This window comes from Aromatoleum evansii, from assembly GCF_045689615.1.
Lineage (GTDB): Bacteria > Pseudomonadota > Gammaproteobacteria > Burkholderiales > Rhodocyclaceae > Aromatoleum > Aromatoleum evansii.
This window is the reverse complement of the sequence record NZ_CP141259.1, coordinates 4488932-4544997: the sequence shown is the minus strand read 5'-3', so window position 1 is coordinate 4544997 and position 56066 is coordinate 4488932. Positions and strand designations below refer to the sequence as shown.

Below are 56066 nucleotides of genomic sequence, written 5' to 3'. Positions count from 1 at the left end.
TACGTGGGATCGAAGTGCTCGCGAGACAATTGCTGCATTTGAGCATTTCCTGCACAAGAACGGAAAGAGCGCAGCCCATCCCGACTTTCACGCGCGTCAAAGCGATCTCGTCGATCGGATCGCAGAGTTTTGTGATGGCGGGATCCGGCAGCCGGAATTGGTCGAGTTCTCGAAGGCGATTTCGCGCATTTCGATGGGCGACGAGAAGCGACAACTATTTGTCGACATATCCGAACTCGCTCAGAGGGACGCGCGTACTGGAATTCAGCGGGTTACGCGGAGTATTCTGAAGGAATTGCTCGACAATCCGCCGCACGGGTTTTCAGTACAAGCCGTGTATGCGACGGTGGACGGCCAGGGTTACCGATACGCCAGAGCGTTTTGCAATCGCTTCCGAAATGATGCACAAACGTGCGAAGGTGATGATCCGATCGACTATCAGGCGGGTGATATTTTTCTTGGTCTTGATCTACAGCATCACGTCGTATGTGCACAGCAGACCTTCCTTGATGCGATTAGGAGAGACGGGGTACAGGTCGTGTTTGTCGTTTACGATCTGCTGCCAATTCTCATGCCCCACGTGTTTCCGCCGGGCGCGGATTCTGGGCACAAGGCTTGGCTTGGGGTGCTTGCAGGATTTGATGGTGCGCTTTGTATATCCCGCGCGGTTGCTATGGAACTTGACGTGTGGCTGAGGGAAAACGGTCCGCATCGGATGCGCCCGTTCGAGATCGGCTGGTTCCACTTAGGGGCTGACGTTGAGAGTTCCATCCCAACGTTAGGGCTGCCTGACGATGCCCCGCGGATCTTGGCAGAGTTGTCGGCTCGCCCGACCTTTCTCACCGTCGGTACGGTCGAACCGCGCAAAGGGCAAAGTCAGGCGCTTGCCGCGTTCGATCTGCTGTGGGCGGAAGGAATCGACGCCAACTTCGTCATAGTCGGGAAACAGGGCTGGATGGTCGAACGGTTGATCGAGAGAATCAGAGTTCATCCTGAGCTCGGAAAACGGCTTTATTGGCTAGAGGGGATCAGCGATGAATACCTGGAGCGAATTTATCAGTCGAGCACCTGTCTGATCGCCGCATCGGAAGGGGAGGGGTATGGCCTTCCGCTGATTGAAGCCGCTCAGCACAAACGCCCCATTATCGTTCGCGATATTCCGGTTTTCCGCGAAGTTGCAGGGACGCATGCGTACTACTTCAATGGCTCCACCGCTGAAGACTTGGCTGCGGCCGTTCGGGAGTGGTTGCGGCTTTACCATGCTGGGCGCCACCCCGTTTCCAATAATATGTTGCGGCTAACGTGGAAGGAAAGCGCGGAGCAGCTCAAGCGTGCGCTCCTAAGTCTGCGCTTGGGCGCAGAGCCAGTGGTTCAGGGAGTTGCACGTGTCTGAGGCTTCCCTTGTGAGTACGGATCTTCTCGCGAGCCCGGTCCCATTGGTAATCGACCTGGATGGCACCTTGCTGCGTTCGGACCTGCTGCTCGAAACTGGAGTGGCCTTTTTTCGTGCCAATCCTTTGAGACTATTTCAGCCGCTCGGCTGGCTTGCGCGCGGCAAGGCCGTGTTAAAAGCCGGACTCGCACAGGCCGTTCACGTCGATGTAAGCGCTTTGCCATATGATCAGACCGTTATTGAGCTGATCGAGTCCGAACGCAACGTAGGGCGTCCTGTGGTCCTGGCAACCGCCAGTCATCGCACGCTTGCTGATCGCGTTGCTGAGCACCTGAAGCTGTTCGATGACGTTTTTGCCACGAACGAGCGATGCAATCTTTCAGCGCACCGAAAACGTGACTTGTTGGTGGAGCGCTACGGCGAGGCAGGTTTCGACTATGTCGGGAATTCCCTCGACGATTTGTGCGTCTGGGCAGCCGCGCGTAAGGCTTACGTTGTCAATCCCGAGTCGGGGGTGTTGAGTCGGGCAAGATCGCTTGGAAATGTTGAGAAGGTAATCCATTCTAACAGTGCAGGGCTCAGGGACTGGCTGAAGGCATTGCGCATCCATCAATGGATGAAAAACCTGCTCATCTTTGTTCCGCTATTGGCGGCCCATCAGGTGGCAAACCCGACGATGTGGCTGCAGGGGCTGCTCGCTTTCCTGTTCTTTGGCCTTTGTGCATCCAGTGTTTATCTCCTCAATGACCTGCTTGATCTGGCAGATGACCGTCATCATAAGACCAAGCGACACCGTCCCTTCGCCGCCGGACGCCTCGCAATCAAGTCGGGCCTGCTCGCGTTCCCGGTCTTGCTGCTCGTTGCGTTCACCGGCGCCTTGTCGTTGCTTCCCTGGCAATTCTCGGCAGTCTTGCTCGCGTACTACTTGGCGACGCTGACCTATTCGCTGCTGCTCAAGCGTTACATGGCCATTGACGTGATCGCACTGGCCTTGCTTTACACGACGCGAATCATCGCCGGGGCCGCAGCATTCGGGCTCGGATTGACCTTTTGGCTACTGGCGTTTTCGATGTTCATGTTTCTTAGTCTCGCCTTGGTAAAGCGTTATGCCGAACTGCGTGATGCGCGTCGAAAAGGTCATAGCGAGAAGACCCGGGGGCGTGGATATTATCCAGATGATATAGAGATGGTCTCCTCCCTCGGGGCGGCCTCCGGGTATCTGGCGGTGATGGTTCTGGCTCTGTACATCCACGACCCGGCTACCATGGTACTGTATGCTCAGCCGCAGTTGATCTGGCTGGCTTGCCCCTTGCTGCTATTCTGGATTACCCGGGTCTGGATGCTCACCCATCGCGGGCAGATGCATGACGATCCGGTAGTGTTCGCTACTCGCGATCGTGTCAGTTTGGTGGTGGGGGCTTTGTTTTGCATCGTCTTCTGGGTGGCGGCGTGAGCGGTGGTCTTCGCTCGTGGGGGCGTTTTCCGAATGTCCCGCAGCGCCCGCACAGTTGCAGTTGGCGGGACGAAGTCGCTGCGGAACTGCACAAGGTAGTCTCCGCGCAAGGGGATACATTGGCGTTCGGTAACGGGCGCAGTTATGGCGACAGTTGCCTGGCGGCGAGCGATCACGTGTTGCACATGCGCACCCTCAACCGCTTCATCGAGGTCGACTGGGAGCAGGGCGTTGTAAGGGCCGAAGCGGGCGTAACCTTAGCCGAGGTTCTGTCGTTGGCCGTCCCGGAGGGCTGGTTTCTCTCGGTCACCCCCGGTACCCAGTTCGCCACCCTTGGCGGGGCAATCGCCAACGATGTTCATGGCAAGAATCATCACTTGCGCGGCACGTTTGGCAATCACGTGCTCCGCTTTGGCTTGCTGCGCCATGGCGAGGAATTGCTGACCTGCTCTCCCTCTGAAAACTCGGAACTTTACGCTGCGACAATCGGGGGGTTAGGGCTGACCGGCGTAATTGTGTGGGCAGAGATCCGGCTTATACCGATTCGCTCTAGCCAAATCGACTGTGCTGAGTTGAGGTTCGGCAATCTGGCTGAATTTTTCGCCCTGTCCGCAGAATTGGACCGCCACCACGAATACAGCGTCGCGTGGATCGACTGCGTCGCGAAAGGCGGGCAGAGCGGGCGAGGCGTGTTCTTTGTCGGCGATCATGCACGCTATGGTTCGCTGCAGGTACATGAGCGCCCGAAACTGCGGGTGCCAGTGATACCGCCGGTGTCCATGGTCAACAAACTCTCTCTGCGCGTGTTCAATGATGTGTATTGGCGGGCACATTCGCCTCGCCGCGCACACAAGCGAGTGAGCTATGAGCCATTCTTTTATCCGTTGGACCGAATCCTTCATTGGAATCGCATTTACGGACGCAAGGGGTTCCAGCAATACCAATGCGTGATCCCGGACGCCATGGCTGAAACGGCGACGGCCGAGTTGCTCAGGGCTATTTCTGATTCGGGCAAGGGATCCTTCCTCGCTGTGCTGAAGCGCTGTGGGGACATCGCATCACCAGGGTTGTTGTCGTTTCCCCTCCCGGGGACATCGTTAGCCCTCGATTTTCCGCAGACGAGTGATCTCAAGCAACTCTTTGCGCACTTGGATGTCATCGTCCGTCAAGCAGGCGGCCGTCTCTATCCGGCCAAGGACGCACATATGAGCGGCAGCGACTTCCGCAATGCCTACCCCGAGTGGGAGCGAGTGGAAGCGCTGCGCGACCCCACCCTGATGTCCCGCCTTTGGAAACGAGTCACAGAATGAAACGCGTCATGATCATTGGGGCAACTTCTGCAATCGCTACTGCCTGCGCTCGCCTTTGGGCCAATCAGGGGAGCGAGTTCTTTTTGGTCGCCCGCAACGGGGAGAAGCTGGAGCAAACTGCCGCCGATTTACGGGCGCGGGGTGCGAACGCCGTCACCACCTACCGCATGGATGCGACGGACTTTGCTGCGCAACCGCGGATGCTTGAGCAGTGCCTAAGCACGCTACAGCAGATCGACATTGCCCTGATTGCCCACGGCACCCTGCCTGACCAGCAGGCATGCGAACAGGATGTCGCTTTGGCGCTTCAGGAGTTCACTAACAACGGAACTTCAGTAATCGCCTTGCTTACGCTGCTTGCGCAGCAGTTCCAGGCCCAACGCTGCGGAACCTTGGCGGTTATCTCCTCGGTGGCGGGAGACCGCGGCCGTCCTTCCAACTACCTGTACGGTACCGCCAAGGCGGCGGTCTCGACGTTCTGTGAGGGCTTGCGTGCCCGGCTGTTCAAAGTCGGTGTGCATGTGATGACCATCAAACCTGGTTTTGTCGATACGCCGATGACTCAGGGCCTGCCGCTTCCGGCAGCTTTGGTCGCGACGTCGGAGCATGTCGCCCTGCGGATTGTCAAGGGTGTCGAGGGGAAAGTGGGAACCCTGTACACCCCGTGGTTCTGGGAATTGATAATGGTAATTATCCGCTGCATCCCGCAGCCAATCTTCAAAAGGCTGAATCTGTGAGCAGCGCGTTGCACTTGTCCGGCTGGCGTTATCGGGCTGTTGTCCTCTCCGTGGTGTGTTCGGCTATTGGCTATCTGGGTTTTTCGCTGTGGGGCGGGTGGGAGGATGTCACCAATGCGGTCGCCAAGGTCGGCACACTAGGTGTAGCCATCGCATTGGCCATGTCCTTGTTCAACTACATCCTTCGTTTCCTCCGTTGGCAGCGCTACCTCGGGGCATTTGGGCACGCGGTGCCTTGGAAAGATAGCATGCAGATTTACTTGGCAGGTTTTGCCCTGACCACCACACCCGGAAAGGCTGGCGAAGCCCTGCGCGGAGTATTGCTCAAGCGGTGGGCGGTCCCCTACCCACAGAGTTTTGCTGCGTTCTTCAGCGAGCGACTCTCCGACTTGTTCGCCGTTGTGCTGCTGACCCTGTTCGGACTGACCCTGTACCCCGACGCACGTCCCATGATCGTGGTTGGTGGCTTGCTGGTGATTTTCGGGTTCGTCTTGCTCTCGCAGGGCGCAATGCTCAAGCGTCTCGGGGAACTGATACCCGCGCAAGGCGGGCGGGTGCTCGGATTGCTTAAACGGGCATTCGATGTGATGTTCGAGGCTCGGCGCTGCCACAGGGTCGGAATGATAATCAGTGCGACATTTTTGAGCGTGGTGGCCTGGGGCGCTGAAGCCTTGGCTTTTCACTTGATATTGCATTGGATGGGGATGGAATTGTCATTGACATTCTCCGTGTTCGTCTACGCCCTGGCTATGTTGGCGGGGGCGCTGAGTTTCATGCCGGGCGGGCTCGGCGGGGCTGAAGCCGTGATGGTGGTATTGTTGGTATGGAAGGGCATGGCGAACGCTGATGCGGTTGCCGCTACGGTATTGATTAGGTTGGCGACATTGTGGTTCGCCGTTGCTATTGGTGCGTTCATGCTGCTAAGAAGTGAAAGGGGAATGGCGTGACTCAGAATAACTCCCGGCCGGAGGGCGTAGAGAGCCGAGCGGTGGCGCTTACGTTTGCCATTTTTGCGCTTGGATTTTTGCACACTTACTCCTATAAGCATTTTCAGCCTGATGATGCTTTCATATATCTTGTTTATGTGAAAAGCTTTTTGAATGGAGCGGGGCTCACATTCAATGGAGCGTTGGTCGAGGGCTATTCCTCGGTATTGTGGACGGTTGTTGTCGCTTTTTTTTCATGGCTGGGTCTCGATCCTTTGGAAGCCTCTAAATGGCTTGGTTGGGCTGCCTATTTCGGTCTCGGCGCGTTGATAGTGACGGCGCATAGGGTTGTAAGGGGTAATGGCTATGGATTTGTCTTTTCTCTCGCACTATATTTCGCTGCTCCGACGCTTGCGATGTGGGCTGCCGGTGCGATGGAAACGGTGCTCTTTTCTGCACTAATTGCGTTGGCGGCTGGGTCTTACTTTTATGCCAGGATCTTCAATGATCGAGGTGTGAATTTTCTCGTTTCTGGATTCTTGTTTGGTTTGGTCTCTCTTACAAGACCAGAAGGCTTCGCTTTCATAGGCGCGATCTTCGCCTTCGAGCTAATGCTCGTTGCGCATGGAAGGCGGTGGAACTCGCGGGGGGTTCTGTTTGCCTTCGCAGTCTACGCTCTATTGACAGGGCTGATGTTTATAGGGCGTTGGTTAATTTATGGAAAGTGGTTTCCCGCTACCGTAGGTGCAAAAACGGGAAATCTCGTGGAACAAATGCAGCTAGGAAGTGGCTATATTTTAGGGTTTTTGCTTAACCATGTTTTATTGGTGGCAACGTATTTGATTTCAAGTGTTTACGTGGCTGTCTCGGTTAGAAGAAGAAATGTTGAGCAGTACTTCTTGTGTTGGATGTTGGCGATTCTTATTTCTGGTTGTCTTGCATTTAATTGGCTTGTTGGCGGGGACTGGATGCTCGGCTGGAGATTTATTACGCCAATAGTTCCGTTTTTAGTGCTTACAATTGGGATCGCGTTAAGCGGTGCTAGGGGGCGTATTGGGTTTTTCGTCGTTCTTGTGATTGTGGCGAGTCTGGGCGGTTATTCATTGGATTTGCATAAGCAATCTGTGGGGCAGGCTGAATCGGATAAGGGGGATATACTAATGGGGAAGTATATTGACTCTTTGAATATTTCGCGTGACGAGAAGATTGCGGTAATTGATGCAGGAGCAATTCCCTATTTTTCCGGGCTTCCGACGATCGACATGGTCGGCCTCAACGATAGTTACTTGTCGACTCTCGCTGGAGGATTTCTGCAAAAATTCGATAACGATTATGTGCTCGAAAACAAGCCTAAAATTGTTCAGTTCCATACCAGATACATAAACGACAGGGGTGATGTGGTCCCGACGGAGGCCTTTCGTGGTGCCCTAGTGCTTTTTTATACGCCAGAGTTTCAGAGGTGGTATGAGCGTGATAGGCGCTCCCCGGTTCCGCATTTGTTTGTGCGACGAGATCGTCCGTTGGATAGAACCTTCCTTGATACTTATTTTGACGCAAAGGTGGCGGGTGATTACCAATCGGGAGTCTTGAGAATTCGGCTGGAAAAAACGGGTGATGGGGTTTGGGTTGCGCAGAGAGAGGGTCGCGCTGAAGCCGGTGCGGTCTATCTGCGAGTCCGCATGTCCGCTTTGAATGGTCGCTTAATTCATGAGGCTATGGTTCCGATCTCCAGAAATATGGTGAAAGGCGATGCTTTAAATATGACGATCAAGCTTCCCGATCAGAACGTTACGTCATATCGAGTGTCTGCTTGCCCCGTGCTGTTGGGGGTAAGGGATTTTTCGCCGTGTTTGAATGGGCAGGGGTATGAGTATTTAGTGCTCGACCAGGGTTCGAGTGTAGGGCTTGGAAAATTTCGTTTTGATGACGAACGTCTCGGGCTCATTGGGTGGTCGACATACGAGGCGGGCCATGTTTGGTCTTTGGGACTCGATTCTGTTATTAGATTCAATGTGAACGACGTGAGCGCCATTGATCGGCTGTCGCTTGATCTGGTGCCTTTTGGTGAACAAAGAATATCCGTTGAGCTAAATGGCGTCGTGATTTATGAAGGGCAGCACAATTCGGCCGGGAGGTTAGTGCTTCCTGTGGCAGGTCAGCTAGAAAGAGAGAATGTATTGCGGCTACACCATCCCGACGCGAAGAGTCCTGGCGAACATGATCAGCGCGTGTTGGCTCTAGCTTTGCGGGAACTCGTTCTAGAATGATCGATTGGTCACGAGTCAATGTTTAAAAGTGAGTGAGAGTTATATGAGAGCAATCGTTACTGGCATTACTGGACAAGATGGTGCATATCTTGCACAACTGCTTCTGGAGAAGGGGTATTCCGTTTACGGGACTTATCGGCGCACAAGTTCCGTGAATTTCTGGCGCATCGAGGAGTTGGGTATCGACCAGCACCCGAACCTGCACTTGCTTGAGTACGACCTCACGGATCTCTCCTCGAGCGTCCGTTTGTTGCAAACAACGGAAGCGACTGAGGCCTATAACCTCGCGGCGCAGAGCTTCGTCGGCGTTTCCTTCGAGCAGCCGATCACGACGGCGGACATCACCGGGATTGGCCCCGTTAACCTGCTGGAAGCCATCCGGATCGTGAACCCGAAGATCCGTTTCTATCAGGCCAGCACCTCCGAGATGTTCGGCAAGGTGCAGGAGATTCCCCAAGTCGAGTCGACGCCGTTCTATCCGCGCAGTCCTTATGGGGTTGCCAAACTTTACGCGCACTGGATGACGGTGAACTACCGTGAGAGCTACGGCATTTTCGGTACGAGCGGGATCTTGTTCAATCACGAGTCGCCGCTGCGCGGGCGGGAGTTCCTGACCCGCAAGGTGTCGGACTGCATCGCCAAGATCAAGCTCGGCAAGTTGGATGTGCTGGAACTCGGTAACCTCGACGCGAAGCGTGACTGGGGGTTCGCCAAGGAATACGTGGAAGGCATGTGGCGCATGCTGCAGGCGGACGAGCCCGATACGTACGTGCTGGCGACGAACCGGACGGTGACCGTGCGCGACTTCGTGACGATGGCCGGCAAGGCTGCGGGGTACGACCTCCTCTGGGAGGGCAAGGAGGACAAGGAAATCGGCGTCGATCGCATTTCGGGTCGTACGCTGGTGCGTGTGAATCCGAAGTTCTATCGTCCTGCGGAAGTGGATCTGCTGATCGGCAATCCGGAGAAGGCGAAGCGCGAGCTGGGGTGGGAGCCTACGACGACGCTGGAGCAATTGTGCCAGATGATGGTCGAGGCGGATATTCGCCGCAATGAGCGCGGTTTCTCGTTCTGACCGGACATGCGATGAAGCGAGCGCTGATTACGGGCTTCAAGGGTTTTACCGGCTGGTACGTGGCAGCGGAATTGGAGGCGCACGGCTGGGAGGTGTGGGGCACGGGCGCGCACGACGAAGCGGGAGACGCCCGGTATCGGCATGTCGACCTGGCGGACGCCGCCGGGCTTCGGGAGGTGATCGCCGAGGTGCGGCCAGATGCGGTGGTGCACCTCGCGGCGATCGCCTTTGTCGGGCATGGCGATGCCGACGCCTTCTATCGCGTCAATCTGATCGGCACGCGCAACCTCCTGGCCGCACTAGGTGCCGCAGCACAGCGGCCCGAATGTGTGCTGCTCGCGAGTAGCGCGAACGTGTACGGCAACGCGACCGAAGGCGTTCTGAACGAGGCGACGCCGCCAGATCCGGCCAACGACTACGCGGTCAGCAAGCTTGCGATGGAGTATATGGCGCGCTTGTGGATGGATCGGCTGCCAATAGTGATCGCGCGACCGTTCAATTACACGGGCGTTGGGCAGGCCGAGTCGTTTCTATTGCCGAAGATCGTCGCGCACTTCCGGCGTAGGGCAGAGGTGATCGAGTTGGGCAACCTGGACGTCTGCCGCGATTTCTCGGATGTGCGTGCGGTGGCTCGCGCCTACCGTCGGCTGCTGGAAGTCGGTCCCGTGGGTGAACCGGTCAACGTGTGCTCGGGGCGCACGCATTCGCTGCGCGAAGCACTGGCGATGGCGGAGGCGATTACCGGGCACTCGATGCGGGTGGAAGTGAACCCCGCGTTCGTCCGTGCGAATGAGGTGCGGAGCCTGTGCGGGGATCCAGCAAAGTTGCGCAGGCTGATCGGCGAGTGGGATACGCCGCCGCTCGAGGACACGCTCCGGTGGATGCTGGGCGGGGACGTAGCCTGACGCCGCAACCACAGGCATACTTGGACCGCGACTGTACGTGGGCGCTTTACTGATAGGAAAGAAATGTGAAGAAACTTTCAATTGCCGGTGTTCTTGCAATCATGGGGGCGGTTGCTCTCTCGGGGTGTGGTGACAAGCCTGAGACGAAGGTGGGAGCCGGTGCCGCTGCTTCCGCTCCGGCCGTGGCGCAGCCGGCCGACTCGCTCGCGCCGCGGTATGAAGCGTCGCTCGCGGACGGAATCGACTTTACGAGGTCCGGATATCCGACGTTCCTGGCGGAAGTCTCGGGAATGTCCGGGCACGAAGCATGGGGGCGCTGGACGGATGCGGCAGAAGCCGCGACGGCCAAGTTCCGCTTCGCGCAGTCGTTGCCGCAGAAATTCGCGCTCGAGTTGAAGGCCAATGCGTTCGGCCCCAATGTGGGGCGGCCGGTGAAAGTGCGGGTCGGAGCCGTTGAGAAGGAGTTCATCGTCAAGGACGCCCCGGCGCCTGAGCTTCATGTTCTGACGTTTGACGGGGTGAATGGCGCGGATACGATCGAGATCGTTCCTCCGCAGCCGACGAGCCCCAAGCAGCTCGATCCGCAAAATGGGGATCCGCGCATGCTGGGCGTCTCGTTGGTATCGCTTCAAATCAAGAGCTGATGATGCGAAAGGCATCCCGAGGACGGGGGCCGGACTGGGGTGTGCATTGAAGGTGATTCTTTCTATCGACGCGATCCGGTATCCGTTGACCGGAATCGGTCGCTATACCTACGAACTGGCGAGTCACCTGCAACAGCTGCCGGAGGTCACGGATCTCCGGTTTTTTTTCGGTAGGCGGTTCGCGGATGCGTTGCCGTCACCGTCACCGGTTGGCGTCGCGTCTCAATCGGGAGAGGGTCTTCGCAGGAGTGCTTTGAAGAGCCGAGTGATCGTCGAGCTCTATCGGTTTCTCGCCCCCAGGCTCAAGGCACTTGCCCTGCGGGGACTGGAGGGCCATGTGTTTCATGGCCCGAATTTCTACCTGCCGCCGTTTCGCGGCCGAGGGGTCGTGACGATGCACGACCTCTCGCCTTTCACATGGGCCCATTGTCACCCCCCCGAGAGGGTGCGATACATGCAGGCGGAAATCGGACAGTCCCTGAAGCGCGCTGCCGTACTGATTACCGATTCGGAGTTCACGCGTCGCGAACTCGCCGCCTATTTCGGGTGGCCGATCGAGCGTATTCGCGCCGTGTCGCTCGCGTGCTCGCCGGACTTCCGGCCGCGCAGCGAGGCGGAGCTGGCGTATACCTTGGGAACATACGGTTTGGCGGCGGGCGGATATAGTCTTTACGCAGGCACGATCGAGCCGAGGAAGAATCTCGACGCCTTGCTTGATGCGTATGGAGCGCTCCCCGAGCGGGTGCGCCGGAGGTGGCCACTAGTGCTTTCCGGGTACGAGGGGTGGCGCAGCGAAGGAATTCACGCGCGTGTAAGGGAGGCGGAACGGGCCGGCTGGGCGCGTTATATCGGTTTCGTGCCGGCCGAGCATTTGCCTCTGCTATATGCCGGCGCGCGTCTGTTCGCGTTCCCTTCCCTGTACGAAGGCTTTGGCCTGCCGGTGCTGGAGGCGATGGCGTCGGGCGTGCCTGTCGTGTGTTCGGATTCTTCTTCGCTGCCCGAGGTGGTGGGCGACGCCGCGGCCATGTGTCCGGCCGAGGACGTGGATGCCTTGAGCCGCATGATCGTGCGCGGGCTGGAGGATGATGCATGGCGTGGCGAGGCGATTCGGAAGGGGCTGGATAGGGCGCGGCAATTCAGTTGGAAGAGATGCGCCCAGGAAACGGTTGCCGCATATCGTGCGGCCGTCGAACTCTGAGTGTTGCGCGGATCGATCAGTGAAGGTCTTGCACGTCTATCGCACCTATTTCCCGGATCCGCCCGGCGGGCTTCAGGAGGCGATTCGACAGATTTGTCTGTCGGTGCAGCCGTTCGGCATCGAGAACACCATCTTCACCTTGTCGCCGGATTCCATCCCGGCCTTGATCGCGCGCCCCGAAGCACGGGTCGTGCGCGAGCGCTCCTGGGCGGCCCCGGCATCCTGCGACCTGGGCGGGGTGGCGGCCTTCGCACGATTTCGGCGGCTCGCCCGCGAAGCCGACGTCATTCATTATCTCTTTCCGTGGCCGTTCGCCGACCTGCTGCACCGAATCGCACCCGCAGGCAAGCCCTCCGTACTGACCTACATTTCCGACATCGTGCGTCAGCAATGGATGAGCAAGCTGTATTCGCCCTTGATGTGGAAGACATTGCGTGACATGCAGGCCATTGTGGCGAACGCGCCCGCGTATGCACAGACTAGTCCGGTGCTTTCGAATCCGGCGCTTCGCGATCGCGTGCGGGTGATCCCTCTAGGCATCGATGAGCGATCCTGTCCGCAGCGCGGCGATGACGCCATTATGGGTAGATTGCGCCTCGCCGAAGAGGAGCCGTTCTTTCTCTTCGTTGGTGTCCTGCGTTACTACAAGGGACTTCACAGTCTGGTGCAGGCCGCCGGGAACGTTGGCGCAAAAATTGTGATAGCGGGATCCGGACCCGAAGGGCGATCGTTACGCAGCCTTGTCGCCAGCATCGGGGCGAGGAACGTTATCTTTGCCGGGCAGGTGTCGGATGGCGAAAAGGTGGCGCTGATACGACGCTGCCGGGCACTCGTGCTGCCGTCGCATCTGCGGTCCGAGGCGTACGGGATGGTGCTCGTGGAAGCGGCGATGTTCGGCAGGCCGATGATCTCGTGCGAGCTCGGAACGGGGACATCGTTTGTCAATACGAACGGGGAAACGGGCTTCGTCGTTGACCCTGGATGCGCGGATGCTCTTGCAGCGGCAATGAACCGCCTGATTGCCGACGAGGGGCTCGCCACGCGCATGGGCGTGGCTGCGCGGGCGCGGTACGAGCGACTGTTTTCGGGTGAGGCGCTGGGGCGCGAATACGCCGCGTTGTTCCGTGAGGTAGTAAGCGGTTGATTCAGACCGCGTACATACAGGTTGGTGATGGCCGTGACCGTGGTGGTTCTCGCGGCCCCCTCCCGGGATAAGTCGTGTTGCGAAACGGACTATTGTGACTACAATGGTCACATTGGACTCTATCCTCACAAGAGGTACGCTCATGAAGACCATGACCGCCCGTGAAGCGAAAACCCACTTCGGGGAGTTGCTCGACACCATGCGTCGCGAGCCCGTGTTGGTCACGAAGAACAACCGGCCTGTGGGCATCATGATCTCGATCGAAGATGCGGCGGACACCCTCATCCCGGAAATGTTCATGCAAAAGGAACCCGGTTACGAAGAGTGGTTCCAGGCTAAGGTCGGGCGGGCGCTCGAAGCGTTCAAGGAAGGCACGACAAAGGTCGCGCAGCATGAGGAAGTGATGTCGCGCGTCTGGGAGCGCGTTCAGCGCAAGGTGAAGCCCACCTCTGCGTGACGGCGACGCATGTGCAAAGTCGAATGGACTGACGAGGCAGAGCGCGACCTCGAAGACATCCTCTTCTTCTATCTGGAACAGGCTGGCCACGGGGTTGCCGAATCTGTGTATTCGAGAATCAGGGAACAGGTTGGGTCCCTCGAGACCTTTTCTGAGCGCGCCCGACCGGGGCGTGTCCTCGGTACCCGCGAATTCGTTGTCAGTCGCCTTCCATACATCGCCATCGTCCATGTGGGAGATGACGCTGTGACGGTATTGAACCTTATTCACACCGCGCGGAAGTATCCGCCCGATCATTCGGGTACTTGAAGCACGGAGAAATACATGACGGCTCGTACACTGGTGACCGGCGGCAGCGGCTTCGTCGGCTCCGCAGTGCTTGCGCGGTTGCGTCACGCGCAGTTGCCGGTGCTGGGGGTGGTGCGCCGCGCGGTGCCTGTCGGCGACTGCGTGCGTGGCCCTGGCCTCGAGGGCGTTGGTGACTGGTCGCAGTTGCTGCGGGGCTGTGGTGTCGTGGTGCACACCGCAGCGCGCGTCCATGTGATGCGCGACTCGGCGTCCGACCCTCTGAACGCATATCGTGCCGCGAACGTCGAGGGAACCGTGAACCTCGCCCGGCAGGCCGCAACTGCGGGTGTGCGGCGCTTCGTGTTCATCAGTTCGATCAAGGTCAATGGTGAGGAGACAGCACCGGGGCAGCCCTTTACCGCCGATGGCAGGCCGTCGCCGCGGGACCCTTACGGCATCTCGAAGGCCGAGGCTGAGTCTGGGCTCAAGGCCCTTGCAGCCGAAACAGGTATGGAGGTCGTCATCATCCGCCCGCCGCTGGTTTACGGGCCGGGGGTGAAGGCAAACTTCCTGAACATGATGCGTTGGCTGCGACGTGGCGTGCCCTTGCCGCTGGGCGCGCTCGAGCACAATCGCCGCTCGTTGGTGGCCCTGGACAATCTTGTGGATCTGATTGTGACCTGCATAGATCATCCTGCTGCGGCGAACCGGACATTTCTGGTGTCCGACGATATGGATCTCTCGACGAGCGAGTTGCTGCGCCGACTGGCTGCGGCGATGGGCGTGCCGGCGCGCTTGCTGCCAGTTCCGGAGTGGGCGCTTGATACCGGCGCTGTGTTGCTCGGTAAGCGCGCGATGGTGCAGCGCCTGTGCGGCAATCTGCAGGTGGATATCGCGATCACGCGCGAGGCGTTGGATTGGTGTCCGCCGATTGGAGTGGATGAGGGGCTGCGGCGGGCCTCAGAGGGGTTTCGGGCGTGACCGGTTTTGCGTGGCTGGGCGTTCTTGTGGGCGCATCTGCGGGGTTGATGACCTGGGGCTTGCGGCGCTATGCGCTGGCGCGGAGCCTGATGGACATACCCAACGCCCGTAGCTCCCATTCGGTTCCCACTCCGCGCGGCGGCGGCGTCGCGATCGTGCTGAGCTTTCTCTGTGCGGTGTTCGCCTTGACGATCACGGCGCGCGCGGAGCCTGGGGGCTCATGGGCGATTCTCGGGGCCGGTGCCCTGGTCGCCGTGGTCGGGTTCGTGGACGACCATCGTCACCTGGCGGCGCGTTGGCGTCTCCTCGCCCATTTTGTTGCAGCCGCCTGGGTGCTCGCGTGGCTCGGCGGCGCTCCGCCGCTGGACTGGTTCGGCGCCTCAGTGGAGTTGGGGTGGTTTGGAGCGACGATTGCGGCGGTCTATCTCGTCTGGCTGTTGAATTTGTACAACTTCATGGATGGTATCGACGGCATCGCCAGTGTCGAGGCGATCTCCGTCTGCGCGGGAGGGGCTGTTCTCTATGGGTTTGTCGGACGCGCAGACTTGATGGCCGAGCCCTTGCTGCTGGCGGCTGCGGTTGTAGGGTTCCTCGTCTGGAACTTCCCGCCAGCAAAAATCTTCATGGGCGATGCCGGCAGCGGTTTCCTGGGCATCGTGCTTGGCACCCTGTCGCTGCAGGCGGCCGCGGTGTCACCGGCCCTGCTCTGGAGTTGGCTGATCCTGCTCGGCGTGTTCATCGTCGATGCGACGTGGACGCTGTTGCGACGCCTGATTCGCGGCGAGCGTGTGTATGAGGCGCACCGCAGCCATGCCTACCAACGTGCGAGCCGGCGATGGGGGGGGCATCTGCCGGTGACCCTGAGCGTTGGTGCCATCAACATCTTCTGGCTGCTGCCGATTGCCTTGTGCGTCGGCGCAGGATTGCTTGATGGAGTCGTGGCGATTGCAATAGCATATGCTCCTCTGCTTGCCGCTGCGATCGCTCTGGGGGCCGGAAAAACCGACATCTCGCCGCGCTGACGTCGAGCTTTGCTCTTTTTGGGTACTTGTCTTGTACCTGAATGTTGCATTGCAGAAAGTTGCGACGGATACCCGCTAGAATCGCAATCGGCATTGCTACGTACCCCAACTTCGTCAGGAGGAGCCGTTCAGAATGAAGCGCTTGAGCCGTTCCGCCCTCGTCCTCCTGTTTGACCTGCTTGCTGCGTGTGCGGCGTGGGTGGCGACGTACTTTCTGCGCTTCAACTTCGAGTGGCCGGCCGAATATCAGGCGCAGATAGCCTTCGGTCTGCTCGTTTTGCTGCCTGTTCACGCGATCGTATGCACTCGGGCCGGCCTGTATCGCGGCATCTGGGTGTTCGCGAGCTTGCCCGACCTGGCGCGCGTGCTGCGTGCGGTCGCGATTTCGTCTCTCGCGGTGTGGGCGTTCGTCGCGTTGTATCGGGGGGCGCCTGGGGTGCCGCGTTCGACCCTGATCCTCTATCCGATGCTGCTCGTCCTGATCATGGCGGGCGGACGCGCGGCTTACCGCATGTGGAAGGAGCATAGGCTGTATGGCGGCCTGATCGCGAAGGGCAAGCCGGTGGTGGTGGTCGGTGCAGGGCGTGGCGGGGCCATGTTGCTGCGCGAGCTTCAGCGCAGTCCGGATTGGCGGGTGATCGGGCTTGTGGATGATGATGCGGAGAAGTGGGGGCGTGAGCTTCTCGGGCTGCCGGTGCTCGGGCCGGTTAAGGCCCTGCCTGAGATCCTCGTGGCTGAACGCGTCGAGCACGTGATCCTGGCCATGCCTTCCGCGGCGACGAAGGTCCGGCGTGCCGCAACCGATCTTGCTGTGCGCGCCGGGGCGAAGGTCTTCACGGTTCCGGGGCTCGAAGACGTGATGGCAGGGCGCGTTGCGGTGTCCTCCATCCGTCGCGTCGATATCGAGGATTTGTTGGGGCGTGAACCGGTGTGGATCGATACTCCGCACGTTGAGGCGATGCTCAAGGACAAGGTCGTGCTGGTCACCGGGGCCGGGGGGTCCATCGGGAGCGAGTTGTGCCACCAGTTGGCGCGATTCGCGCCGCGTCGCGTGGTGCTGTATGAGCTGAACGAGTTCGCCCTGTACAACGTCGAGCAGTGGTTCTCCAGTCACGCGCCGGGAATCGACGTTGTTCCCCTTGCCGGCGACGTCAAGGATGCAGCGCGTCTCGCCGAGGTGTTTGCTGCCTGGCGCCCCGAGGTCGTGTTCCACGCGGCCGCGTACAAGCACGTGCCGCTGATGGAAGTGGCCAACGCCTGGCAGGCGGTGCGGAACAACGTGCTGGGCACCTTGCGCGTCGGCGAGGCGGCGCAGCGTCACGGCGCGGAGCGTTTCATTCTCATCTCGACCGACAAGGCGGTGAACCCCACCAACGTGATGGGGGCGAGCAAGCGTCTGGCTGAGCTCGTCTGCCAGGCCTTGCATCAGCGCGCTCAAGGCACGCAGTTTGAGATGGTTCGTTTCGGCAACGTGCTCGGCAGCACCGGCAGCGTGATTCCGAAATTCCAGGAGCAGATTGCGCGGGGCGGGCCGATTACGGTCACTCATCCGGAGATCAATCGCTACTTCATGTCGATTCCGGAAGCGGCGCAATTGGTGCTGCAGGCCGCGGCGATGGGGCAGGGTGGCGAGATCTTCGTCATGGACATGGGCGATCCGGTTAAGATCGTCGATCTCGCGCGCAACATGATCCGGCTTTCGGGTTACTCGGAAGAGGAGATCCGGATCGAGTTCACGGGCTTGCGCCCCGGCGAGAAGCTGTACGAGGAGTTGTTGGCCGATAGCGAGGAAACGCGCGAGACCCCGCATCCGAAGCTGCGGATTGCGCGCTCCGTGCCGGCAGCGTCATCGTTCCTTGCCGAGCTGGCGGGATGGTTCGCGCAGAAGGACTGCCTCGGCGACGACGAGGTGCGCCGTGCCTTGCTGCGCTGGGTGCCGGAATATGTCCCGATGGGCGGGCGGCCGGCATTGCGCATCGTTGAGAGCGAGAGCAAGTTGGCGCGCGTCGGCGACCGGGCGTAATTACAACGTCTTAGTTCCTCCAGATAACGACGTTTCTTTTCTCGGCGAAGGTTTCTGAGGGAGCGGCTTCAGCCGCGACCACAGTCTTGTCAGCCGACCGCATGCCGATTCGCGGCTGAAGCCGCTCCCACGGGATAGAATGTCTCGATCTCATTCAGGTTGTGGCGCGTCCGTTCCGTGATGTCGGCGATGCGCCCGAGTTCCGATGGCGATCTACGCGGTAGGTGACATCCAGGGCTGTTACTCGGTGCTTCAGCGCCTGCTGGAGCGGATTGCATTCGACCCGGCAGTCGATCGCCTGTGGGTGGTCGGCGACATGGTGAATCGCGGGCCGGAGTCGGTGCAGACGCTGCGCTTCCTGCGCGGACTGGGCGAGGCGGCGACGGTCGTGCTGGGCAATCACGATCTTTACCTGCTGATGGTCGGTGCGGGCCACAAGCGGCTCGATGATGACGACACCTTGTTCCAGGTGCTGGAGGCTCCGGACCGTGACGAATTGCTCGCATGGGTGGCGAGCCGTCCGCTGGTGCACGTCGAGGGCGAGTTCGCGATGGTGCATGCGGGAATGCTCCCCGGCTGGACGATTGCGCGGGCGCAGCAGCTCGCAGTCGAAGTGGGCGAGGTGCTGGCGGGGCCGGTGGCGAACGATCTGCTGCTGCATCTGGGTGGCAACGAGCCGGAGACTTGGTCAGACGAACTCGTGGGCTGGGAACGCTACCGGGTGATCGTGAATGCGCTGACGCGGATGCGTTTCTGCGCAACCGACGGTCGCATGGCGCTGCAGGCGAAGGGGCCGCCGATGAAGGCTCCCACCGGGACGATGCCGTGGTTTCAGGTGCCGGGGCGGCGGAGCACTACGCACACCATCGTGTGCGGCCACTGGTCGGCATTGGGGTTCTACCGCATGCCTGGTCTCATCGCTCTCGATTCGGGCTGCGTGTGGGGCGGAAAACTCACTGCCGTGCGGCTCGAGGACGGTGCGGTGTTTCAAGTTCAAGCCTAGGCTGCGGGTAATCGCAGCCCCCTCCCGGGGCGCGGGCATCAGCCGACTGTGGCCGGCTGCTCGTGCCCCGCGCCTGCGCCAGCCCCTTCCTGTTCGGGTTTCCTCTCGGCGATGCCGGTGGCCGCCATGATCGCCTCGCGCGCGCTTTTGGCGAGTTCGCGACGGTGGATGCCCCGGCTGTCGAGTGGCGCTCCCACGTACAGTCCGGCGACGAGTCCTTTCGTGGTGATAATGTTCGCGATGCACTGACCCAGCGTGAGATCGCCGTCGTAGGCGGCGGCGCGGGACGGAGAGCCGTCCGGGTGGTGATACGAGATCGCCATCGGCTGGATCGCGTGGCCCGATTCGATCGCGGGCTGCAGCAGGGCGGCGTGGAAGTGCAGGACATGGCTGCCGTCGGTGGTCGTGCCTTCGGGAAAAAGCGCGACGTTGCGTCCTGCGTCGAGGAGGGCGCCGATCTCGGCGTTGATGATCTTCGCGTGACCGCGGCTGCCGCGTCGCAGGAACACGGTCTCGTTTTTTGCCGCGAGCCAGCCTATGAGCGGCCACGCGCGTACCTCGGCTTTCGAGACGAAGGCGGACGGTGCGATCGCGTTAATGACGGAGATGTCGAGCCACGAGATGTGGTTGGCGACGAGCATGCAGCCCGGCTGCACCGCGGTACCCTTCGTTCGCAGTTCGACGCCGAGGATGGCGAGCAGGCGTTGCGACCAGCGCCGGCGCAGGTGACGGTGCGTCGATATCTCGGTCAGCGGATAGACCGTCAGGACCGTCAGCAAGCCTTGGGCGATGTGCAGGGCGAGCCGCAGGTAGCGCCAGGACCGGACGAGCGGCCCGGCCGTCGGCCGGGCGGCGGGGATGGGGGCTGCGGAATTCAGTCTTTGCGTCCCATGAAGTGTTTGGCGTAACGGCCGTCCACCTTGGTCATCGGCATCAGGATGGGCAGGTCGGCAGTGTTGAAGTCGGGATCCCATGCAGGTTCACCGCAGATCCACGCGCCGGCGCGCAGGTATCCCTTGATCAGCGGCGGCGCTTCGCCCGGCAGGTCGGAGCGCAGGTGTTCGAGCGGCAGCGGACAGCGCGGGAACACGCGGTATTCGAGCGGCGAGGCGTGCTCGTCCTTGAGCCGATTGTACAGGCTTGCGGCGGTGTGTCCGCCGTCGGCCATGCTGACGGAGGCGCAGCCGATCAGGTAGTCGTAGCCGTTCTCCTGCATGTAGCGCGCGAGGCCGCCCCACAGGAGGGCGATGACGGCGCCGCTGCGGTAGTCGGCGTCGATGCAGGAGCGGCCGATCTCGACGATGCGGCTGCGCAGGTGCTGCAGGCGGGTGAGGTCGAATTCGTTCTCGGAGTAGTAGCCGCCGACCTTGCGCGCGGCGACGGGCGAGAGGATGCGGTAGGTGCCGACGATGCGTCCGGCCGCCTCGTCGCGCACGATAAGGTGCTCGCAGTAGGGGTCGTAGATGTCACGGTCGACCCCCGGGGTGCGGCTCGGCAGGCGGGCGCCCATCTCGTCGGCGAAGACGCGGTAGCGCAGTTTTTGCGCTTCGAGAATTTCCGTTTCGCAGGTGGCCAGCCCCACGTGCAGGCTGCGTCCGCGGCGTTCTGCGATTTGGGGTCGTTTCTGGAGCATGGGGGCAATTCCTCGTTCAGGCGTGTGTGGCGCATTGTCGAAATGCTGCGTTGCGACGCCATGACGAGGGCGTTACGATGGGGTGACGAAATCGTGTTCGGTATGCTTCGGGGGAGTTGGGTAATGGATAACTGTGTGTTCTGCCGCATCGTGAAGGGGGAGTTGCCAGCCTCCAGGGTGTTCGAGGACGAGGCGACGGTGGTGTTCATGGATCTGCAGTCGGTGAATCCCGGCCACATGCTGGTGGTGGTGAAGCCACACCGCGCGAACATCTATGAGTTAGACGACGAACTGGCCGGCGCCGTGTTCCGTACTGCCGCCCGCATGGCCCGTGCGGTGAAGGAGGCCTTCGGCTGCGAGGGGGTGACGCTCTTCCAGGCGAACGAAAAGGCGGGGGCGCAGACGGTGTTCCACTTCCATATCCACGTGTTGCCGCGATGGGAGGGGGACGGCATGGCGCTGGCGTGGCCGGCGAAGAACCCGTCGCGCGAGGCGCTGGAAGAGATGGCGGCGAAGCTGCGCGCGGTGCTGTAGCGTCGGAGCGGTTGTGCGAGGGTGTTGGGGTGTTGGGGTGTTGGGGTGTTGGGGTGTGGAGGTGTGGAGGTGTGGAGGTGTGGAGGTGTGGAGGTGTGGAGGTGTGGAGGTGTGGAGGTGTGGAGGTGTGGAGGTGTGGGAGCGGCTTCAGCCGCGAATGGGCCGCTCAGCGAGGGATACCGCCCATTCGCGGCTGAAGCCGCTCCCACAGGAGACGACCGGCGGTGCGCCGCGGATTATTGGTGCGGCACCCTATAATGGCGGAATTTTTCCGACCCGGGTTCCCGAATGTCCATCCTCGTCTGCGGCTCCATGGCTTACGACACGATCATGGTGTTTCATGATCGTTTCAAGCGCCACATCCTCCCCGAACAGATCCACATCCTGAACGTGTCCTTCCTCGTGCCCGACATGCGGCGCGAGTTCGGCGGGTGCGCCGGGAACATCGCATACAACCTGAAACTGCTGGGGGCCGATCCGCTGATCATGGCGACGGTGGGGGATGACGCCGAGCCGTATCGCCAGCGCCTGCAGCGCCTCGGGCTGCGCCAGGATCACGTCAGGCACGTGCCGGAGAGCTTCACCGCGCAGGCCTTCATCACCACCGATCTCGACGACAACCAGATCACGGCTTTCCACCCCGGCGCGATGAACCACTCGCACCTCAACCGGGTGCGGGACGCGAACGGGGTGAGGCTTGGCATCGTGTCGCCGGACGGCCGCGACGGCATGCTCAACCATGTCGCACAGTTCGCCGCTGCGGGCGTTCCGTTCGTGTTCGATCCCGGCCAGGGCATGCCCCTCTTTTCGGGCGAGGAGTTGCTCCACTGCCTGAACCAGGCCACCTATTGCACGGTCAATGATTACGAAGCGCGTCTGCTGTGCGAGCGGACCGGGCGTTCTCTGGAGCAGTTGGCGGAAAGCGTCGAGGCCTTGGTCGTGACGCTGGGGCCCGAGGGTTCGCGCATCTATGCGGAAGGGCGGTGCATCGAGATTCCCTGCGTGCCGCCCGACGAAGTGGTCGATCCGACCGGTTGTGGCGATGCCTATCGGGCGGGTCTGCTGTACGGAATTGCAGAAGCTTACGATTGGACGCGGACCGGGCGCTTGGCGTCGTTGATGGGATCGATCAAGATCGCCAGCCGGGGCGGACAGAATCACACGCCGGATCGCGCCGAGATCGGCGCGCGTTACGCGAAGGCATTTGGAGAGGCATTATGGTGATGGGTACGAGGCAGCGTGCCGTTGCGGCGGCATTTGCGATGGCTGTGTTGGGGCTCGGGTTGGGCGGTTGTGCCACCGGACTGGGTGGCGAGACGTACTCGCGCGGCGAGGCGCGTCGGGCGATGACGGTGCAGTACGGCGTGGTCGAATCGGTTCGCTACGTGAAACTCGAGGGAACCAAGACTCCCATCGGCGCGCTCGGCGGGGCGGCGATCGGCGGTATTGCGGGCAGCGGCATCGGGGAAGGGCGCGGTGCGGCGATCGCGACGGTGATCGGTGCGGTCGCCGGCGGCCTTGCGGGCTCCGCGATCGAGGAAGGTGCGACGCGCTCTCAGGGCGTCGAGGTCACCGTCCGGCTCGACAACAATCAGCTCATGGCGGTCGTCCAGGACGACAAGGGCGAGGATTTCCGTGCCGGTGATTCGGTCCGCATCGTGCGCGACGGATCGACCACGCGCGTGACGCGCTGAACGCCCCCCGGGGAATCAGCCGAGCAGGACCAGCCCCCACACGCAGGCAAGATTGACGAGCGCGAGAAGGACGGCGGCGCTGCCGATGTCCTTCGCCCGCTTGGCGAGCAGGTGGCGTTCGAGGGACACCCGGTCGACGGTCGCTTCGATCGCGGAATTGATCAACTCCACGATCATCAGGAACAGGACGCTGCCAATGAGCAGGGCCTTGCCCGCGCCGCTGACCGGCATGAACAGCGCCAGCGGGATGAGGATCGCGGCGAGGATGCATTCCTGCCGGAAGGCATCTTCGTGCTTGAAGGCGGCGCGCAGTCCGTCGAGCGAGTAGCGCAGGGCGTTGAACAGTCGGGTGAGCCCGGTCTTGCCCTTGAAGGGGCTTTCATGATGCTCGCGGTGCGGCTGGGTCATGGGGGTGTCGCGTAAGGGTCAGGGGTAGAAGGCGTAGATCCGGTATCCGGTTGCGCCCAGTCCATCCGCCGCAAAGGGCAGGGTTACGGCAATGTCGCGTCCGGCAGCGAATCCCTGTGCGAGGTCGGCGCCCGGGAACCATTCCTGCGGCGCGAGTGCGCGCCTGACGAGAGGGCGGTCGCGCGCGTCGGTCAGCGTGAGTTCGAGGTGCGGCCAGGCCAGCGGATGGGGCGCGCGGTTGCGGATCGTCGCGTTCAGCACGAATCGGGCGGCCTTGCCCGGCTCGGACTGCAGGTCGGAGGATTCGACGCTGATCAGGCCGGCAATGCGCGGCAGTTGGACGGTGCAGCCCAGGGCGTCGCACGCCTTCACCAGCGCGGGGCGCAGGGATGGCCATTCCCGCGCGACATCGGTGCGGAACAGATACAGCAACTGTGCCGCGAGCATGCCGCTCAGCAGCCCGACGGCAAGTCCCGTGAGGCCGCGGCGGGCAGGCAGGGGCGCCGGCGCTGCGTAGTCGGCAAATTCGTCAGCGGAATCGGTCGTTGTGTCGGCGGGCGCAGGCGGGGATTCCTCGGCAGCGAAATCCTCTTTGGGGCGTGCTGGCGTCGGGGTTCCCGGTTCGATCCGGTCTGGTGACGCGAAACTGCCCAGCAGGGTGTCCGGAGGCGCCTCCGCGGCGGGTTCCCTCTCCTCCCGAAGATCGGTATCGCGCCAGAACGGGCCTCTGTCATGGGGGGCGGGCGCGCGGGAGGCTTCCTCGGCCGGGCGCTCGGGTGCGGGCTGCGGCCTGTCAGGCTCGGCCGGAACCCGCGTGCGTTCCTCTGGCTCCTGTCGCGGCTCGCCTGCCTCGCGTTGCGCCGCACGCTGTGGGACGAGCGCGTCGGGCAGTTCGAAATCGAGCTGGTTCGAGAGCGTGTCGGTCGCCTTGTCTTCCAGCACGAAGAAGCGATCGGAACGGTCCGGTGCCGGATCGGGCGAGCTGAGGGCGGGAGGAGGGGAAGCCTCCTCAATCAGATTTTCCAGCGCGTCGAACGGCACCAGGCAGCTGCCACAGCGCACCTGCCCGTGGTGTGCGCGCAGCTGCTCGCTCCGCACCCGGAATACCGTGTGGCAGGCCGGGCAGCGGGCGAGCATCAGTCCTTGCCGGCCCCGGTGGCGGACCGGGAGCCTTCCAGTCGCGCCCAGCCCTCGTGAGTCGCGCCGACGCGCAGTGCGATGAAGGGGGCGTAGGCGGCGATGACCTGGTCGGTCTGGGTGTCGAGCACGCCCGACAGCGCGATGCGCCCGCCGGGCGCCACGCGCGCGGACAGCAGCGGCGCGAGCACGCACAGCGGGTTGGTCAGGATGTTGGCGACGACGACATCGAACTGTGCATCGAGCGTGTCGCGCGAGTGTTGCAGGCGCATCGTCACGTCATTGCGCCCGGCATTGTCGCGCGCGGCTTCGAGTGCCTTGTCGTCGATATCGACGCCCAGCACGTCGGCAGCACCCAGCTTTGCCGCGGCGATGCCGAGGATGCCCGAGCCGCAGCCGTAATCGAGCACGCTGGCGCCGGGCGCAACCGCATCGCACAGCCATTCGAGGCACAGGCGCGTGGTCGGGTGCGAACCGGTGCCGAAGGCCATGCCGGGGTCGAGCTCGATGTTGATCGCGTCCGGATCGGGTGCGGTATGCCAGGACGGCACGATCCACATCCGGTCGGTGATGCGGATCGGGTCGAACTGGCTTTGCGTCAGCTGCACCCAGTTCTGCTCCGCGACTTCTTCCAGGGTGAAGGGCGGTACCGCGTCGAAGCCCGCGTCGGCGGCCGCCTGTGCCAGGGCGACCGTGAGGTCGGCGTCGGCACTGAACAGCGCGATCACGCGGCTGTGGTCCCACAGGCCTACCGGGTGATGGCCCGGCTCGCCGAACTGCGGCTTTTCCGCGTCGGTGCCGGCGTCGGCGTCCTCGATGCTGATGGACAGCGCGCCGGCCTCCATCAGCGCCTCGGACAGCGCCTCGGCCTTCTTCGCCTCGGCCTGCAGGGTCACGGAAATCCACATGCGCGGCGGCTCCGGCTCGTCAGCTCTTCTTGACTTCGTTGCGGTCGGCCAGCTTGTGCTCCAGGTAGTGGATGCTGGTGCCGCCTTCGATGAAACGCGCGTCGAGCATCAGTTCCTGGTGCAGCGGCACGTTCGTCTTGATGCCCTCGACGACCATCTCCGACAGCGCGATGCGCATGCGGCGGATCGCCTGCTCGCGCGTGTCGCCGTAGGCGATCAGCTTGCCGATCATCGAGTCGTAGTGCGGCGGGATCGTGTAGCCGTTGTAGACGTGCGAGTCGACGCGGATGCCCGGGCCGCCCGGCGTGTGCCAGTTGGTGATCTTGCCGGGGCAGGGGGTGAACTTGAACGGATCCTCGGCATTGATCCGGCACTCGATGGAATGGCCGCGGAAGACGATGTCCTTCTGGCCGAACCACAGCTTCTCGTTGGCCGCGATGCGGATTTGGGCCTGCACGATGTCGATGCCGGTGATCAGCTCGGTGACGGGGTGTTCGACCTGCACGCGCGTGTTCATCTCGATGAAGTAGAACTCGCCGTTCTCGTACAGGAACTCGAAGGTTCCGGCGCCGCGGTAGCCGATCTTGCGGCAGGCTTCGGCGCAGCGCTCGCCGACCTTGGCGATGGCCTTGCGGTCGATGCCGGGGGCGGGGGCTTCCTCGATGACCTTCTGGTGGCGGCGCTGCATCGAGCAGTCGCGCTCGCCCAGGTACACGGCATTGCCGTGCTCGTCGGCGAGCACCTGGATCTCGACATGGCGCGGGTTCTCGAGGAACTTCTCCATGTACACGACGGGATTGCCGAACGCAGCCTGCGCCTCGGCACGGGTCGTCTGAACGGCGTTGAGCAGGGCCGCCTCGGTGTGTACGACACGCATGCCGCGCCCGCCGCCGCCGCCTGCCGCCTTGATGATGACGGGGTAGCCGACGGCGCGTGCGATCTTGACGATCTCCTTCGGTTCTTCCGGCAGTGCGCCGTCGGAGCCGGGCACGCAGGGGACGCCGGCCGCTTTCATCGCGTCCTTGGCGCTGACCTTGTCGCCCATCAGGCGGATCGTTTCCGCGCGCGGGCCGATGAAGGCGAAACCGGATTGCTCCACGCGTTCGGCGAAGTCGGCGTTCTCCGACAGGAAGCCGTAGCCCGGGTGGATCGCCTCGGCATCGGTGACTTCTGCTGCCGAGATGATGGCCGGGACGTTGAGGTAGCTCTGCGCCGAAGCGGCGGGGCCGATGCACACCGACTCGTCGGCGAGCTTCACGTACTTGGCCTCGGTGTCCGCGACCGAGTGTACGGCGACGGTGCGGATGCCGAGCTCGCGGCAGGCCCGCAGCACCCTCAGGGCTATTTCGCCGCGGTTCGCGATCAGGATTTTTTCGAACATGGCGTGCCGATCAGGCGATGACGAACAGCGGCTGGCCGTATTCGACCGGCTGGCCGTTCTCGACCAGGATCGCCTTGATGGTGCCGGCGAATTCCGACTCGATCTCGTTCATGAGCTTCATCGCCTCGATGATGCACAGGCGGTCGCCGACCGCGACGTTCTGGCCGACGTCCGCGAGCGGCTTCGCGCCCGGCGCGGTCGCGCGGTAGAAGGTGCCGACCATCGGCGACTTGACGACGTTGCCGTCGGGCAGCGCATCGGCGACCGGCGCGACGACCACATTGGTGGTCGGAGCCGCAGCCAGCGCGGCCATCGGTGCCGCCGGCATGTAGGCAGGCGCGGAGGGGGCGGCGATGTGCTTGGCGATGCGTACCTTTTCTTCGCCCTCGGTGACCTCCAGTTCGGAAATGCCCGATTCCTGGACGAGGTCGATCAGTTTCTTCAGCTTGCGCAGATCCATGCTGTTCTCCGGACAATGCGGCGCCCTGGGGGCCGCCAGAGGGGTTTTGTGTTTAGTCTTTCCGCAGTTGCGTGAGGGCGAATTCGAGTGCGGCCATGTAGCCGTACGCGCCCAGTCCGCAGATCACGCCGATGGCGCGATCGGAAAAATAGGAGTGATGCCGGAACGGTTCCCGTGTGTGGATGTTCGACAGATGAACTTCCACGTAGGGAATCGCCACCGCGGCCAGTGCGTCGCGCAGGGCGACGCTGGTGTGCGTGTAGCCGGCCGGGTTGATGATGATGTAGTCCACCGCTTCCGCCGCCGCTGCCTGGATGCGGTCGATGAGCTGGCCTTCGTGGTTGCTCTGGAAGGACTCGACGACGACCCCGGCGGCGCGTGCGCGTGCATCCATCGCGGAATGGATGTCGGCCAGCGTGGTGCGGCCGTAGACATCAGGTTCGCGAGTGCCGAGGAGGTTCAGGTTGGGGCCGTGCAGAACCAGAACGCGGGTCTGCGGAGGCGGCGGAGCCTCGGTGGTTTTGCTGCGTTTTGAGCGCGTCATGACGGCAAGTTTGCCGCAGATCGCTGCACTTTGTCCAGTGAAAGCGCATCGCGCGGCTCACTGCGAAGCGAGGAGTGCGCGAATTTTGCCCTCAAGTTCCGCTTCGTTCAAGGTGCCCAGCTTCACGAAATCCAGTTCTCCCCGCCGGTCGAAGATCGCGGTGAATGGGAGCGCCTGCGACGTGTTTCCCAGCGCGCTCGTGATGGCCAGCGTCTGCAGCGGGGCGATCAGGAGTGGGTAGGGGACCTTGTGCTCCTCGGCGAATCTGCGCACGTTGTCGGGTTGGTCGATGCCGATGCCGACGAATTGTACCGGCGCCTCGGCAAAACGCCGGCTGACGGCTGCGAAGTCCGGGATCTCGCGCAGGCAGGGTGGGCACCAGGTCGCCCAGAAATTGACCACCAGCACCTTGCCGCGCCATTGCGACAGCGCCTGGGGCTGGCCGCTGCTGTCGGGCAGGTTCAGCGCGAGGATGGGGGCTCCGGCCTCGCGCGCGACCTGGGTCGTTGTCGGGGTCGAGGGGGATGAGGCGCGCTGGGTGAAATGGCCGGCGAGCCCTGCCGCTGCCGCGACGGCGAGGATCAGGGTGTTGCGGACGACTGGCTTCATGTTGCCGCCGGTTCAGCGCACCGGCTCGGGTTCGCTGCGGTCCTGCGCGAGCAGCGCTTCGACCGCCGGCAGGCGTGCCCGCTCGGCGTGCCGCCGGTTCGAGCGTTCCGAGTCGGCCGGATAGATCGAGAGGCGGATCGGCACCTGTTCCCAGTCGAAGCTGAGGATGGCCTCGGGCGCATGCGGCGCGGGGCGGCGCGGTTCGCGGTGTTCGTAGGCGATGTCCTGGTTGAGGAAGAAGATCTCCACTTCCTTGGCGCTTTCCGGGAAGAGTTCGATATCGACCTCGGTGTAGCGGCCCGCGGTGCCGTCGAGGGCGCCGCCGGTGAGGTAGGGGCGAAACTCGTCCAGCAGGCGCATCACGCCGACCGCCGCGCGACGCATCTCGAGCAGGCGTTCGGCCTGCTCCTCGTCCTGATATAGGGATTGCCAGGCGCGCAGTTCGGCTTCGATCTCGGCGTTGTTGGGTAGCGAATCGGTGTCCGAGGCGCCAAGCTGGCGGGCGGCCTTGCGCTTGGCGAAGCCGAAGTCGGAGATGCCGTCTTCGGCCATCATGCGGGCCGCTGCGGCGGCGATTTCACGCCTCAGGCTTGCGGAGCGGGATGGGGGCGCGCGGAAAGTCATGGTCGCGAGTCCGGCTGAGGGTCCGTGTAGAATGCGCACCATTCTACACGGACCGGTTTCAGCCACATTGCAGCGGTCCGTCAGTCCCGGAGTTTCGATGCACATCCACATCCTTGGAATCTGCGGCACCTTCATGGGCGGCGTGGCGCTGCTTGCGCGCGCCGCGGGGCACACCGTCACCGGCTGCGACGCCAACGTCTATCCGCCGATGAGCACCCAGCTCGAGGCCCAGGGCATCGGCCTGACCGAAGGCTACGATGCGTCGCAGATCGATCTCGCGCCCGACGTGTTCGTCGTCGGTAATGCCATCTCGCGCGGCAATCCGTTGCTGGAGGCCATCCTTGAGCGTGGGCTGCCCTATGTCTCCGGGCCGCAATGGCTGGCCGAGCATGTGCTGCAGGGGCGTTGGGTGCTGGCCGTCGCGGGTACGCACGGCAAGACCACGACGACCTCCATGCTCGCGTGGATGCTGGAGGACGCGGGGTTGAATCCCGGCTTCCTGGTCGGCGGCGTGCCGGGCAACTTCGGCGTGTCGGCGCGCCTCACCGATTCGCCCTTCTTCGTCATCGAGGCGGACGAGTACGACACGGCGTTCTGCGACAAACGCTCGAAGTTCGTGCATTACCGTCCGCGCACGGCGATCCTCAACAACCTCGAGTTCGATCACGCGGACATCTTTGCCGACCTCGCGGCGATCGAGACCCAGTTTCATCATCTTGTGCGCACGATTCCCGCATCCGGACGCATCGTCGCGAATGCCGGCGAAGAGAGCCTGAAGCGGGTGCTCGCGCGCGGCTGCTGGTCGGAGCTGGAATGGTTCGGCGACGCGGCGCAGTGGGCGGTCGAGCCGGGCGTGGAGGAGGCCGAGGCGGTGTTCCGGCTGCGCGGCGAGGAGTTGGGGCGCGTCGCGATGCCGATGTCGGGCAGCCATAATCGCAGCAACGCCCTGGCGGCCATCGCCGCGGCGCGCCATGTCGGCGTGACGCCGGTGCAGGCCATCGCGAGCCTCGCGCGCTTCGAGGGGATCAAGCGCCGCATGGAAGTGCGCGGCCGGGTGGAAGGCATCACCGTCTATGACGATTTCGCCCACCATCCGACGGCGATCGCCCTGACAGTCGAGGGGCTGCGCAAGCGCGAGCCGCAGGGGCGCATCCTCGCGGTACTCGAGCCGCGTTCGAACACGATGAAGCTGGGTGTGATGAAGAGTCGCCTGCCGGAAAGCCTGGGGCTGGCCGATCGCGTCTTCTGTTACGCGAACGGTCTGGGCTGGGATGCGAGCGAAGCGCTCGCGCCGCTGGGCGAGCGGGCCGGCGCTTTCGATTCTCTGGAAGAGCTGGTCGCGGCGGTGGTTGCCGAGGCCCGCCCGGGCGATCACGTACTGGTCATGAGCAACGGCGGTTTCGGCGGCGTGCACGACAAGCTGCTCGCCGCGCTGCACTCCCGCCGCGGCGGGTGATGGACGGTGTTGCTGTGGGAGCGGCTTTAGCCGCGAATCAGGCATTTCCGCCTGGTTTGGCGCCCATTCGCGGCTAAAGCCGCTCCCACAGCGAAGGGCAAACGCCCGTTCCGGAACTCAGTCCTTCTTGCCTTCGAGCTGGCGGGCCTGCTGGTCGGTGATGTACTCGAACACCTTCACGACCTTGCGCACACCGTCGGTGCGCCGGGCTACTTCGGTTGCGGCGTCCGCCTCGCGGCGCGTCACGATGCCGAGCAGGAATACCGTACCCGCCTCGGTGACGACCTTGACGTGGTTGGCGCTGAACTGCGCCGAATCGACGAAGCGTGCCTTGACCTTCGACGTGAGCAGCGAGTCGTTGCCGCGCGAGGTCAGCGACGAGGTGCCGGCGACCTGGATCTCATTGACGATACCCTTGACGTTGGCGATGCCGCTCGCCACCCGCTCTGCCTCGGCGCGATGCGCCTCGGTGGGGGCTTCGCCGGTCAGCAGCACGTTGCGGTTGAAGGACGTCACGTTGATATGCACGGCGTCGCCGAGGCGGTCCTTCAGGGCGCTCGAGGTGCGCCATTCGATGCCTTCGTCCTCGACGTAGGCGCCCGAGGTGCGGCGGTCGGCCACCATGGCGGCCCCTGCACCGACCCCGCCCGCGACTAGCGGGAAGCAGCCCTGCAGCAGCGGCAGCGTCGCCGCGGCGCCCAGGCCGAGAAGCAGGGTGCGCCGGCTGGCTTGGAGGGTCTTGTTGGTCATCAGTCTTCAACTCCGAGTAACAGACAATCGATGCCGTCGCACAGGCAGTGCAGGACGAGCAGATGAACTTCCTGGATGCGTGCCGTGCGGTCGGCGGGTACGCACAGGTGGATGTCGCCGTCGCCGAGCATTTCCCCCATCCTGCCGCCACCCTTGCCGGTCAGCGCGATGACGCGCATCTCGCGTTCGTGGGCGGCCTCGATCGCGGCGATGACGTTGGGGGAGTTGCCGCTGGTCGAGATCGCCAGCAGCACGTCGCCCGGCTGTCCCAGCGCGCGCACCTGCTTGGAGAACACCTGGTTGTAGTCGTAGTCGTTGGCGATCGAGGTGAGTGTCGAGGTGTCGGTCGTCAGTGCCACGGCGGCGAGCGGCGGGCGCTCCATCTCGAAGCGGTTGACCAGCTCGGCGGCGAAATGTTGCGCATCGGCAGCCGAACCGCCGTTGCCGCACGCGAGGATCTTGCCGTTGTTGAGCAGGCTGCCGGTCATGATCTCCACGGCTCCTGCGATCGGGGCTGCCAGCGCCTCCAGCGCGTCGAGCTTGGTGCGGGCGCTGTCTTCGAATTGTCGGGAGATGCGGTGAATCAGATCCATGAGGGGCTCGGGTCGCTTCTGTCGGGGGCAAAAGTCTAGCACGAGGCGGACTCCGGCCCCGCCGTGGCCGCCTATCCACTCGCAGGTGGCAATATTATTGTGGGAGCGGCTTCAGCCGCGAATCGGCCATGCAGCATTTGATACTGCCATTCGCGGCTGAAGCCGCTCCCACACAAAGCCCTGCCCTGGCCGTGCGGCGCAAGTGTGCCGTGCCGGGCGTCGCAGCGGCGGGTTTCCTTACAGACGCTTACCATGCGTCGGCATCGAATGCGCCGCGCAACCACTCCACCGACGCTTCGTCGAGCGCGCTCATCAGCACCGCGTCGAAGCGGCAGGGGCTTTGTGCGAAGCGCCGACCGGCGCCCGCGAGCCACCAGCGTGCCGCCAGCACGACGCGCCGGCGCTTGGCCGCGGTGATGCTCGCTGCGGCGCCGCCGAAGCCGGGATTGCTGCGCAGGCGGACCTCGACGAATACCACGGTGCCGCGGTCCAGGCACACGAGATCCACTTCGCCGCCGCGACAACGCACATTGCGGGCGAGCGGAGTGAGGCCGCGGCGGGCGAGGAAGCGCTCGGCCAGTTCCTCGCCGGCCTTGCCGCGTGCTTGCGTGCGAGGCGCCGGCCGCCCGACAATGCCTTCCCTTTTGCTGCGCTCCCCGATGTCCATGTCGACCAGTCCGTCTCCGCTTTCAAGTACGCCGTCATTGTATGTGGTGGCTACGCCGCTCGGGAATCTCCAGGACATCAGCATCCGTGCGCAGGCTGTGCTGAGCGAGGTCGGTGCCATTGCCGCCGAGGACACGCGCCACAGCCAGCGTCTGCTCGATGCGTTGGGGATTCGTTCCCGCCTCTTCCCTCTGCATGAACACAACGAGCAGGCCGCCGTCGGCCAGGTGATCCGGATGCTGGAGGCGGGGCAGCACGTGGCGCTGATCAGCGATGCCGGCACGCCGGCCATCTCGGATCCCGGTGCGCGGGCGGTCGCGCGGGTGCGGGAGGCGGGCTTCCCCGTGGTGCCCGTGCCCGGCCCTTGTGCGGCAGTCGCGGCGCTGTCCGCGTCCGGATTCGTTGACGACGGCTTCCGCTTCGTCGGCTTCCTGCCGGCCAAGCAGGCCGCGCGCCGCGCGCGCATCGAGGAATTGCGCGCGCAGGAGGTGCCGCTGGTGTTCTACGAATCGCCGCACCGCATCGCCGAATCGGTCGAAGACCTCGCGGCGGTGCTGGAGTCCTCGCGCGACATCGTCATCGCGCGCGAAATCACGAAGATCTACGAGCAGATCGCGCGCATGCCGTTGGGCGAGGCGCCGGCGTGGCTGGCCTCCGATCCGAACCGTTGTCGCGGTGAGTTCGTGCTGATCGTGTCCGGGGCTCCCGCGGTGGAGGGGTTGCCGCCGGATGCCGAGCGAACCCTCGCGCTGTTACTGGAGGAACTGCCGGTCAAGAGCGCGGCGCGGCTTGCGGCGGACATCACCGGAGCGCCGCGCAAGTTGCTGTACGCGCGAGCGCTGGAGCTGAAGGGCAGTTGAGCCTGCATATATAATCGGCGCGAGCGATTGGCGCGACCCGAGGCGCCTGCATCCCGACCCTGGAGCCCCATGCACACCTTATCCCTCATCCGCCCCGACGACTGGCACCTGCACGTGCGTGACGGCGCAGCGCTTGCGGCCGTCGTGCCGCACACGGCGCAGCGTTTCGGTCGCGCGCTCATCATGCCCAACCTGCGCCCGCCCGTGACGACGACGGCGCAGGCCCTGGAATACCGCGAGCGCATCCGCGCGGCCGTGCCGGCCGGCATCGATTTCGAGCCGCTGATGAGCCTCTATCTCACCGACAACATGGCGCCGGACGAGATCGACCGCGCCAAGGCGAGCGGCGCGGTGGTGGCGGCGAAACTCTACCCGGCGGGCGCGACGACCAATTCCGATGCGGGAGTCACCGCGATCGAGAAGGTCTGGCCGGTGCTGGAGCGCATGGAGCGCGTCGGGATGGTGCTGTGCGTGCATGGCGAGGTGACGCAGGGCGACGTGGATGTCTTCGATCGCGAGCAGGTGTTCATCGAGCGCGTACTCGCCCCGCTGACGCAGCGCTTCCCCGGGCTGCGCGTCGTGTTCGAGCACATCACCACCGCCGATGCCGCCGATTTCGTGAAGGCGGCGGGCGACACGGTCGGCGCGACGATCACGGCGCACCACCTGCTGCTCAACCGCAACGCGATCTTCGCCGGCGGCATCCGTCCGCATCATTACTGCCTGCCCGTGCTCAAGCGCGAAACCCATCGGCGCGCGCTGGTCGAGGCGGCGACCTCCGGCAGCGCGAAGTTCTTCCTCGGCACCGACTCGGCGCCGCATGCGCGCTCGACGAAGGAGGCCGGCTGCGGCTGTGCGGGCTGCTACACCGCGCATGCGGGAATCGAGCTGTACGCCGAGGTCTTCGAGCAGGCCGGTGCGCTCGACCGCCTCGAGGCGTTCGCGAGCCTCAACGGCCCGGCGTTCTATGGCCTGCCGCCCAACTCCGACCGCATCACGCTGGCAAAGCAGGTGTGGGAGGTTCCGGCCGCGTACGAATATCTGGCTGGCGATCCGCTGGTACCCCTGCGTGCCGGCGAGACCGTCGCCTGGCGTCTGCTCTGATCGGGAGACTGTATGCCGAGAGCCCGGACAAAAGCAATTGCCGCGCTGGCGATGTTGCCCATGCTTGCGGCGTGCGAGAACAGCGCCACCGCCTTCATGATCGAGGGTAGCCAGCATGCCCTGATCCTGGTGCGCGAAAAGCCCTATTTCTGGCAGGGCACCGTCAACCAGGCGGTGATCGCGTCGCGTCTGCCGCACTGCCAGAAGCGCGTTCCGATCCACCCGGACGGAACCGAACTGACACCGATGGAAGTGTTCGAGGCCGGCGAGCGCCTGTGGGCGCTCCATCAGGGCAAGCGCTGGTACCTCGTCGGGACCGACAAGTGCCAGGTGCAGGACTGGGACAACGCCGCCGGTGCGGCGCCGGGGGCGTCGCTCGGCACTTTCCGCTTCAAGGACGGCGTGGCGACCTTCATTCCCGCGGGCGGGTGAGCGCGCGTCGCGTATAATCGGCAGCGGGAAGTTCGCCAGGCAATCGCTGCGCACCTCGTGTGCGTGGAGGAAAGTCCGGGCCCCGCAGAGCAGGATGCCGGCTAACGGCCGGGCGCCGCGAGGCGACGGAAAGTGCAACAGAAAGCAAACCGCCGATGGCCTGTTCGCAGGCACAGGTAAGGGTGAAATGGTGGGGTAAGAGCCCACCGCAGGACTGGCAACAGGACTGGCACGGTAAACCCCATCCGGGGCAAGGCCAAATAGGGGAGCAATGGCGTGGCTCGCGCTGCTCCCGGGTAGGCTGCTAGAGAGTCGTGGCAACACGGCCCCCAGAGGAATGATTGCCCGGCGGCTGCGGCGAAGGTTGCGGTCGTTCGACAAAACCCGGCTTATCGGCGAACTTCCCTTTTTTCCGCCGAGCCGTTTTTCCCCACTTCGGTGTGCGTTTTCCCACACTTCCCCACTTCGGGCTCGTTCTGCGCCCGAATCTTCATATCTTTCTCATGAAGTTGCGCTATCTGCCTTGATTTTTCAGGGTTTATGGCGGCGCTTTGCTCGTCCATAAGTCATTGTGTAGCAACGGAAAACTCCCTGGGGTCGGCTTGACCCTCCATTTCCTTTACTCTAAAGTGGGGGCTGGTGGTAAAAAGTGGGTCAAGGTGGCATATGCATGCCGCCTCGGCGGGCAAAATCAGGGGGTGGAATGTTCCAGGGAGCCGCTGCGCTCAGTCTCGATGCCAAGGGTCGCGTTGCGATCCCTGCGCGGCATCGTGACGCCCTCGTTCCCGACGGGGCCCCGCTGGTGGTCACCGCTCATCCCCACAAGTGCCTGCTGGTTTATCCGCAAGCTGTCTGGGAGCCGATCCGCGCGCAGGTTGCGGCGATGCCTGGCCTCGACCCCGCCGCTGCGGCCCTCAAGCGTCTGCTGATCGGTTTCGCCCAGGAGGAAGAGCTCGATGGCGCGGGGCGCGTGCTGATCGCCCCCTCGTCGCGTCAATGGGCCGGACTGGACAAGCAGGTATGGCTGGTCGGACAGGGAACCCACTTCGAGTTGTGGTCGGATGCCGGATGGCAGAAGCAGCAGGAGGCGATGCTTGCGCTCTCCGGTGCCGCGCTGCCGGCAGGATTCGAGAGCCTCGCGCTGTGAACCTGCCCTCCCGGCACGTTACCGTGCTCCTGTCCGAAGCTGTCGATGCGTTGGCGATCCGGCCCGACGGCGTCTATGTGGATGGCACCTTCGGTCGCGGTGGTCACAGTCGGGCAATCCTCGCGGCGCTCGGGCCGCAGGGGCGGCTCATTGCCTTCGATCGCGACCCCTCGGCCATCGCGGCCGGTCGCCAGATCGCCGATCGCCGCCTGACCCTCGTTCATGCGCCTTTCAGCTCATTTGCCGGCGAGCTCGACGATCTCGGCGTGAGCCGGGTCGATGGCGTGCTACTCGATCTTGGCGTGTCCTCTCCGCAGCTCGACGAGCCGGAGCGGGGCATGAGTTTTCGGTTCGATGCGCCGCTCGACATGCGCATGGACACGAGCCGCGGGCAGACCGTGGCGCAATGGCTGGCAGCGGCGTCTGTCGCGCAAATCACGGAGGTGCTCAGGGATTATGGGGAAGAACGGTTTGCTTATGCGATTGCAAAGGCGATTGCTGCTGCTCGGACAGGGGGGGTTGTTGCAACCACTCGACAGCTTGCCGAGATCGTGGAAAAGGCGGTCCGCACACGCGAGCCGGGGCAGCACCCGGCGACCCGCAGTTTCCAGGCTCTACGGATTTTCATCAATCAGGAGCTCGAAGAGCTTTCGCTGATCCTGCCGGATGCGGTCGAGCGGCTGAAGCCGGGCGGGCGGCTCGCCGTCATCAGCTTTCATTCGCTCGAGGATCGCATCGTCAAGCGCTTCATGCGTGACGAGTCGCGTCCGCCGCAGTTGCCCTCGCGCCTGCCGGTGCGCGCCGCGGACCTGCCGAAGCCGCGTCTGGCGCTGGTCGGCAAGGCCGTGCGTCCGGGCGAGGCGGAGGTCGCGGCGAATCCGCGCGCCCGCAGCGCCGTGATGCGCGTGGCCGAGCGCACGGAGGCGCAGGCATGATCCGCACCGATGCATTCCTCGTGGCGGTGGCGGTGGCGAGCGCGCTGGGCGTGGTCGCGTCGCAGCACCAGGCCCGCAAGCTGTTCTCGGAGCTCGAGCGCGAGCAGGCGCGCGCTCACGGCCTCGAAGTGGAGTGGGACCAGTTGCAGCTCGAGCAGAGCACCTGGGCCGCGCATGCGCGCGTCGAGAAGATTGCCCGCGAGCGCATCGGGATGCGTGCGCCGGTGCCGGGCCAGGTCTTTTCGATCGAGGGGGTCAAATGAGCAAGCAGCGGACGGTGACCTTCAATCACAACCCACTGCTGCGGCACGGCCTGCCGACCTGGCGCCCGCGCGTGGTGATGTTGGGCCTTATGGCGTGCTCGCTGGCGCTGATCGGGCGCGCGATGTACCTGCAGGGGGTCAATAACGAATTCCTGCAGGCCAAGGGCGAGTCGCGTTACGCGCGGGTGCTCGAGGTGCCGGCGACGCGCGGACGCGTCACGGACCGCCACGGCGACATGCTGGCGGTGAGCACTCCGGTGCGTTCGATCTGGGCGATCCCGACCGACGTGAATCTGACCCCGCCGGACGCGCGCAAGCTCGCGGGCCTGCTGGAAATGGACGTGCAGGAGCTCAATCGCCGTCTCGCAGCCGGTCGCGATTTCGTCTACCTGAAACGTCAGTTGTCGCCCGAGACTGCGCAGCAGATCGCCGACCTGAAGCTCGCCGGCATCCATCAGCAGCAGGAATATCGCCGCTACTACCCTGGCGGCGAGGTGATGGCCCACGTGCTGGGCTTTACCGGTGTCGACGACAAGGGGCAGGAAGGCGTCGAGCTCGCGTTCGACGGCACCCTTGCCGGCAAGCCGGGCGCGCGGCGCGTGATCCGCGACCGCCGCGGGCAGATCATCGAGGACGTCGAAGCCATCCGGGCGCCGCGCGACGGGCAGGATCTCGCGCTCTCGATCGACGCCAAGATCCAGTACCTCGCCTATTCGGCGCTGCGTCAGGCGATGCAGACGCACAAGGCGAAGGCCGGTGCGTCGGTGGTGCTCGATGCACGCACCGGCGAGGTCCTCGCGCTGGTCAATGCGCCCACCTACAACCCGAACAATCGCTCGAACCTCAGCGGGGCCCAGCTGCGCAACCGCGTCCTCACCGACGTGTACGAGCCGGGCTCGATCATGAAGCCCTTCATCGTCGGCCTCGCGCTGGATCGCGGGAAGGTGCAGCCCGGCACGATCATCGATACTTCGGCGGGGCGGATGACGATCGGGCGCGCGACGATCTCCGATTCGCACCGCAACGGCCCGCTGACCGTCGCGCAGGTGATCCAGAAGTCGTCCAACATCGGCACCGTCAAGGTCGCGATGCATTTCTCGCCCGACGAGATGTGGCGGCTTTACGACGATCTGGGCTTCGGCAAGCCGCTCAATCTCGGCTTTCCCGGCGAGGCGGGCGGCCGCTTGCGTCCCGCGAAGACGTGGAAGCCGATCGAGCAGGCCACGATGTCCTACGGCCACGGGGTCTCGGTGACCCTCATCCAGATGGCGCACGCCTATCTCGCGTTCGCGCGCGACGGCGAACTGGTGCCCTTGTCGCTGACCCGCCTGGATGCGCCGCCCGTCGGCGGCAAACGTATCTTCTCGACTGCGACGGCGCGTGAGATGCGCGGCATGCTCGAGCTGGCGTCCGGCCCCGGCGGTACGGCGCCCAAGGCGCAGGTCGCCGGCTACCGCGTGGCAGGCAAGACCGGCACGGCGATCAAGCTGGAAGGCGCGCACTACACGAATAAATATGTTTCGTCCTATGTCGGACTCGCCCCCGTCTCCGATCCGCGGCTTATCGTTGCCGTGATGATCGACGAACCCTCTGCAGGACAGTATTACGGCGGTGCAGTCGCGGCGCCGGTGTTTGCCCAGATTACCGAAGGAGCGCTGCGTGCGCTCGGCGTGGCGCCGGACGCACCCTTGGTGCCGCTGCAACTCGCCCAGAAGCAGGGGGTGGTCGTGCCCGCGCGGGAGAACATGTGAGCCTCGCACTCGCATCCGCGATTCTTGAGCGCCTTCAAGGGGCCGGTGTCGTGCCCGCCGGCATCACCGCCGATTCGCGCCGCGTCGGCGCCGGCGATGTCTTCGCGGCCTGGCCGGGGCTGGCCTCGGATGGCCGCAAGTTCATCGGTGCCGCCGTCGAGCGCGGCGCTGCCGCGGTGCTGTGGGACGACTGCGGCGGATTCCGCGTGGAAGGCTTGCCGGTCCCGGCGATTCCCGTCGCGGAACTGCGCCGTCTCGGAGGCTATCTCGCCCACCTGATCCATGCCTGTCCGTCCGACAGGCAGTGGGTCGTCGGGGTTACCGGCACCAACGGCAAGACGACCGTCACCCAGTGGCTGGCGGCGGCCCTTGCCCGGTTCGGCGAAAAGTGCGGCGTGATCGGGACCTTGGGGAACGGTTTCCCGGGGCAGCTCGCCGATACGCTGAACACGACGCCCGATGCGCTCGAGGTTCATCGCGTCCTGCGCGACTTCCTGTCTGCGGGCGGGAGTGCGGCGACGATGGAGGTGTCGTCGATCGGCCTCGACCAGGAGCGCGTCAATGCGGTGGCGTTCGACGTGGCCGTGTTCACGAACCTGAGCCGCGACCATCTCGACTATCACGGCACGATGGAAGCGTATGGCGCAGCGAAGGCCCGGCTGTTCGACCAGCCCGGCCTGGGCAGCGCCGTGATCAATCTGGACGACGCTTTCGGACTGGGGCAGGCGCGACGTCTGGCGGTTGCCGGGCTGCCGGTGATCGGTTTTACCCAGACTGCGGCGGCGCCGGTGCATGGCGTGCGCCTGCTGAGCGCCCAGGATGTCAGCATGTCGGCATCGGGTCTGCGCTTCACCATGGCCTTTGAAGGCGTGCGACGCGAACTGGACGTGCGCATGGTGGCGCCGTTCAACGTGTCGAACCTGCTGGCGGTTGCCGGCGCGCTGCTCGCGCGCGGCCTGCCGCTGGACGAGATCGCGCATGCGATCGCGCACCTGACCCCGCCGCAGGGGCGCATGCAGCTCGTGGGCGGCGTCGCCGAGCCGCTCGTCGTGGTCGATTATGCGCACACCCCGGACGCACTGGCGAAAGTGCTCGAGTCCGTGCGCTCGACCGTGGCGACGCGTGGCGGGCGCCTCGTGTGCGTGTTCGGTTGCGGCGGCGACCGCGACCCCGGCAAGCGTCCGCTGATGGGCGAGGTCGCACGGCAGCGCGCAGACCGCGTGATCGTCACCAGCGATAACCCGCGCTCGGAGGATCCGGCGAAGATCATCGACGCCATCATGCAGGGCGCCGGCCCGCAGGCCGAGCGCGTCATCGATCGGGCGCAGGCGATCCGCGTGGCCGTCGGCGAGGCCGGCTCCAATGACGTGGTCGTGCTCGCCGGCAAGGGACATGAACCCTATCAGGAGATCCTGGGCGTGCGCTTGCCGTTCTCGGACGTCGAGCAGGCGCACATCGCCCTGCGCGAGTGGAATCTGGCCAAGGGGACGGGCGCATGCTGAGCCTCATGGAAGCAGCAACGATCGCGGGCTTCCGCGCAGTGGGCGACGCCACCTTTTCGTGCGTGGGCACCGATAGCCGCCGCATCCGCTCCGGCCAGCTGTTCGTCGCCCTGCGCGGCGAGAATTTCGACGGGCATGACTTCGTCGAGCAGGCGGTGGCGGGAGGCGCCGCGGCGGCCTTGGTCGATGAGGCATGGCAGCGCGAGCATGAGGACATCGGGTTTCCCCGTCTCGTCGTCGGCGACACCCGTCTTGCGCTAGGCGCGCTGGCGGCGCACTGGCGCGGGCGCTTCGACATCCCGTTGATCGGGGTGACCGGCAGCAACGGCAAGACCACGGTCAAGGAGATGTGCGCCGCGATCATGCGCACCCAGGCGCGACTGGATGGCCACGCGCCGGACTGTGTCCTCGCGACGACCGGCAATCTCAACAACGACATCGGGCTGCCGCTGACCCTGCTCGAGCTGCGCGCACATCATCGTGCGGCGGTGATCGAGATGGGCATGAACCATCCGGGCGAGATCGGCTACTTGACCGCCCTTGCGCGGCCGAGCGTGGCGATCGTCACGAACGCTCAGCGGGCCCATCTGCAGGGCATGGGGTCGCTCGCGGAGATCGCCAGGGAGAAGGGGGCCATCTACGGCGGTTTGGGGGATACGGGCGTCGCCGTCGTGAACGCCGACGACTCCCATTGTGCGCTGTGGCGGGAGCTCAATCGCGGCCGCAGCGTCGTCACCTTCGCCATCGACCATGATGCCGACGTGAAGGCGCAGGCCGACCTTCACGGCCTCGGCGCCCGCCTGACGCTGAATGCCCGCGAGGGCAGCGCGACCTTCGACCTGCCGGTTCCCGGCGAGCACAACGTGCGCAATGCGGCGGGTGCCGCAGCGGCGTGCCTTGCCGCCGGTGCGTCGCTGGCGGCAGTCGCCGAGGGCCTGTCCGGGTTCAGTGGTGCGCCGGGGCGCCTGCAGCGGCGCGCCGGCCTGAACGGTGCGCTGATCATCGACGACACCTACAACGCGAATCCCGATTCGGTCCGAGCCGCGATCGACGTGCTGGCCTCGACGGCCGGCCACACGGTGCTGGTGCTGGGCGACATGGGCGAAGTCGGCACCACCAGTGCGCAACTGCATGACGAGGTCGGCGGCTACGCCAAGAGCAAGGGTGTGGACGAACTCTACGCACTGGGAGAAATGAGCGCGGTCGCGGCGCACAACTTCGGCGAGGGAGGGCGGAAGTTCGCTACCGCCGAGGCGCTGCTCGCAGCGCTGGCGCCGCGCCTCGACGCAAGCACGGTGGTGCTGGTGAAGGGGTCCCGCTTCATGCGGATGGAGCGGGTGGCGAACGGACTTGCGGCGGTGCACAATGGCGCCCCCTCACAGGAGTCTCATTAGTCCATGCTGCTCGAACTTGCCCTCTGGCTGGGTCAGGATATCCGCACCTTCAACGTGTTCGGCTACATCACGCTGCGCACGGTCCTTGCTGCGCTCACCGCGCTGATCATCTCCTTCGTCTTCGGCCCTTCGCTGATCCGCTGGCTCGCCGCCAAGAAGATCGGCCAGGCCGTGCGCGACGACGGCCCGAAATCCCATCTCACCAAGGCCGGCACGCCCACCATGGGCGGCGCGCTGATCCTCATCGCTATCGCGGTCACCACCTTGCTGTGGGGTGATCTGCGCAACCAGTACGTGTGGGTGGTGCTGCTCGTCACCCTCGGCTTCGGCGCGGTTGGCTGGGTGGATGACTGGCGCAAGGTCGTGCACCGTGATCCGAAGGGCTTGCCGAGCCGCTGGAAGTACCTGTGGACCTCGCTGATCGCACTGGCTGCGGCACTGTTCCTCGGGCTGACGGCGCACGAACCGGCGCAGACCGAACTGATCGTGCCCTTCTTCAAGGCGGTGTCCTACCCGCTGGGGATCTACGGCTTCATCGCGCTTTCGTATTTCGTCATCAACGGCACCAGCCACGCGGTGAACCTCACCGACGGCCTCGATGGCCTCGCGATCATGCCGACGGTGATGGTGGCCGGCGCACTCGCGATCTTCGCCTACGTCGCAGGCCACGCCGGTTTCTCGAAATATCTCGGCGTGCCCTACATCAATGGCGCGGGCGAGCTCGCCGTGTTCCTGGGCGCGCTGTGCGGCGCGGGCCTCGGTTTCCTGTGGTTCAACGCCTACCCGGCGGAAGTCTTCATGGGCGACGTCGGTGCGCTCGCGCTGGGGGCCGCGCTCGGAACCGTCGCCGTGGTCGTGCGCCAGGAAATCGTGCTCTTCATCATGGGCGGCCTCTTCGTCGCCGAGACGATGTCGGTGATGGCGCAGGTGCTGTACTTCAAGTACAGCGGCGGCAAGCGCATCTTCCGCATGGCGCCCCTGCATCACCACTACGAGCTGGGCGGCTGGAAGGAAACCCAGGTCGTGGTGCGCTTCTGGATCATCACGATCATGCTCGTGCTGTTCGGCCTTTCGACCCTGAAACTGAGATGAGCGCCGCATCCGACAAGCTCGTACTGGTACTTGGCCTCGGCGAGTCCGGCCTTGCGATGGCGCAATGGTGCGCACGGCAAGGTGCGCGCGTGCGCGTCGCGGACAGCCGCAGCGAGCCGCCGGGCCTCTCCGTGCTCAGGGCGAGCGTGCCCACGGCCGAGGTCGTGCTCGGCAGATTTGCGGACAGCCTCCTCGACGGCGTCGCCCGGATCGCGCTCAGCCCCGGCATCGATGCGCGTACCCCGGTGCTCGCAGAAGCGCGTCGTCGCGGCATCGAGATCGTCGGCGAGATGACCCTGCTGGCCGAGGCCCTCGCGGGGCCGCAGCGTGCCCGTACCCGCATCCTTGCGATCACCGGCACGAATGGCAAGACCACCACCACCGCCCTCACCGCGGCGCTGTGCCGGGCGGCCGGACTGGACGCGGTCGCCGCGGGCAACATCAGCCCCGCAGCGCTGACGGTGCTCATGGAGCGGCTGGATCGCGGCGCCGCGCTCCCCGAATGCTGGGTGCTGGAGCTGTCGAGCTTCCAGCTCGAAACCACCTCCGGCCTGAATGCCGAAGGCGCGACGGTGCTGAACGTCACCGACGATCACCTCGACCGTCATGGCGACCTCGGCAGCTATGCGGCGGTCAAGGCGCGCATCTTCGAAGGTGACGGTGTCCAGGTGCTCAACCGCCAGGACGTGCGCGTGGTGGCCATGGCGCAGGCGGGGCGGCGCGTCGTCTCCTTCGGTACGGATGCCCCCGCGGGCGCCGACGATTACGGCATCCTCACGGACGCCGACGGAACCACATGGCTCGCATGTGGCGAAACGCGTCTGCTGCGCATCGCCGAACTGCCGATCGCCGGTGCGCACAACGCGGCGAACGCGATGGCGGCGCTGGCGCTTGCCCGCGCGATCGATCTCCCCCGTGCCGCGCTGATCGAGGGGCTGAAAGCCTTCCGCGGCTTGCCGCACCGCGTCGAGCCTGTAGCGCGGCGTACCGACGGCGTGGTGTTCTACGACGACTCCAAGGGCACCAACGTGGGGGCGACCCTGGCGGCGCTGGAAGGCCTGGGCCGCAAGGTCGTCCTGATCGCCGGCGGCGACGGGAAGGGGCAGGACTTTTCGCCCCTGCGCGACGCAGTGGCGCGCCATGCCCGTGCCGTGCTGCTCATCGGCCGCGATGCCGCGCTGATCGACACCGCCCTTGCCTGCTCCGGCGTGCCGACCGAGCGCGCGGCCGACATGGACGTGGCCGTTGCCCGTGCGGCGGCGCTTGCGCAGGCGGGCGACGTGGTGCTGCTCTCGCCGGCCTGTGCAAGCCTCGACATGTTCCGCAACTACGCCCACCGCGCCGAGGTCTTCGTCGCGGCGGTGCTTCGTCAGCCGGGGGTGAGCGCGACATGAAGTTCGTGACGGCCCTGAGCGGCTGGATCGCCTCGCACAACACCGGCGGAGTCGGTTCGGACACGAGCCGCGCGGTCAATCGCCTGATGCGTCCCCAGACGCCCGCCCGCGACCTCGATCCCCTGCTGATTTGGTCGGCGGCGGCGCTGCTGCTGATCGGTCTGGTGATGGTCTATTCCTCGTCCATCGCAATCGCCGAAGGCAGCAAGTTCACCGGCTACCAGCCGTACTACTTCGTGATCCGCCACGCGGTTTTCCTTGCGATCGGCGTGGTCGCCGGTCTGATGGCCTTTCAGGTGACGATGCGGCAGTGGCAGCAGTTTGCGCCGCTGCTGTTCCTCGCCGGCCTGGCGCTGCTGATCGTGGTGCTGATCCCCGGGGTCGGTCGCGAGGTGAACGGTGCGCAGCGCTGGCTGCCGCTCGGTCCGGTCAATCTGCAGCCGTCGGAGCTGATGAAGCTCTTCGCCGCGCTGTATGCCGCGGACTACACCGTGCGCAAGCTCCCCGACATGGGTAGCTTCCGCCGCGGTTTCCTGCCCATGGCGATCACCATCGTGCTCGTCGGTTTCCTGCTGCTACGCGAGCCCGATTTCGGCGCCTTCGTCGTCGTCGCTGCGATCGCATTCGGGGTGCTGTTCCTTGGCGGCATCAACGTGCGCGCGTTCGTGCTGCTCGCGGTCGTCGCGGTGATCGGCCTCGCCCTGCTGGTGTGGCTCTCCCCTTATCGCCGCGACCGCCTGTTCGGCTTCATGGATCCGTGGCAGGACGCCTTCGGCAAGGGTTACCAGCTCTCCCACGCGCTGATCGCATTCGGCCGCGGCGAGTGGTTCGGCGTCGGGCTCGGCGCAAGCGTCGAAAAGCTCTTCTACCTGCCCGAAGCGCATACCGACTTCCTGCTGGCCGTGATCGCCGAGGAACTCGGCTTCGTCGGCGTGCTGACCATCGTCATGCTGTTCGCGCTCCTCGTGCACCGCGCGATGCTGATCGGGCGCGAGGCGATCAAGCTCGAGCGCTATTTCTCGGGCCTCGTCGCGATGGGCATCGGTCTGTGGATCGGCGTGCAGTCATTCATCAACATGGGCGTGAATACGGGGCTCCTGCCCACCAAGGGGCTCACCCTGCCGCTGATGAGCTTCGGCGGCTCGGGCATCGTCGCGAACTGTCTCGCGCTCGCGATCCTGTTGCGGGTCGACTGGGAGAATCGGCAAGTGATGCGGGGGCGTGCATGAAGACCCTCCTCGTGATGGCCGGCGGAACGGGCGGTCACATCTTCCCCGGCATCGCCGTGGCGGAAGTGCTGCGCGCGCGCGGTTGGCGCATCGTGTGGATGGGCAACCCCGACGGAATGGAGGCGCGCATCGTCCCCGAGCGCGGCTACGAGACCGCATGGGTGCGCTTCACCGCGCTGCGCGGCAAGGGCATCGTGCGCAAACTGCTGCTGCCGCTGAATCTGCTGCGCGGGTTCTGGCAGGCGCTGCGCGCGCTGGGGCGCATCCGGCCCGACGTCGTGCTCGGCATGGGCGGCTATGTGACCTTCCCGGGCGGCATGATGGCCGCGCTGACGGGTCGTCCGCTGGTCCTGCACGAGCAGAATTCCGTCGCGGGACTCGCGAATCGGGTGCTTGCCGGCGTCGCCGACCGGGTCCTGTCCGGCTTCCCGAAGGTCCTGAAGAAGGCCGCCTGGATCGGCAACCCGGTACGCGCCGACATTGGCACCGTCGCACCACCGGCCGAGCGCTTTGCCGGACGCAGTGGCGCGCTCCGCGTGCTCGTCGTTGGCGGCAGCCTGGGGGCGTCGGTGCTCAACGAAACGGTGCCGCAGGCACTGGCGCGCATGAAACCGGCCGAGCGTCCGATCGTCACCCACCAGGCCGGAACGAAGCAGATCGAAGCGCTGCGCAGCGCCTACGCCGCAGCGGGGGTCGAGGGCGAGCTGCTGCCCTTCATCGAGGATATGGCGACGAAATACGCGGAGGCCGACCTGGTCATCTGCCGCGCCGGTGCGCTCACCGTCGCGGAGCTGGCGGCCGCGGGCGCGGCGAGCCTGCTGGTCCCCTTCCCACATGCGGTGGACGACCACCAGACCGGCAACGCGCGATTCCTCGCCGACCAGGGAGCGGCCTACCTGCTCCCGCAAACCGAACTCAACGCCGAGCGTCTGGCGGGCATCCTGGCGAGCCTCGATCGCACGCGCCTGCTCGACATGGCCACGAAGGCGCGCGCGCTCGCCAAGCCGCACGCCGCCGAGGCGGTCGCGAAGGCCTGCGAAGACCTCGCGGCAGGGAGAAAGCAATGAAGCATAAAGTGAAGCACATCCATTTCGTCGGCATCGGCGGCGCCGGCATGAGCGGCATCGCCGAGGTGCTGGTGAACCTCGGCTACACCGTGAGCGGCTCCGACCTCGGCGAGAACGCCGCGACGCGCCGCCTGCGTGCGCTTGGCGCCCAGGTCGTGTCCGGCCACGCCGCCGAGAACGTCGCCAAGGCCGATGCGGTCGTGATCTCGACTGCGGTGCGCAACGACAACCCCGAAGTGACGGCCGCGCGTGCGCGTCACATCCCGGTCGTGCCGCGCGCCCAGATGCTCGCCGAGCTGATGCGCCTCAAGCAGGGCATCGCCATCGCCGGCACCCACGGCAAGACGACGACGACCTCGCTCGTGGCCAGCATCCTCGCCGAAGGCGGGCTGGACCCCACCTTCGTGATCGGCGGCAAGCTCAACGCCGCGGGCGCCAACGCGCGCCTCGGCAAGGGCGATTTCCTGGTCGCCGAGGCGGACGAGTCCGACGCCTCCTTCCTGCTGCTCAACCCGGTGATCTCGGTCGTCACGAACATCGACGCCGACCACATGGACACCTACGGGCACGACTTCGCCCGCCTCAAGCAGGCCTTCGTCGATTTTCTCCAGCACCTGCCGTTCTACGGCGTCGCGGTCCTGTGCGAGGACGACCCGCACGTGCGCTCGATCATGCCGCTGGTGTCGAAGCAGATCGTCCGCTACGGCCTGTCCGAGACGGCGAACATCCGCGCCGAGAACATCCGCGCCGAAGGCGGTCGCATGCTGTTCGATGCCGTGCGCGTGAATGGCACCATCAGCCGCCTGCCGATCGAGCTGAACTTGCCGGGTTTGCACAACGTGCTCAACGCGCTCGCCGCGATTGCCGTCGCCACCGAGGCGCAGGTGCCGGACGAGGCGATCATCAAGGCGCTCGCGGAGTTCAAGGGCGTCGGCCGGCGCTTCCAGCGCTACGGCGAGATCCTGTTGCGCGGCGAGGACGGCAGCGAACGCGGCAGCTTCACGCTGATCGACGACTACGGCCACCACCCGGTCGAGATGGCGGCGGCGCTGGCCGCCGCGCGCGGCGCATTCCCCGGCCGCCGCCTGGTCCTCGCCTTCCAGCCGCACCGCTACACGCGCACGCGCGACTGCTTCGAGGACTTCGTCAAGGTGCTGTCGACCGTCGACGCCCTGTTGCTGGCCGAGGTGTACGCCGCCGGCGAGGCGCCGGTCGTCGCGGCGGACGGCCGTTCGCTCGCGCGCGCAATCCGCGTCTCGGGCAAGGTCGAGCCGGTCTTCGTCGAGGACATTGGCGACATGCCGGCGACGATCCTGTCGGCGGCGCGTGACGGCGACGTGGTGATCACCATGGGGGCGGGTTCGATCGGTGCCGTCCCCGGGAAACTGGCTAACAGCGAGGAAGTGGCGTGAGCGGCGAAGTGACGGACAAGGTCGTGGTCGATCCGGCCATGCGTGCGAAATTCGGCAAGGTCGCCGTGCTCCTGGGGGGCACCTCGGCCGAACGGGAAGTCTCGCTGATGTCAGGCGGCGCCGTGCTTGCCGCCCTGCGGGCCGCGGGCGTGGACGCCCATGGCTTCGACCCCGCCGAGCTCGACCTGCACATCCTCAAGGAGCAGGGCTTCGATCGCGCCTTCATCACGCTGCATGGGCGCGGCGGCGAGGACGGCACCGTCCAGGGCATGCTGGAACTGCTGAAGATTCCGTATACCGGCAGCGGAGTGATGGCGTCGGCGCTGGCCATGGACAAGTGGCGCACGAAGATGGTGTGGGCCGCGTGCGGCCTGCCGACCCCGCGCTACGCGATCCTCAACGCAGACACCGACTGGGATGCGGTCGTCGCCGATCTCGGCCTGCCGATCTTCGTCAAACCGGTGCATGAAGGCTCCAGCATGGGGGCAACCAAGGTCACCGAGGCGGGCCAGCTGAAGACCGCATGGGAGCTCGCCGCGCGCTTCGACGATCTCGTCATCGCCGAGGAGTTCATCTCCGGCGCCGAGCTGACCGCCCCCTTCCTGCACGACCGGGCCCTGCCGCTGATCCGCATCGAGGCGCCCGGCGGCAACTACGACTACCAGCACAAGTACTTCACCGACGACACGCGCTACCTGTGCCCCTGCGGGCTGCCCGCTGAACAGGAGCAGGCCCTGCAGGCCCTGATCATGAAGAGCGCGCAGGTGCTCGGCTGCCGCGGCTGGGGGCGCGCCGACCTGATCCTGACCGAGGACGGGCGACCCTACCTGCTGGAAATGAACACCAGTCCGGGCATGACCGGACACTCGCTGGTGCCGATGGCGGCGCGCGTCGCCGGCATGGACTTCACCCAGCTGTGCCTCGCGATCCTGGAGGATGCCCGCCTTGGCTGACTTCCGCCTGCGCTCTCCGCTTGCCGCACGCGGGCTTTCCGGCACCAGCCGGATGCCCGGTCGCGCGCATGAGCGCGAGGGCGTGTGGCACCGGCCGGCCTTGCTGAACCTGTTCTCGGACGTGCTGATGCTGTTCGCGGCGGTGGCGTTCGGTTACGCCTTCGTCGCGTGGTTCCTGTCGCGCCCGCTCTTTCCGCTGCGCGAAGTGGTCGTGCTGACGCCGCCCGCGCAGGTGACCACGGAGCAGCTCGAATACGTGGCCCGCAGCGCGATCCGCGGCAATTTCTTCTCGGTGGATCTCGAGGGCGTGCGCGAGACCTTCGAGAAGCTGCCCTGGGTGCGCCGTGCCGAAGTGCGGCGCCGATGGCCCGACGTGCTGGAACTGCGCCTCGAGGAGCATCAGGCGGCCGCCTACTGGACGGTCTCCGAGAGCGGCGACTCGCAACTCGTGAATCGCCACGGCGAAGTGTTCGTCGCGGCGAGCAACGCCGATATGCCGTCCTTCTCCGGACCGCAGGGGTCGGCCGCATACATCCAGGCCAAGCATCGCGAATTCAGCGAGGCGCTCGAACCCCTCGGCCGCCGGCTCGTCGGCCTCGCGCTCTCCGCGCGCGAAGCCTGGCAGCTCAAGCTCGATGACGGCATGGTGATCATGCTCGGGCGCGACCAGGAGAAGGCGCCCATCGGCGAGCGCCTCGCGCGCTTCGTGAGCGGTTGGCCGCAGGCGCAGGAAAAGGTTGGTGTGCAGGTGGCGGTAGCGGATCTCCGCTACCCGAGCGGATTCGCCCTCACCCCGGTGGGGGACTTCAAGGCAGCGAAAGGCAAGAAATGAGCAAGGAATACAAGGACCTGATCGTCGGGCTGGACATCGGTACCGCCAAGGTCACGTGCATGGTCGCGGAGGTGCGTCCCGACGGACGCCTGAACGTCGTCGGCGTCGGCACGCAACCGGCCAGCGGACTGAAGCGCGGAGTGGTGGTGAATATCGAGGCCACCGTCGATGCGATCTCGCGCGTGATCCAGGAAGTCGAGCTGATGGCGGACTGCAAGATCCGCGACGTCTATACCGGGATCGCCGGCAGCCACATCAAGAGCTTCAACTCCAACGGCATGGTCGCGATCAAGGACAAGGAGGTCACCCCGCTCGATGTCGAGCGCGTGATCGAGGTCGCCCGCGCGATGCCGGTGCCGGCCGAGCAGCAGATCCTGCACACGCTCACCCAGGAATTCATCATCGACGGGCAGGGCGGCGTGCGCGAGCCGATCGGCATGAGCGGCGTCAAGCTCGAGGTCAAGGTGCACATCGTCACCGGCGCCGTGTCCGCGGCCCAGAACGTCATCAAGTGCGTGCGCCGTTGCGGCCTCGAGGTCATGGACCTGATCCTGCAGCCGCTCGCATCGAGCTACGCCGTGCTGACGGAGGACGAGAAGGAACTCGGTGTGTGCCTGGTCGACATCGGCGGCGGCACCACCGACATCGCGGTGTTCACGCACGGCGCGATCCGCCATACCGCGGTGCTGCCGGTCGCGGGCGACCAGATCACCAACGACATCGCGATGGCGCTGCGCACGCCGACCTCCGAAGCGGAGGAGATCAAGATCCGCCACGGCGTCGCCATGCACACGCTGGCCGACCCCGAGGAGATGATCGAAGTGCCCGGCGTCGGTGACCGCCCGCCGCGCCCCCTGTCACGCCAGCGCCTGGCGGACGTGATCGAGCCGCGCGTGTCGGAACTGTTCGAGCTCGTGCAGGCCGAGCTGCGCCGCAGCGGCTACGAGGAGCTGCTCTCCTCGGGCATCGTGCTGACCGGCGGCTCGTCCGTGATGCTCGGCATGGTCGAGCTCGGCGAGGAGGTGTTCCACATGCCGGTGCGCGTCGGCGCACCCCAATATTCGGGCGGTCTGGCGGATGTCGTGTGTCACCCGCGCTATGCCACGGCGATGGGCCTGGTCATGGAAGGCCACGCCCAGCGCCGTCGCGGCATGCTCGCGCGCGAGACGCGCAGCGTGAAACAGGTGTTCGGACGCATGAAGGCGTGGTTCGAAAAGAATTTTTGACGTAACGGCGTGGATTTTTTCAGCCAAATTGAATGAGTTGTTGATCTGATTCCCTTATTTAGTTGTAAACTTTTGATTTATTACTAGATGTAGGTTTGGCGGCAGCTCGGTGCATATCGGGGTTGTTTTTCTGGAGGCGAGGCAAATGTTTGAAATCGTTGAGAAGGAGCAGACCGGCACGATCATCAAGGTGATCGGTGTCGGCGGCGCCGGCGGCAATGCCGTCGACCACATGATCAGGGAGGGGGTGCAGGGCGTCGAATTCATCGTCGCCAACACCGATGCGCAGGCGCTCAATCGCTGCCTCGCCCCGAACAAGATCCAGCTGGGCAGCTCGGGCCTGGGGGCGGGTTCCAAGCCTGAAGCCGGCCGCGCGGCCGCGCAGGATTCGCGCGACGCGATCGCCGCGGCGCTCGATGGCGCCCACATGTGCTTCATCACCGGCGGCATGGGCGGCGGCACCGGCACCGGCGCGGCGCCGGTCGTGGCCGAGATCGCCAAGGAGATGGGCATCCTGACCGTCGCGGTGGTGACCAAGCCCTTCGACTTCGAGAACCGCCTGCGCGTTGCCGAAAGCGGCGTCGAGGAGCTGACCCGTTACGTCGACTCGCTGATCATCGTCCTCAACGACAAGCTGCTCGAAGTGTACGGCGACGACGCCGGCTTCGAGGACTGCTTCCGCTCGGCCGATAACGTGCTGCGCAGCGCCGTCGGCGGCATCGCCGAGATCATCAATGTGCCCGGCCTCGTGAACGTCGATTTCCAGGACGTGCGCACCGCCATGGGCGAGATGGGCCGCGCGATGATGGGGTCCGCCGAAGCCTCCGGCATGGACCGTGCCCGTATCGCCGCCGAGCAGGCCGCCGTGAGCCCGCTGCTCGAGGGCACCGAACTGTCCGGCGCACGCTGCGTGCTGATCAACATCACCGCCAGCCGCTCGCTGAAGATGTCCGAAGTGCGCGATGCCGTGAAGACCGTCCAGGCCTTCGCTGCACCGGAGGCCTTCGTCAAGTACGGCACCGTGTTCGACGAGTCGATGGAAGACTGCGTCCGCGTGACCGTCGTCGCCACCGGCCTCGGCGTGCCGCGCGCCGCGCGCCAGCCGGTGATGCAGGTCGTGCAGGGCACCGGCACCTACGGCCCGTCGGTCGGCGGCATCGACCTGACCAATCTGGACGTGCCGGCGGTCATCCGCACCAATCGTCGCACGCAGGTCGAGGCGATGAGTGCCAACGGCATGGGGACGTACGACATCCCGGCCTTCCTGCGCAAGCAGGCCGACTGAGCATAAACGGCTCCGCCCATAACGGGCGCGTGCTGCGGATCGTCGCCTCCGGTCTGCGGCACGCGCCCGTTTCCGTTTCCGCGGGCAGCGCAGGGGGTGATCGCGACCTGCAGCAACGCAGTGTTGCATGTTGCGTTGCAACCAAACTTGCCGCGTGACCGTGGTTGTGCGTGCTAAACTGCTGTCGTGTAACGGGAATTTAACCATGATCAGGCAGCGCACCCTCAAATCGCTCATCAAGGCCACCGGCGTCGGCCTGCACGGCGGACGCAAGGTCCAGCTGGTGCTGCGTCCGGCTGTGCCCGATACGGGCATCGTCTTCCATCGCGTCGATCTCGATCCGGTCGTGGATTTTCCGGCCGATCCGTATTCGGTGTGCGATACGCGCATGTGCTCGGGTCTCGAGCGTGACGGGGCGAAGGTCGGTACCGTCGAACACCTCATGTCGGCCCTTGCCGGCCTTGGCATCGACAACCTGCACGTCGACGTCGATGCCCCCGAAATCCCCATCCTCGACGGCAGTGCGGGTCCCTTCGTGTTCCTGCTGCAGTCCGCGGGTATCGAGGAACAGCAGGCGCCCAAGCGTTTCCTGCGCGTGAAGAAGGCCGTCGAGTACCGCGAGGACGACAAGTGGGTGCGCCTCGAGCCCTACGACGGCTTCCGGCTGGATTTCTCCATCGTGTTCAACCACCCCGCGATCGACAAGACCTCGACGCAGGTGAGCATCGACTTTGCCGAGCATTCCTACGTCCGCGACGTCGCCCGCGCGCGCACCTTCGGCTTCATGCAGGACGTGGAGTTCATGCGCGCGAATGGCCTCGCGCTGGGCGGCAGCCTGGACAACGCGATCGTGATGGACGAATACCGCGTCCTCAATGCCGAGGGCTTGCGCTACGTCGATGAGTTCGTCAAGCACAAGGTCCTGGATGCGATTGGCGACCTCTACCTGTGCGGCCATCCGCTGCTTGCCCGCTATTCCGCGCACAAGGCCGGCCACGCGCTGAACAACCAGGTGCTGCGCGTGCTGCTGGAAGACAGCAGTGCCTGGGAGATCGTGACCTTCGAGCAGGACGCCGCGACGCCGGCAGCGGTCAGCCACCAGTTCGAACTTTCGCTCGCCGCCTGAGCACGCTGCGATGCTGCTGATCCGCCTGTTCGCCATGCTTTCGGTGATCGGCATCGGCGGGTCGCTCGTCGCGTGGCTGCTCACCGGCAATCCCAAGTACCGCCTGTGGGCGTGGAACTGCTTCCGGGCGGGCATCGTCGTGCTGTTCGTGTTCCTCGCGCTGTTCGCGCTCGAACGCGTGTTCGTCCCGATCGTGTAGCCGTCGCCCGTCCGCAGCAGCGGACGCGTGATCGTGCGCCCGGAAATCAGTCGCGGCGGCTTCGCCGCACCAGGCGCTCGAGCGACTCGCGCAGCGGCGAATCGGGCGGCAGCGTGGCCGAAAAGTCCTCGATGCTGCGGCTGCCGCCTTCCGAGATCGTGCGATGCGGCGGCGGGCGCCTTTCCTCGCGTGTCTCCAGCACCTTCACCTTCACCTGCACTGTCTTGATCGGCAGCCCCGCCGCCGCGAACTGCTCGACCAGCGACGGCGCGATCTGCTTCAGGCGCGCGGCCGCGGCACCGCCATTGGCGAGCAGCACCAGCGTGTCGCCCTTCAGGTTGGCGACCGAACAGGCCGCCGAGAGCGCGGGCGGGAGGTGCTGCTGGAGCAGGGCCTGCAGGCGCATCAGGCGCGCCGCATGGTCCTTCAGGCGAGCGAGCGCGTCGCCGGTGCCCAGGAAGCGCTGGATGAGCTGGGTCATGGTGATGCCGTAGTCGGAGTGCTACCCGATGTTAGGTCGCGCGTGCCCGGGCCGCAAGCGCGCTGTTCCCGCCTGCTCGGGCGGCCGGTCGCCGCTTCCCCTGCGGGGGCTTGCGGTCGGCATGCTAAACTTCCCCCTTTGCCGAATCGGTCCCACCAGATACCCACATGATTTCCGGCCTGCTCAAGAAAATTTTCGGTAGTCGCAACGACCGCCTCATCCGCCAGTATTCCCAGACGGTACGCACCATCAATGCCCTGGAGCCGACGATCTCGGCCCTGACGGACGAGGCCCTGCGGGCCAAGACGGACGAATTCAGGCAGCGCGTCGCGAACGGCGAAAGCCTGGACAGCCTGCTGCCGGAAGCCTTCGCGGTTGTGCGCGAAGCTGCGAAACGCGTCCATGGCATGCGCCACTTCGACGTCCAGCTGATCGGCGGCATGGTGCTGCACAACGGCAAGATCTCCGAGATGCGCACCGGCGAAGGCAAGACGCTGGTCGCCACCTTGCCAGCCTACCTCAACGCGCTGACCGGCAAGGGCGTGCACGTCGTGACCGTCAACGACTACCTCGCCAGCCGCGACGCGGACTGGATGGGACGCATCTACGGCTTCCTCGGGCTGACCACGGGCTGCAACCTGTCGCGCATGGCGCACGAGGAAAAGCAGGCCGCCTACGGCGCCGACATCACCTACGGTACGAACAACGAGTTCGGCTTCGACTACCTGCGCGACAACATGGTGTACTCCACCAGCGAGCGCGTGCAGCGCGGGCTCAATTTCGCGATCGTCGACGAGGTGGACTCCATCCTCATCGACGAGGCGCGCACGCCGCTGATCATCTCTGGCCAGGCCGAGGACCACACCGAGCTGTATCTCAAGCTCAACCAGGTGGCCCCCGTGCTCACCCAGCAGGAAGGCGAGGGCGAGGAAGTCACCAAGCCCGGCGACTACACGCTGGACCTCAAGGCGCGCCAGGTGCTCCTCACCGAGCAGGGCCATGAGAACGCCGAGCAGATCCTTACCCGCATGGGACTGTTGCCGGAGGGGTCGAGCCTGTACGACCCGGGCAACATCCTGCTCGTGCATCACCTCTATGCGGCGTTGCGCGCGCACGCGCTGTACTTCAAAGATCAGCACTACGTCGTGCAGAACAACGAGGTGGTGATCGTCGATGAATTCACCGGCCGCCTGATGGCCGGCCGCCGCTGGTCCGAGGGCCTGCACCAGGCGGTCGAGGCCAAGGAAGGCGTGCGCATCCAGGCCGAGAACCAGACGCTCGCCTCGATCACCTTCCAGAACTACTTCCGCATGTACGGCAAGCTCGCCGGCATGACCGGCACGGCCGACACCGAAGCCTACGAGTTCCACCAGATCTACGGCCTGGAAACGGTGGTGGTGCCGACCAACCGGCCGATGCAGCGTCGCGACGACAACGACAAGGTGTACCGCACCGCGAAGGAAAAGTGGGACGCGGTGATCGCCGACATCCGCGAGTGCGTCGGGCGCGGCCAGCCGGTGCTTGTCGGCACGACCTCGATCGAGATCAACGAATTCCTCTCCGGACTCCTGCAGCGCGAGAAGCTGCCGCATCAGCTGCTCAACGCGAAGCAGCACGAACATGAGGCGGAGATCGTCGCGCAGGCGGGCCGCCCCGGTGTCATCACGATCGCAACGAACATGGCCGGCCGCGGTACCGATATCGTGCTCGGGGGCAGCATCGAGCGCCAGCTTGCGGCGATCCGCGACGACGATGCGCTGCCGCAGGAGCAGAAGGACGCCCGCATCGCCGCGATGCGCGAGGAATGGCAGAAGCTGCACGAGCAGGTGCTCGCGGCCGGCGGCCTGCACATCGTCGGCACCGAGCGGCACGAATCGCGCCGCATCGACAATCAGCTGCGCGGTCGCGCCGGTCGCCAGGGCGACCCGGGCAGCTCGCGCTTCTACCTGTCGCTCGAGGATCCGCTGATGAAGATCTTCGCCGGCGAACGCCTGAACGCGATCATGGTGCGGCTGAAGATGCCCGAGGGCGAGGCGATCGAGCATGCGATGGTGACCCGCTCGCTCGAGTCGGCCCAGCGCAAGGTCGAGCAGCGCAACTTCGACATCCGCAAGCAGCTGCTCGAATACGACGACGTCGCCAACGACCAGCGCAAGGTG

The 56066-nt window shown here is 64.7% G+C and carries 56 protein-coding genes and 1 other RNA gene (2 of these 57 running past the window's edge); 43 read left to right on the top strand and 14 right to left on the bottom strand.

Annotated elements, in window-relative coordinates; all coding sequences use genetic code 11:
• The 17 genes from U5817_RS21285 to U5817_RS21205 form a co-directional block, all read left to right on the top strand.
• A protein-coding gene (locus U5817_RS21285; RefSeq protein WP_407278727.1) for a glycosyltransferase family 4 protein crosses the window boundary here: on the top strand, positions 1-1393 show its 3' portion. Its footprint begins 1163 nt before the window's first position; the window shows 1393 of its 2556 coding nt (coding positions 1164-2556); its start codon lies beyond the left edge, outside the window; its stop codon occupies positions 1391-1393.
• Positions 1394-1436: 43 nt separating this feature from the next.
• Positions 1437-2846: a UbiA family prenyltransferase gene (locus U5817_RS21280; protein WP_407278726.1), complete on the top strand. Its 1410-nt coding sequence runs from the start codon at positions 1437-1439 to the stop codon at positions 2844-2846.
• Complete coding sequence (locus U5817_RS21275) at positions 2843-4156, top strand: FAD-binding protein (protein WP_407278725.1); 1314 nt, start codon at positions 2843-2845, stop codon at positions 4154-4156. The genes U5817_RS21280 and U5817_RS21275 overlap by 4 nt, the downstream gene beginning before the upstream one ends.
• On the top strand, positions 4153-4893 hold the full coding sequence (locus U5817_RS21270; RefSeq protein ID WP_407278724.1) for an SDR family oxidoreductase: 741 nt from the start codon (positions 4153-4155) through the stop codon (positions 4891-4893). The genes U5817_RS21275 and U5817_RS21270 overlap by 4 nt, the downstream gene beginning before the upstream one ends.
• Positions 4821-5840 (top strand): YbhN family protein, encoded by a 1020-nt coding sequence (locus tag U5817_RS21265; protein WP_407278723.1) that lies wholly within the window; start codon positions 4821-4823, stop codon positions 5838-5840. Before U5817_RS21270 ends, U5817_RS21265 begins: the two co-directional genes overlap by 73 nt.
• Positions 5837-8086, top strand: coding sequence for a hypothetical protein (locus U5817_RS21260; protein ID WP_407278722.1), 2250 nt, complete (start codon positions 5837-5839; stop codon positions 8084-8086). The genes U5817_RS21265 and U5817_RS21260 overlap by 4 nt, the downstream gene beginning before the upstream one ends.
• Positions 8087-8129: 43 nt before the next feature.
• A complete protein-coding gene (gene gmd / locus U5817_RS21255; protein WP_407278721.1) occupies positions 8130-9161 on the top strand; it encodes a GDP-mannose 4,6-dehydratase in 1032 nt (343 codons plus the stop codon).
• Positions 9162-9172: 11 nt separating this feature from the next.
• A complete protein-coding gene (locus U5817_RS21250) occupies positions 9173-10066 on the top strand; it encodes a GDP-mannose 4,6-dehydratase (RefSeq protein ID WP_407278720.1) in 894 nt (297 codons plus the stop codon).
• A 65-nt stretch (positions 10067-10131) separates the two neighbouring features.
• Entirely contained in the window at positions 10132-10710 is a 579-nt protein-coding gene (locus U5817_RS21245) for a DUF7024 domain-containing protein (RefSeq protein WP_407278719.1), read from the top strand.
• Between the two features lie 52 nt (positions 10711-10762).
• The gene (locus tag U5817_RS21240; protein ID WP_407281118.1) at positions 10763-11908 is read left to right on the top strand and encodes a glycosyltransferase family 4 protein; all 1146 of its coding nucleotides are present in this window, start codon (positions 10763-10765) and stop codon (positions 11906-11908) included.
• 19 nt (positions 11909-11927) lie between these two features.
• Positions 11928-13052, top strand: a complete 1125-nt coding sequence (locus U5817_RS21235; RefSeq protein ID WP_407278718.1) for a glycosyltransferase — start codon at positions 11928-11930, stop codon at positions 13050-13052.
• A 142-nt stretch (positions 13053-13194) separates the two neighbouring features.
• Positions 13195-13509, top strand: a complete 315-nt coding sequence (locus U5817_RS21230; RefSeq protein WP_407278717.1) for a type II toxin-antitoxin system Phd/YefM family antitoxin — start codon at positions 13195-13197, stop codon at positions 13507-13509.
• 9 nt (positions 13510-13518) lie between these two features.
• Positions 13519-13818 (top strand): type II toxin-antitoxin system RelE/ParE family toxin, encoded by a 300-nt coding sequence (locus tag U5817_RS21225; RefSeq protein ID WP_407278716.1) that lies wholly within the window; start codon positions 13519-13521, stop codon positions 13816-13818.
• A 15-nt stretch (positions 13819-13833) separates the two neighbouring features.
• Positions 13834-14778 (top strand): UDP-glucose 4-epimerase family protein, encoded by a 945-nt coding sequence (locus U5817_RS21220; RefSeq protein ID WP_407278715.1) that lies wholly within the window; start codon positions 13834-13836, stop codon positions 14776-14778.
• The gene (locus U5817_RS21215; RefSeq protein ID WP_407278714.1) at positions 14775-15800 is read left to right on the top strand and encodes an MraY family glycosyltransferase; all 1026 of its coding nucleotides are present in this window, start codon (positions 14775-14777) and stop codon (positions 15798-15800) included. The genes U5817_RS21220 and U5817_RS21215 overlap by 4 nt, the downstream gene beginning before the upstream one ends.
• A gap of 133 nt (positions 15801-15933) precedes the next feature.
• Positions 15934-17823, top strand: a complete 1890-nt coding sequence (locus tag U5817_RS21210) for a polysaccharide biosynthesis protein (RefSeq protein ID WP_407278713.1) — start codon at positions 15934-15936, stop codon at positions 17821-17823.
• A gap of 205 nt (positions 17824-18028) precedes the next feature.
• Positions 18029-18826 carry a symmetrical bis(5'-nucleosyl)-tetraphosphatase gene (locus U5817_RS21205; RefSeq protein ID WP_407278712.1) on the top strand — a complete coding sequence of 266 codons (798 nt, stop codon included), beginning with the start codon at positions 18029-18031 and terminating at the stop codon, positions 18824-18826.
• Between the two features lie 38 nt (positions 18827-18864).
• Here U5817_RS21205 and U5817_RS21200 read toward each other — a convergent pair whose 3' ends face one another.
• The gene (locus tag U5817_RS21200) at positions 18865-19605 is read right to left on the bottom strand and encodes a lysophospholipid acyltransferase family protein (RefSeq protein WP_407278711.1); all 741 of its coding nucleotides are present in this window, start codon (positions 19603-19605) and stop codon (positions 18865-18867) included.
• 95 nt (positions 19606-19700) lie between these two features.
• Positions 19701-20459: a GNAT family N-acetyltransferase gene (locus tag U5817_RS21195; protein WP_407278710.1), complete on the bottom strand. Its 759-nt coding sequence runs from the start codon at positions 20457-20459 to the stop codon at positions 19701-19703.
• 123 nt (positions 20460-20582) lie between these two features.
• On the opposite strand from U5817_RS21195, the gene U5817_RS21190 reads away from it, so the two are divergent.
• From U5817_RS21190 to U5817_RS21180, 3 genes are all read left to right on the top strand, one after another.
• Positions 20583-20993, top strand: coding sequence for an HIT family protein (locus U5817_RS21190; RefSeq protein ID WP_407278709.1), 411 nt, complete (start codon positions 20583-20585; stop codon positions 20991-20993).
• A 288-nt stretch (positions 20994-21281) separates the two neighbouring features.
• Entirely contained in the window at positions 21282-22217 is a 936-nt protein-coding gene (locus U5817_RS21185) for a carbohydrate kinase family protein (RefSeq protein ID WP_407278708.1), read from the top strand.
• Positions 22211-22687, top strand: a complete 477-nt coding sequence (locus U5817_RS21180) for a glycine zipper 2TM domain-containing protein (protein WP_407278707.1) — start codon at positions 22211-22213, stop codon at positions 22685-22687. The genes U5817_RS21185 and U5817_RS21180 overlap by 7 nt, the downstream gene beginning before the upstream one ends.
• A gap of 15 nt (positions 22688-22702) precedes the next feature.
• Here the strand turns inward: U5817_RS21180 and U5817_RS21175 are convergent, their stop codons facing one another.
• From U5817_RS21175 to U5817_RS21140, 8 genes are read right to left on the bottom strand one after another with little or no spacing between them, the layout of a single operon-like run.
• Complete coding sequence (locus U5817_RS21175) at positions 22703-23095, bottom strand: diacylglycerol kinase (protein WP_169126817.1); 393 nt, start codon at positions 23093-23095, stop codon at positions 22703-22705.
• An 18-nt stretch (positions 23096-23113) separates the two neighbouring features.
• Complete coding sequence (locus tag U5817_RS21170; RefSeq protein ID WP_407278706.1) at positions 23114-24232, bottom strand: DUF3426 domain-containing protein; 1119 nt, start codon at positions 24230-24232, stop codon at positions 23114-23116.
• Positions 24232-25140: a 50S ribosomal protein L11 methyltransferase gene (prmA, locus tag U5817_RS21165; protein WP_407278705.1), complete on the bottom strand. Its 909-nt coding sequence runs from the start codon at positions 25138-25140 to the stop codon at positions 24232-24234. The genes U5817_RS21170 and prmA overlap by 1 nt, the downstream gene beginning before the upstream one ends.
• Positions 25141-25159: 19 nt before the next feature.
• Positions 25160-26521, bottom strand: a complete 1362-nt coding sequence (accC, locus tag U5817_RS21160) for an acetyl-CoA carboxylase biotin carboxylase subunit (protein ID WP_169126811.1) — start codon at positions 26519-26521, stop codon at positions 25160-25162.
• Positions 26522-26531: 10 nt separating this feature from the next.
• Complete coding sequence (gene accB, locus U5817_RS21155) at positions 26532-26981, bottom strand: acetyl-CoA carboxylase biotin carboxyl carrier protein (protein ID WP_169126809.1); 450 nt, start codon at positions 26979-26981, stop codon at positions 26532-26534.
• A 52-nt stretch (positions 26982-27033) separates the two neighbouring features.
• On the bottom strand, positions 27034-27525 hold the full coding sequence (gene aroQ / locus U5817_RS21150; RefSeq protein WP_169126807.1) for a type II 3-dehydroquinate dehydratase: 492 nt from the start codon (positions 27523-27525) through the stop codon (positions 27034-27036).
• 57 nt (positions 27526-27582) lie between these two features.
• Complete coding sequence (locus tag U5817_RS21145) at positions 27583-28134, bottom strand: TlpA family protein disulfide reductase (RefSeq protein ID WP_407278704.1); 552 nt, start codon at positions 28132-28134, stop codon at positions 27583-27585.
• A gap of 12 nt (positions 28135-28146) precedes the next feature.
• Positions 28147-28689: a hypothetical protein gene (locus tag U5817_RS21140; protein WP_210148130.1), complete on the bottom strand. Its 543-nt coding sequence runs from the start codon at positions 28687-28689 to the stop codon at positions 28147-28149.
• Positions 28690-28855: 166 nt separating this feature from the next.
• On the opposite strand from U5817_RS21140, the gene mpl reads away from it, so the two are divergent.
• Positions 28856-30214 (top strand): UDP-N-acetylmuramate:L-alanyl-gamma-D-glutamyl-meso-diaminopimelate ligase, encoded by a 1359-nt coding sequence (gene mpl, locus U5817_RS21135; RefSeq protein ID WP_169126801.1) that lies wholly within the window; start codon positions 28856-28858, stop codon positions 30212-30214.
• Between the two features lie 117 nt (positions 30215-30331).
• Here mpl and U5817_RS21130 read toward each other — a convergent pair whose 3' ends face one another.
• From U5817_RS21130 to U5817_RS21120, 3 genes are all read right to left on the bottom strand, one after another.
• Positions 30332-30964, bottom strand: a complete 633-nt coding sequence (locus U5817_RS21130) for a BON domain-containing protein (protein ID WP_169126799.1) — start codon at positions 30962-30964, stop codon at positions 30332-30334.
• Positions 30964-31557: a phosphoheptose isomerase gene (locus U5817_RS21125; protein ID WP_169126797.1), complete on the bottom strand. Its 594-nt coding sequence runs from the start codon at positions 31555-31557 to the stop codon at positions 30964-30966. Before U5817_RS21125 ends, U5817_RS21130 begins: the two co-directional genes overlap by 1 nt.
• A 247-nt stretch (positions 31558-31804) precedes the next feature.
• The gene (locus U5817_RS21120; protein ID WP_407278703.1) at positions 31805-32224 is read right to left on the bottom strand and encodes a YraN family protein; all 420 of its coding nucleotides are present in this window, start codon (positions 32222-32224) and stop codon (positions 31805-31807) included.
• On the opposite strand from U5817_RS21120, the gene rsmI reads away from it, so the two are divergent.
• The 21 genes from rsmI to U5817_RS21015 all read left to right on the top strand — a co-directional run bounded on the left by rsmI (position 32223) and on the right by U5817_RS21015 (position 53426).
• Positions 32223-33083, top strand: coding sequence for a 16S rRNA (cytidine(1402)-2'-O)-methyltransferase (gene rsmI, locus U5817_RS21115; RefSeq protein ID WP_343037737.1), 861 nt, complete (start codon positions 32223-32225; stop codon positions 33081-33083). The two genes, U5817_RS21120 and rsmI, sit on opposite strands and share 2 nt — an antisense overlap.
• Before the next feature lie 69 nt (positions 33084-33152).
• The gene (pyrC, locus tag U5817_RS21110) at positions 33153-34187 is read left to right on the top strand and encodes a dihydroorotase (RefSeq protein ID WP_169126795.1); all 1035 of its coding nucleotides are present in this window, start codon (positions 33153-33155) and stop codon (positions 34185-34187) included.
• Positions 34188-34238: 51 nt separating this feature from the next.
• Positions 34239-34619, top strand: a complete 381-nt coding sequence (locus U5817_RS21105) for a hypothetical protein (protein WP_339379982.1) — start codon at positions 34239-34241, stop codon at positions 34617-34619.
• A 27-nt stretch (positions 34620-34646) separates the two neighbouring features.
• Positions 34647-35027: RNase P RNA component class A (rnpB, locus tag U5817_RS21100), an RNA gene on the top strand.
• Positions 35028-35322: 295 nt separating this feature from the next.
• Positions 35323-35766 (top strand): division/cell wall cluster transcriptional repressor MraZ, encoded by a 444-nt coding sequence (mraZ, locus tag U5817_RS21095; protein WP_018988057.1) that lies wholly within the window; start codon positions 35323-35325, stop codon positions 35764-35766.
• Complete coding sequence (gene rsmH, locus U5817_RS21090; RefSeq protein WP_407278702.1) at positions 35763-36701, top strand: 16S rRNA (cytosine(1402)-N(4))-methyltransferase RsmH; 939 nt, start codon at positions 35763-35765, stop codon at positions 36699-36701. The genes mraZ and rsmH overlap by 4 nt, the downstream gene beginning before the upstream one ends.
• A complete protein-coding gene (gene ftsL, locus U5817_RS21085; RefSeq protein WP_169126792.1) occupies positions 36698-36964 on the top strand; it encodes a cell division protein FtsL in 267 nt (88 codons plus the stop codon). Before rsmH ends, ftsL begins: the two co-directional genes overlap by 4 nt.
• Positions 36961-38715, top strand: coding sequence for a penicillin-binding protein 2 (locus tag U5817_RS21080; RefSeq protein WP_169126791.1), 1755 nt, complete (start codon positions 36961-36963; stop codon positions 38713-38715). The genes ftsL and U5817_RS21080 overlap by 4 nt, the downstream gene beginning before the upstream one ends.
• Positions 38712-40217 (top strand): UDP-N-acetylmuramoyl-L-alanyl-D-glutamate--2,6-diaminopimelate ligase, encoded by a 1506-nt coding sequence (locus tag U5817_RS21075; protein ID WP_407278701.1) that lies wholly within the window; start codon positions 38712-38714, stop codon positions 40215-40217. The genes U5817_RS21080 and U5817_RS21075 overlap by 4 nt, the downstream gene beginning before the upstream one ends.
• Positions 40211-41611, top strand: a complete 1401-nt coding sequence (gene murF, locus U5817_RS21070; protein WP_407278700.1) for a UDP-N-acetylmuramoyl-tripeptide--D-alanyl-D-alanine ligase — start codon at positions 40211-40213, stop codon at positions 41609-41611. Before U5817_RS21075 ends, murF begins: the two co-directional genes overlap by 7 nt.
• Before the next feature lie 3 nt (positions 41612-41614).
• Entirely contained in the window at positions 41615-42703 is a 1089-nt protein-coding gene (gene mraY / locus U5817_RS21065; RefSeq protein WP_169126788.1) for a phospho-N-acetylmuramoyl-pentapeptide-transferase, read from the top strand.
• Positions 42700-44097 (top strand): UDP-N-acetylmuramoyl-L-alanine--D-glutamate ligase, encoded by a 1398-nt coding sequence (gene murD / locus U5817_RS21060; RefSeq protein ID WP_407278699.1) that lies wholly within the window; start codon positions 42700-42702, stop codon positions 44095-44097. The genes mraY and murD overlap by 4 nt, the downstream gene beginning before the upstream one ends.
• Complete coding sequence (ftsW, locus tag U5817_RS21055) at positions 44094-45326, top strand: putative lipid II flippase FtsW (protein WP_169126785.1); 1233 nt, start codon at positions 44094-44096, stop codon at positions 45324-45326. Before murD ends, ftsW begins: the two co-directional genes overlap by 4 nt.
• Complete coding sequence (murG, locus tag U5817_RS21050) at positions 45323-46393, top strand: undecaprenyldiphospho-muramoylpentapeptide beta-N-acetylglucosaminyltransferase (RefSeq protein ID WP_169126783.1); 1071 nt, start codon at positions 45323-45325, stop codon at positions 46391-46393. Before ftsW ends, murG begins: the two co-directional genes overlap by 4 nt.
• Positions 46390-47805, top strand: coding sequence for a UDP-N-acetylmuramate--L-alanine ligase (murC, locus tag U5817_RS21045; protein ID WP_407278698.1), 1416 nt, complete (start codon positions 46390-46392; stop codon positions 47803-47805). The genes murG and murC overlap by 4 nt, the downstream gene beginning before the upstream one ends.
• 38 nt (positions 47806-47843) lie before the next feature.
• Positions 47844-48758, top strand: a complete 915-nt coding sequence (locus tag U5817_RS21040; RefSeq protein ID WP_169126839.1) for a D-alanine--D-alanine ligase — start codon at positions 47844-47846, stop codon at positions 48756-48758.
• Positions 48742-49590, top strand: a complete 849-nt coding sequence (locus tag U5817_RS21035; protein ID WP_407278697.1) for a cell division protein FtsQ/DivIB — start codon at positions 48742-48744, stop codon at positions 49588-49590. The genes U5817_RS21040 and U5817_RS21035 overlap by 17 nt, the downstream gene beginning before the upstream one ends.
• Positions 49587-50816, top strand: a complete 1230-nt coding sequence (gene ftsA / locus U5817_RS21030; RefSeq protein WP_169126777.1) for a cell division protein FtsA — start codon at positions 49587-49589, stop codon at positions 50814-50816. The genes U5817_RS21035 and ftsA overlap by 4 nt, the downstream gene beginning before the upstream one ends.
• A gap of 145 nt (positions 50817-50961) precedes the next feature.
• A complete protein-coding gene (gene ftsZ / locus U5817_RS21025) occupies positions 50962-52101 on the top strand; it encodes a cell division protein FtsZ (RefSeq protein ID WP_169126775.1) in 1140 nt (379 codons plus the stop codon).
• 205 nt (positions 52102-52306) lie between these two features.
• The gene (gene lpxC / locus U5817_RS21020) at positions 52307-53227 is read left to right on the top strand and encodes a UDP-3-O-acyl-N-acetylglucosamine deacetylase (protein WP_407278696.1); all 921 of its coding nucleotides are present in this window, start codon (positions 52307-52309) and stop codon (positions 53225-53227) included.
• A gap of 10 nt (positions 53228-53237) precedes the next feature.
• Positions 53238-53426 carry a hypothetical protein gene (locus U5817_RS21015; RefSeq protein ID WP_169126771.1) on the top strand — a complete coding sequence of 63 codons (189 nt, stop codon included), beginning with the start codon at positions 53238-53240 and terminating at the stop codon, positions 53424-53426.
• A 46-nt stretch (positions 53427-53472) separates the two neighbouring features.
• On the opposite strand, the gene U5817_RS21010 is transcribed toward U5817_RS21015, so the two are convergent.
• A complete protein-coding gene (locus U5817_RS21010; RefSeq protein ID WP_169126769.1) occupies positions 53473-53907 on the bottom strand; it encodes a DciA family protein in 435 nt (144 codons plus the stop codon).
• Between the two features lie 167 nt (positions 53908-54074).
• On the opposite strand from U5817_RS21010, the gene secA reads away from it, so the two are divergent.
• Positions 54075-56066 carry the 5' portion of a preprotein translocase subunit SecA gene (gene secA, locus U5817_RS21005; RefSeq protein ID WP_407278695.1) on the top strand. Its footprint extends 732 nt past the window's final position, so the window shows 1992 of its 2724 coding nt (coding positions 1-1992); it begins with the start codon at positions 54075-54077; its stop codon lies off the right edge, out of view.

Coding starts and splice junctions, on each gene's coding strand:
- gmd (WP_407278721.1), top strand. CDS start 8,130: ATGAGAGCAATCGTTACTGGCATTACTGGACAAGATGGTGCATATCTT.
- U5817_RS21230 (WP_407278717.1), top strand. CDS start 13,195: ATGAAGACCATGACCGCCCGTGAAGCGAAAACCCACTTCGGGGAGTTG.
- U5817_RS21145 (WP_407278704.1), bottom strand. CDS start 28,134: ATGAAGCCAGTCGTCCGCAACACCCTGATCCTCGCCGTCGCGGCAGCG.
- mraZ (WP_018988057.1), top strand. CDS start 35,323: ATGTTCCAGGGAGCCGCTGCGCTCAGTCTCGATGCCAAGGGTCGCGTT.
- U5817_RS21175 (WP_169126817.1), bottom strand. CDS start 23,095: ATGACCCAGCCGCACCGCGAGCATCATGAAAGCCCCTTCAAGGGCAAG.
- U5817_RS21130 (WP_169126799.1), bottom strand. CDS start 30,964: ATGACCAACAAGACCCTCCAAGCCAGCCGGCGCACCCTGCTTCTCGGC.
- U5817_RS21010 (WP_169126769.1), bottom strand. CDS start 53,907: ATGACCCAGCTCATCCAGCGCTTCCTGGGCACCGGCGACGCGCTCGCT.
- murG (WP_169126783.1), top strand. CDS start 45,323: ATGAAGACCCTCCTCGTGATGGCCGGCGGAACGGGCGGTCACATCTTC.
- murF (WP_407278700.1), top strand. CDS start 40,211: ATGCTGAGCCTCATGGAAGCAGCAACGATCGCGGGCTTCCGCGCAGTG.
- murC (WP_407278698.1), top strand. CDS start 46,390: ATGAAGCATAAAGTGAAGCACATCCATTTCGTCGGCATCGGCGGCGCC.
- pyrC (WP_169126795.1), top strand. CDS start 33,153: ATGCACACCTTATCCCTCATCCGCCCCGACGACTGGCACCTGCACGTG.
- U5817_RS21015 (WP_169126771.1), top strand. CDS start 53,238: ATGCTGCTGATCCGCCTGTTCGCCATGCTTTCGGTGATCGGCATCGGC.
- U5817_RS21270 (WP_407278724.1), top strand. CDS start 4,153: ATGAAACGCGTCATGATCATTGGGGCAACTTCTGCAATCGCTACTGCC.
- U5817_RS21080 (WP_169126791.1), top strand. CDS start 36,961: ATGAGCAAGCAGCGGACGGTGACCTTCAATCACAACCCACTGCTGCGG.
- accC (WP_169126811.1), bottom strand. CDS start 26,521: ATGTTCGAAAAAATCCTGATCGCGAACCGCGGCGAAATAGCCCTGAGG.
- accB (WP_169126809.1), bottom strand. CDS start 26,981: ATGGATCTGCGCAAGCTGAAGAAACTGATCGACCTCGTCCAGGAATCG.
- prmA (WP_407278705.1), bottom strand. CDS start 25,140: ATGTGGATTTCCGTGACCCTGCAGGCCGAGGCGAAGAAGGCCGAGGCG.
- mpl (WP_169126801.1), top strand. CDS start 28,856: ATGCACATCCACATCCTTGGAATCTGCGGCACCTTCATGGGCGGCGTG.
- U5817_RS21105 (WP_339379982.1), top strand. CDS start 34,239: ATGTTGCCCATGCTTGCGGCGTGCGAGAACAGCGCCACCGCCTTCATG.
- U5817_RS21170 (WP_407278706.1), bottom strand. CDS start 24,232: ATGCTCGCCCGCTGCCCGGCCTGCCACACGGTATTCCGGGTGCGGAGC.
- U5817_RS21035 (WP_407278697.1), top strand. CDS start 48,742: ATGCCCGCCTTGGCTGACTTCCGCCTGCGCTCTCCGCTTGCCGCACGC.
- U5817_RS21125 (WP_169126797.1), bottom strand. CDS start 31,557: ATGGATCTGATTCACCGCATCTCCCGACAATTCGAAGACAGCGCCCGC.
- aroQ (WP_169126807.1), bottom strand. CDS start 27,525: ATGACGCGCTCAAAACGCAGCAAAACCACCGAGGCTCCGCCGCCTCCG.
- U5817_RS21185 (WP_407278708.1), top strand. CDS start 21,282: ATGTCCATCCTCGTCTGCGGCTCCATGGCTTACGACACGATCATGGTG.
- ftsW (WP_169126785.1), top strand. CDS start 44,094: ATGAAGTTCGTGACGGCCCTGAGCGGCTGGATCGCCTCGCACAACACC.
- U5817_RS21225 (WP_407278716.1), top strand. CDS start 13,519: ATGTGCAAAGTCGAATGGACTGACGAGGCAGAGCGCGACCTCGAAGAC.
- mraY (WP_169126788.1), top strand. CDS start 41,615: ATGCTGCTCGAACTTGCCCTCTGGCTGGGTCAGGATATCCGCACCTTC.
- ftsA (WP_169126777.1), top strand. CDS start 49,587: ATGAGCAAGGAATACAAGGACCTGATCGTCGGGCTGGACATCGGTACC.
- rsmI (WP_343037737.1), top strand. CDS start 32,223: ATGTCGACCAGTCCGTCTCCGCTTTCAAGTACGCCGTCATTGTATGTG.
- U5817_RS21190 (WP_407278709.1), top strand. CDS start 20,583: ATGGATAACTGTGTGTTCTGCCGCATCGTGAAGGGGGAGTTGCCAGCC.
- U5817_RS21040 (WP_169126839.1), top strand. CDS start 47,844: ATGCGTGCGAAATTCGGCAAGGTCGCCGTGCTCCTGGGGGGCACCTCG.
- U5817_RS21195 (WP_407278710.1), bottom strand. CDS start 20,459: ATGCTCCAGAAACGACCCCAAATCGCAGAACGCCGCGGACGCAGCCTG.
- U5817_RS21250 (WP_407278720.1), top strand. CDS start 9,173: ATGAAGCGAGCGCTGATTACGGGCTTCAAGGGTTTTACCGGCTGGTAC.
- lpxC (WP_407278696.1), top strand. CDS start 52,307: ATGATCAGGCAGCGCACCCTCAAATCGCTCATCAAGGCCACCGGCGTC.
- U5817_RS21180 (WP_407278707.1), top strand. CDS start 22,211: ATGGTGATGGGTACGAGGCAGCGTGCCGTTGCGGCGGCATTTGCGATG.
- ftsL (WP_169126792.1), top strand. CDS start 36,698: ATGATCCGCACCGATGCATTCCTCGTGGCGGTGGCGGTGGCGAGCGCG.
- ftsZ (WP_169126775.1), top strand. CDS start 50,962: ATGTTTGAAATCGTTGAGAAGGAGCAGACCGGCACGATCATCAAGGTG.
- U5817_RS21210 (WP_407278713.1), top strand. CDS start 15,934: ATGAAGCGCTTGAGCCGTTCCGCCCTCGTCCTCCTGTTTGACCTGCTT.
- murD (WP_407278699.1), top strand. CDS start 42,700: ATGAGCGCCGCATCCGACAAGCTCGTACTGGTACTTGGCCTCGGCGAG.
- U5817_RS21140 (WP_210148130.1), bottom strand. CDS start 28,689: ATGATGGCCGAAGACGGCATCTCCGACTTCGGCTTCGCCAAGCGCAAG.
- U5817_RS21220 (WP_407278715.1), top strand. CDS start 13,834: ATGACGGCTCGTACACTGGTGACCGGCGGCAGCGGCTTCGTCGGCTCC.
- U5817_RS21120 (WP_407278703.1), bottom strand. CDS start 32,224: ATGGACATCGGGGAGCGCAGCAAAAGGGAAGGCATTGTCGGGCGGCCG.
- U5817_RS21205 (WP_407278712.1), top strand. CDS start 18,029: ATGGCGATCTACGCGGTAGGTGACATCCAGGGCTGTTACTCGGTGCTT.